Raw genomic sequence first — 56,983 nt, 5'->3', positions numbered from 1 at the left:
ATCTAACTAGATTATCTAGCAGTCTAGGGGGTGGCTCCGGTCTCCGCCACCGCGGATCCGGCCAGACTCAGGACCGGGAGCGGGCGGCCTCCTTGGCCGCGGCGCGCACCACCTGCAGCTGCCGGGTCTGCGGCCCCGGGGACCCGGAGAGCACCGCACCCTCGAACTCCCCGGCCTCGGCGTCGTCGAACTGGTGGGCCTCCCGGGCCGCGGCGGCCTCATCACGACGCCGCAGCCGGCGCACGTGCAGGCACCCCCACAGGTAGACCAGCAGGGCCGCGGCCAGCCAGATCAGCTCCGTGAGCACCGCCGAACCCACGGGCGCCTCCGGCAGGTACACCCGGGAGCGGATGGCCCCGAGAGCCACGGCTGAGGGCACCAGGTGGTGCAGGATCTGGTACCGATCCGGGGCCATGTCCAGCGGCAGTAGCAGACCCGAGGCCGGCACCCCGCACATGATGAACACGCCGATCAGCCAGATCATCACGTCGTTGCGGATCAGCAGCGCCCCGCCGACGGCGAAGATCTGGATGCTCACGGACATCAGGAACAGGATCGGCCACACCGTCCAGTCCACGTCCGCGGGCAGGAAGCGCACCACGTGCACGGCGATCAGGTACTGCAGGCCCGTGTTCGCCGCGGCCACCCCCAGCACCCACGCCAGTCGGCGGTACCAGCTCCATCCCCGTCCCACCAGGCCGATCATCATGCCGGCGATGTTGGACCCGACGATCCCGCCCAGACCCAGGTACATCATCGACATCCCGAAGCGGTCGTTGGCGTGGGTCGGGGCCAGATCCACGGTCTGCGGGGAGACCTCCCCGGACACGGCCGCGAACACCGTGGTCACCGCCGACTCCGCCTGGATCCCCGTCCCCGAGGCCACCAGCACCACCGGGCCCTTTCCGGCCTCGGCCCCCGGCACCTCCGCGGCATCGGCAGCGGGCACGAAGGCCCCGCGGGCCCGCCCGTGCAGCATGTCCTGCCGGGCCTGCTCGGCGGAATCCACCCGGTGCACCTCGTAGGCGGGCAGCTGCTCGAGGGTCTTCGCGATGCTGGTGCCCTGAGCGCCGTCGGCCACCACATCCAGGACCATCCCGTTGGGTGCGGGGTGGTGGACCAGCCCCAGATACATCAGCGGCATCGCGATCGCGAAGAACATCGGCAGGCGGATCGCGGCGTGCAGACCCCGCCGATTCTGCATCTGCTCGTCCGAGACCACCCGGCGGCTGCCGAAGAATCCGCGGAAGCCGCGGGTGGAGGCCACGGCCGCGCGCAGCTGCTCCCTGGCCCGTCCCTCGGCGCGGGTGCCCGGAGTGTCTGCGACCGCTTCCTGCTCGTCCTTCTCCGCCGGCACGGCGTCGGCATCCGTGGGACGGGGACGGCGCAGGAAGGAGGCCCCGAGCAGCGCCAGGGCCAGGAAGAACCACAGCAGCAGGGTGATCACGTTGCCGGCCAGGGAGGCCGTGGGGAAGTACAGCAGCTTGCGCAGGGCATCCAGCAGCGCCGGGGTCGGCAGCCACGGGTGCAGAGCGGCGACCACCGGCGGGACCAGCTCCGTGGCCATGCCCGCCCCGGAGGAGGGCACCCCCAGCAGCACCAGCAGGAAGATCGTGGGCAGGGCCATGTACAGCCCGATCACCCGCATGCCGCCGGTGTGGAACAGCATCACGGTGAAGGAGGCGAAGGCCATCAGCAGGAAGATCGGCAGGGCATGCACCTGGAATGCCGCGTAGACGCTGTACCCCACGAAGGTCGCCAGCGTCGCGTAGGCCAGCGCCAGCACGGCCATGATCGAGATCGCCACCCGTGCGGAGAGCTGCGCCAGGTTGGAGCGCAGACCCGTGGCGGTCATGAACCCGGCCATCATCACCGGCAGCCCCATGAACAGCAGGGACAGCCCCAGCCCGTCGCCGCCCGGCGGGGGCACGAGGTCCTGCACGGTGGGCGCCGGCGCCTGCTCCGCGGATTCCGCCTTCCCCAGCTCCACCAGGACCTTCGGGGCGATCTTCGCGATGTAGGACTCGGCGAACTGCGTCGCGGAGGTGGAGCCCATGCTCGCGACGTACTCCGTGTTGGTCTGCGGGTCCCAGGCGGCCCGGACCTGCAGGGCCTCGATCTGGCGCTTGGCCTCCTCGGCGGAGTCCACCGCGGAGACGTCGTAGGAGTCCCCGGCCGCGGCGTCCAACCGGTCCACCAGGTGCTCGGCGCTCGCGTCCTGGGCGACGACGGCGACCTTCAGATGGTGCGGGGTCGGGGCGTGCATGCTGAACCCGTAGATCAGCGGGAACATCACCGTCATGAACAGCGGCAGGACGATGGAGAACTTCAGGATCCTCCCGGCTTGGCGCTTGAGAGTTCCGGTGCTCAGTCGCGCGGCCATCGGGGCTCCTCCGGGGTTCGGGTCGGGACGCCGGGCGCGGCATCGGGGGCGGTCTCGGGGCGATGGGCCCCGCCGCGGCTCCGCTCCGCCCCCGCTGGGGTCCTCGTGTGGGCACCCGCGCGGCGCTCCTCGCGGGTGCGGGTCAGCAGCACCAGCGCGATGGCCACGGCCCCGCCGATCGCGGTCTCCGCCAGGCGCGCGGTGAGCACCGTGCCCACCGAGGAAGGGTGCCCGAGCTGCAGCATGAGCAGGGCCAGCGGCGTGATGAACAGGGTCGCGAAGGCGTAGTTGCGCAGCACGTACGTCTCGGTGAGGAACTGGAAGATGATGACCCACACGACCAGGTGCCAGGGCTGGGGGTGCTGGGAGAGCACGAAGGCGGTGATCAGCACTCCGCCGAGGGTCCCGATGACGCGCTGCACGCCCCGGTGCAGCCGGGCCCGGGAGTTGGGCCCGGCGATGGCCGCGGCCGCGGCGACCATCGCCCAGTAGGAGTGGGACAGCCCCGAGGCCTGCCCCAGCAGCCCGGCGATGAGCGGAGCGAGGAAGAACATCAGGCCGTAGCGCACGGCGCGGCGCCGGTCCATCCCGTGCGGGCCCGGCGGCGGGGCCACGTGGCCGCGTCGCCCCTCCCCCAGCAGGGCGCCGGCCAGACCCGCGAGCACGGACCACGCGGCCGTCGCCGCGGCGGTGCCCAGGCCCTGCGACCAGGAGGCGGGGTGCGGGATGGAGCCGATGGCTCCGGCGGCGAAGATCAGGAAGGTCGAGCCGGCCGGGCGCAGACGCAGCACGGCGGTGAGCACGGCCCCGCCGCCGGCGACCAGCCCGCACACCGCGACCACCAGCCAGGGGTCCGCGTGCGCCCGGGACAGCCCCAGCCCCAGCGCGATGCACACCAGCAGCATCAGCGCCGCCTGGCACTGGTGGCGCAGGCGCAGCCGCGGGGCCTCCTGGCGCCCGTAGATCGCGGTGAAGGCCCCGAAGGCCGCGTAGATGCTCAGGTCCAGCCGCCCCAGGGCGAGCAGCAGCAGCTGCGGCAGACCCACGGTCAGCGCGATGCGCACGGCGGGAACGTGGTCCTGCGTGGGCGGGGCGAAGCGGACGAGCTGATGCAGGGGACCGGTGGGCACGGGCGGCGGGAGCTCCTGGGTGAGGCGCGGCGGCGGAGACCCTCCCATCCTAGGGCCCGACGCCGTTGTGCACCGGCCGCGCACCCGGCGCACCCGCGACGCGGCCCGGTCACCCGGCCCGGGGCGCCCAGGTGAGCCTTGTAGGTTGGGATCATGCCCCTCGGTTCCCTGCTGCCCGACGATCCCCTGCGGCTGTGGCGCATCGTGACCGACCTCAGCCCGCGCGCCCTGCCGGTGCCGGGCCCGGCCGGGCCGGCGGAGACGGTCAAGGACTACCTCCCGGAGCACCACCTGCCCTGGGAGCCAGTGACCGGGCACCTGAGCCTGCATCGGGAGCGCACCTGGCGCCATCGGGTCTACGCCGGCCTGGTGGATCACGCCCGGCTGGTCGCCGGCGCCGTCGCGGCGGGGACGATGCCGGAGACCCCCGACGACGCCTCCGCCGGGAAGGCTTCGGAGTCGAGGCGACCGCAGGAGCTCACCGCCGTGTTCGCCCTGGAGGTCGACGAGGAGGGCCGGGTGCTGCCGGAGACCCTCGAGCTGTCCCGGGCCGCCTGGCGAGCAGCCGGTGCCCCCGGTCCGGACTACGCGAGCCAGCTGCCGCGGTGGCGCGAGCAGCTGCTGGAGCACTGGGCGCACCGGGAGGTGCTGATCCGCGGCCGGGGGCAGCCGGGTGACGGCGGGCGGCGGCTCACCCAGGAGGATCTGGCGCAGGCGCTGAGCCTGACCGACCGGATCCTGGGCGAGGGAATCCTCTCGGGGCCGGTCTCAGCGACGGTGCGGGTGGCCAGCCGCCGGGTGCGCCGCACCCGCCGCCCCGAAGACTCCCCGCGCGTGCCGGTGCTGAACCACCCCAGCGCGGCCGCGCTGGACCGGGCCGACCACCGCACCCGCTTCCGCCAGGCCGCGGCCGGGCTGCTCGGGGTGGACGCCCCGGAGCATCCCGCCGACGTCATGGACTCCCGCACCCGCCTGTACTACGCCGTCGCCCCTCAGCAGGTGCCCCTCGGCGCGCCGGAGCCCTCCCCGGCCACGGCGGCCACCCAGTTCGCGGTGGACGCGGCCCTGAGCCGGCTCGGCGCGCGCGAGGGCCTGTGGACCTGCCCACCGCGCACGGCCGCCGGGACACCCGGACCGGAGACCTCCCGGGAGATCGCCGCCGCGATCCTCGTGCACCGGGCCCGCGCCCTGGCCGAGATCCCGGATCCCGCGGAGGTCTTCGACCCCGAGCCCCTGCCCTGGACCCCGGGGCGCACCGTGCCCGTGCCGCACCCGGACCTGGCCGGGCACGAGTTCCTGCACGCCGTCGTGGACCCGGCCTCCAGCGCCTCCGGCCCGGTGCCGGGCACCGGACCCTACGGGGTGCGGGTGGTCCTGGCCCCCGGGATGCCCGAGCATCCTCCCTTCCAGGCGCTGCCCGCCGGACGCGAGATCGGGGTGATCGATGCGATCGACGCCGTCCTCAACGTCCTGCCGCGCGCCGGCGCCGATCCCGCGGCGGATCAGGGCGAGTGGGAGCGCACCGCCGACGCCGCCCTGGCCGCCCAGGAGCGCACCCGCGAGCTGCTGGCCTCCCGGCAGCGCTTCCACGAGGCGGTGCCCCTGCTGCTGCGGGCGGAGGAGATGACCCGGGACATCGGGCAGAACATCCGCGATGCCCAAGCCTCCGTGGACGCCCTCACGGCGGACCTGGTGCGGGCCGAGCGGGCGCACCGCACCGCCCAGATGCGCCGGCACGGGCTCAGCGACGCGATCGCCGCGCATCTGCACGAGGAGCCGGGCGTCTGGCGCCGGGCCGCGAGCCTGGGCCGGGCCCGGGTGCCGTGGCGGGAGCGGCTGGAGGACCTGCGCACCGCGCAGGAGACGGCCGCCCGGGAGGAGGACGCCTGCCAGACCCGGGTGGGCGCGGCCCGCCGTCGGCTGCATGCGGCCCAGCAGAACCGGGACGGGCTGCGCGATGAGCTGGAGCAGTCCCAGGAGACGGCCCGGGCCCTGCAGGCGGAGCTGGCGGCTTACCCGCACCCGGAGCACGCGATCGACCAGGAGTGGCTGGGCGGCGGCTGGTCCGGGACCGGTCCGGCCTGCCCGTGGCTGGATCCCGAGGTGCAGCGGGCCCGGACCGGGACCTACCGACTGGCGGTGCGCCTGCACGCCCTGACCCTACTGCACCTGCCCCGGGAGTTCCGGGACGGGCTGAAGGCCGCCCGCGATGTGCTCTCCGGGCGCCCGGTGCCCTCCGCAGAGGCCATGCTCGCGGCGGTGCAGGTGCTCAGCGCGATCTTCCCCGAGATCCGCGTGGACCCGAACCTGCTGCCGAGTCTGCTGCGCGGCCTCGGCGAGCGCCGGATCGGCTGGCTGCTCTACGACGACGCCGCCCGCGTCTCCCCGGCCGTGGCCTACGCGGGTCTGCTGGGGGCCCGGCGCGGCGTGCTGCTGCCCGGTCCCCCGGGACGGCAGGCGGCCGGCGAGCCGGCGGCCGGGCCGACGTTCCTGGCACCCGACGCCGCGGCGCAGCGGGCCCTGGCCCGGGCGGCGTCGTGCGGGGCCTCCTGGGCCCCGGCGGTCTCCAGCGCCTACGATCTGGGGCTGGGCCGGGAGGCCGCGGCGTCGGGGACCGCGGGCGCAGGAACGCCCTGAGGGCGGAGGGGGCGGCCTCCCGTACACTGACACGGTGAGTTACTCCCTGCTGAACATCCCCGGTCTGCCGCAGTGGATGGACATCACCCTGGTGGTCGTGGATGCGGTCATCCGGATCATCGCGCTGTGCTGGATCCCGTACAACCGGAAGCCGGCCGTGGCGCTGGGGTGGCTCATGGCGATCTTCCTCATCCCGTACATCGGCATCATCGCGTTCCTGGTGATCGGCTCCCGCTATCTGCCCAAGTCCCGACGGCAGCGTCAGTCGCGGATGAACGAGCTGATCCGCGAGCAGATCGGGGATCAGGCGATCCTGGGTCGGCACGACCATCTGCGGGAGCCGGCGGTGGCCGCCGCTCAGCTGAACTACCGGCTGGGCTCCCTGCCGCTGACCGGCGGCAACTCCTTCGAGCTGCTGCCGGACAACCACGAGTCCATCCGGGTGATGGCCGACGCCGTGGACCGGGCGCGGGAGTACGTGCACTTCGAGTTCTACATCGTCGCCTACGACCAGACCTCCGCTCCCCTGATCGACGCCCTGTTCCGGGCGCATGAGCGCGGGGTCAAGGTGCACATCCTCATCGACCACCTGGGCTCGGCCGGGTATCCCGGCTACGGCGAGCTGGTGAAGATGCTGGATCGCTCCGGGATCTCCTGGCACCGGATGCTGCCGATCCGGCCGTGGCGCCTGGAGTGGCAGCGCCCGGACCTGCGCAACCACCGGAAGATCCTCGTCATCGACGGCAACCTCGCCTTCTCCGGCTCGCAGAACATCATCGACCGCTCGTACAACAAGCCGAAGAACCTGCGCAAAGGCCTGCAGTGGAAGGACCTGATGCTGCGCATCGAGGGACCGCTGGTGGATGAGCTGAACGCCCTGTTCATCTCCGACTGGTACTCGGAGACCGAGGATCTGCTGCTGGATGAGGTGGACCAGGAGCTGCCCTCGATCGACGGTGGGGTGATGGCCCAGGCGGTGCCCTCCGGGCCGGGCTTCGACACGGAGAACAACCTGCGGCTGATCAACCAGCTGATCTACAACGCCGAGGACCGGGTGCTGATCTGCTCCCCGTACCTCATCCCGGACGATTCCCTGAAGATGGCGCTGACCACGGCCGCGCAGTCCGGGATCGACGTGACGCTGATCGTGTGCGCGAAGGGCGACCAGTTCTTCGCCCACTACGGCCAGCAGTCCTACTACGACAGCCTGCTGGAGGCCGGGGTGCGGATCATGCTCTACCCCGCCCCGACGGTGCTGCACACGAAGTTCGTCCTGGTGGACCACGATATGACCTGCCTGGGCTCGTCCAACATGGATGTGCGCTCCTTCTCCCTGAACCTGGAGGTGACGATGATGCTGCTCAGCGAGGAGATCACCGCCCAGGTGCAGGACGTCGCCGAGCGGTACATGGCCGTCTCCGACGAGGTGGACCTGGAGCAGTGGCGCAGCCGCCCGCTGCGCACCAAGGCCCTGGAGAACGTCTGCCGCCTGACCTCCGCGCTGCTGTAGCTTCTCGGAAGGGGCGGAAGCAGAGTCGGGTGTGGCCCCGGCGTCGGATCGTTGACATGGCCACGCCCAGATGGCATTGTGCTCTGCATTACACCGTCGATCCGAAGGACGGTGTCCGCCATGGACATGAGGGCGCACGTGCTGCACTCCGGAGACATGGAGGCCGACTACACCTGGCTCCTCCTCAAACCAGAGCGCATCATCAAACCCGTCAGTCAGCGGGACGCCCCGCGCGAATTCGGTCTCGTTCCAACGCACGCCGTGCTCGTCGAGACACCCGAGGGGCGGATGCTCTGGGATACCGGTGTCCCTCGAGACTGGGCCAGTCGCTGGCAGTCGACCGGCTTCGACCAGTTCTTCCCGGTGGTCGATGACGCCGAAGACCCGGAAGCCTCCTATCTGGACCGCAGCCTTGCCCGGATGGGACTGAGCACCGAGGACATCGACCTGCTGGTGCTCAGCCACCTGCACTTCGACCATGCGGCCAATGCCCGAGCCTTCGACAACGGGAAGACCAGGATCCTCACCAGCACCGCCGAGCTGGAGGGAGTCAAGGGGATCACCGGCTACCACGAAGGCGCGCATATCCCCTCTGACTACGAGGGTCTGGACATCGGCGGCATCAGCGGCGATGAGGAGATCCTGCCGGGTGTCACCCTCCTGCAGACGCCGGGTCACACCTGGGGAACGATGTCCCTGGTGCTGGATCTGCCCGACGAGGGGACGAAGATCTTCACCTCCGACGCCGTGTACATGCGGGATTCCTGGGGCCCTCCGGCCGTGGGGGCCGCGATCGTCTGGAACAATCTGGCCTGGCTGGACTCGGTGGAGAAGCTGCGCCGCATCGCCGAGGAGAAAGAGGCACAGGTCTTCTTCGGACACGACGCCGATCAGGCAGCTCACGAGATCCGCTGGGCCCCAGAGGGGCACTACTCATGATCCTCCACGACTTCCTCTGCGAGGCTCAGCATCGCTTCGAAGCTGGGTTGCCCACCATGGATGCGCCGAATCCGCCGTGTCCTATCTGCGGCGCTGCTGCACGGAAGAGGCTGTCGTCGGTCAACATCGGCAACCGGGCCGATGCCGGGCCGTCCCGTGAGCAGATGCCGCACAGCTGGGAGGGCGCCGGCCGGGGAGATCCCGACGTCCTGCACCACTGGCGGAAGACCATCGAACGCCGAGAGAAGCTCGAGGAGAAGTACCCCGAGCTCGCCGGCGACCGTCGTCCGGTGCTGGCTCATGAGGGGATCTTCGCCGGCCGTCCGCTGCGTGCGGGCGATGATGTGGGTCAGGCGATCGGCGATGCCCTCGCCTCAAGGGCGACACCGCCGCGGAAGGACTCTCCCTGAGGCGGCATCGCTCTCCGGCTCGGCCGAGAGCCGATATCGCACCCGGTGTCACTGGGCCTGATCGGACTCCTCGAAGAGGATGATCTGCCGGATCGCCCGAGCCTCAGCCAGCGTGTCCATGGCCTCGTTGATGTCCTCCAGCCGGATGCGGGAGGAGACGAGCTCCTCCACGGGCAGGTCCCCATCGCGCCACAGCTGCTCATACCGCGGAATGTCCCGGGAGGGGACCGCCGATCCCAAGTAGCTGCCGATGACGCTGCGCGCCTCCGAGGTCAGGACCACAGGGTGGATCACCGACTCGGCCGAAGGGCTGGGCAGTCCGACGGTCACGGTCCGTCCCCCCACCGCAGTCGCCGCAAACGCCGTCTCGAAAGCCCGCGGATGCCCCGCAGCCTCGATGACCAGATCCGCCGTGATCCCCTGCTCAGCGACCTGCTCCGGGGTCCACACCTCGTCGGCTCCCAGCTCGGAAGCGCGCTTCAGCTTGGCTTCCTGCGCATCGACGCCGATGACCTTGCCCTTGCCGAGCCCGATGGCCGTCAGCAGCGCGGCGATGCCCACCCCACCGAGACCCACGACCATGATCGTGTCTCCCTCCTGGGGATCGCCGGCATTGACCACCGCTCCTCCGCCGGTCAGCACCGCACACCCCAGCGGTGCCGCAGCTTCGGGAGGCACGTCCTCCCCGATCTTGACGACGCTGGACTCGTGGACCACTGCATGAGTGGCGAATGCCGAGACTCCGAGATGGTGCAGGACCTCCTCTCCGTCCGGTCGATGCAGGCGGATCTTCTTCCCTCCACCCGGCAGATATCCGGCAGTGTTGGACTCCGTGCCGCGGGAACAGGGCAGCTTGCCGTCCGTGCGGCAGTTCGCGCATTCACCGCAGCGCGGCAGGAACACCGTGACCACGTGATCTCCGACGGACAGACCTGCCACTCCCGGGCCGACCTCCTCGACGACCCCTGTGCCCTCATGCCCCAGAGCCATCGGCAGAGGTCGCGGTCGGTTGCCGTCCACCACGGAAAGATCGGAATGGCAGACGCCGGCGGCCGTCATCCGCAGCAGCACCTCTCCTTCCTGCGGCGGATCCAGTTCGAGCTCCTCGATGGCCAGCGGCTTGGAGTCGGCATAGGGACGCTCGGCCTCCATCGTGGTCAGGACAGCGGCGCGGATCTTCATGGTGTGCTCCTCAGCGACATGACACAGCGGTCGATCCCGCGATGGGTGCGGGAATCACATCCCACGCTACTCCGAGACCCAGACCACATCCATCCGCCGTCTGTGGCCCCGGCATCGGCCTGCTGTGATGCGCGGAGCCTTCGGCTGACAGCTCAAACCCCTTGTGGGAGGGCGGTTGCGGTGGTGATGTGGAAGGGAAGCGAACGAGTTCGAGAAGGAGTGAGGACATGACCGAGACCGTCACCGTTCCGCAGCCCGCCGGAGACACCAAGACCCGCGTGGAGAACGCCGAGCACGGGTTCGTCGCGCCGAAAGAGCTGCGCGACAGCCTGCAGAAGGTGCTCGTGGACCTGATCGCCCTGCATATGGTGGGCAAGCAGGCGCACTGGAACATCGTCGGCCCCAACTTCCGGGACCTGCACCTGAACCTGGACGAGATCGTGGAGATCGCCCGCGAGGCCTCCGACACCGTGGCCGAGCGCATGCGCGCCCTGCACGCCACCCCGGACGGGCGCCCCACCGTCGTCGCGGCCGCCTCGACCCTGCCGGAGATGCCGCAGGGCGAGGTGCTCACCACGGACGCGATCGACGAGATCGTCACCGCGGTGGAGGCCACCACCAACACCATCCGCGAGGTCCACGACACCGTGGACGAGGCCGACCCGACCTCCGCGGACATCCTGCACAGCATCCTCGAGAAGCTCGAGCAGCAGTCCTGGTTCATCAGCGCCGAGACCCGCCGCCCCGCCGCGGCCCGCTGAGACCCGGGGCGCGCTGAGACCCCGGTTTCGTTCTGAGATCCCGCGTTCGTGCTGAGATACCGCCCGACGTGCAGCATCTCGACACGAACCCCGCATCTCAGCAGGAGCCCCGCGCACGACGAAGACCCCGCTCCGGCACCAGCCGGGGCGGGGTCTTCTGCGATGCGCCCGGACAGGGAGGACCGCGGCACATGTGGACGAGGCCACCTCACATCCGCCGGTGCTGACGCGTCTACAGCATGAGCAGACGGAGGAGATGATCATGATGACCAGGCGACACACGGTGATCCAGACGGCGCTGGGCGATCGCAGGCTCGCTCAGCAGCTCGGCCCGGCCGGCGCGACTACCGTGGGATGACGATGCGACTTCCCTTCGACCAGGCCGTGACCCGGCACGGCGAGACCGTGCTGCGGGTCTGCCGAGCCGTGCTCGGTCCCGGGCCCGACGCCGATGACGCCTGGTCCGAGACGTTCCTGGCCGCGCTGAAGACCTGGCCGGACCTGCCGGAGGAGACGAACACGGAGGCCTGGCTGGTGCGGGTCGCCCGCCGCAAGGCGATCGACGTCGTCCGCGCCCGGGCCCGGCACGCGACCCCCAGCGACGACCTCCCCGAGCGGGTCTCCTCCCTGGGCACCCCGGGCGATGACGAGCACGGGGTGTGGGCCGCGGTGGCGGGGCTGCCGGAGCGGCAGCGGCTGGCGATCGCCTACCACTACCTCGGCGGTCTGCCGCACACCGAGACCGCCGCGATCATCGGCTCAAGCCCCGACGCGGTGCGCAGAGCCGCCTCGGACGGCATCAGGAGACTGCGGCAGACCTACCACGACGGCGAGCACACGGAAGGAGCACCCCGATGACCGACAGCATGCCCGCAGGCGCGAGCCTTCCGACCGGTGACGGCGAGGGAGCCGAGTGTGCCGCCCTCTTCCCGATCGAACCCGGGGCGATGGCCGATCTCCACGCGCGCCTGGCCGCACGGGCCGGTGAGCACGGACTGCTCGACGTCGCCTACCGCACGATCGACACCCCCGTCGGTCCGCTGCTGCTGGCCGCGACCGAGACGGGGCTGGTGCGCGTGGCCTACGAACGCGAGGACTTCGACGCGGTGCTGACATCGCTGGCGGAGAGGATCAGCCCGCGGGTGCTGGAGGCCCCCCGTCGCCTGGATGCGGTGGCCGCCGAGATCGACGAGTACTTCGCCGGCCGTCGACGCGCCTTCGACGTGCCGCTGGATTACGCGCTGTCCTCGGGGTTCCGCCGGACCGTGCAGCGTTGCCTGCCGCACATCGACTACGGCCGCACCCGCTCCTACAAGGAGGTCGCCGAACTCGTCGGGAATCCGCGGGCCGTCCGCGCCGTCGGCACGGCCTGCGCGACCAACCCGCTGCCGGTCGTGGTGCCCTGTCACCGGGTGCTGCGCGCCGACGGCGGCCTCGGCGGCTACATCGGCGGTCTGGACGCGAAGACGACCCTGCTGAGACTGGAGCAGGCGGCATGACCCCGACGGCGGCCCGCTGAGGTCCCGGATGTGTGCTGAGATCCCACTTTCGTGCTGAGATACCGCACGCCGTGCGGCATCTCAGCACGAACGGCGCATCTCAACACGAAGGCCTCATCTGAAGCGCGGACGCCACATACGATGAGGACCCCGTCCCGGCTGCTGCCGGTGCGGGGTCCTCTGCGGTGCGCCCTGTGGGGCTCGAACCCACGACCCAGGGATTAAAAGTCCCTTGCTCTACCAACTGAGCTAAAGGCGCGCAACACCTCACACTACCGGCCCGACGACGGGCCCCTCAACTCCCCCGGCCCCGCACCGACACCGCCGAAGCCCCCTGTCGGCCCGGCCTCCTGCGGGATCGGATATTGTCCTCGTCCGCCGGTGGCGCAGAGAACTGCGGGTGGCCCGGGGCCGGTCCTACACTGTTCGGATGCCCGAGAAGCCTGCCGCGCGCCACCACCGTCCCGTGAAGTTCTCCCCCGCGATGTTCGACCAGCGCGAGGGCGGCACCGACCCGGAGACCCTCAGCCAGGCCGCGCACACCTCCGCCTGGGCCCTGCTCACCCGCGGGCGGGCCAACCGGGACCCGGAGGTCACGGCCCGGCTCGTGGAGTTCACGGACCGCTTCGGGGTGGAGGCCCTCGCGCAGATGTGGGCGCAGGCCCCGGCGGTCTCCCTGCCCGGCGCGCTGTGGCGCATCCACGCCCTGCGGGACACGGTGCGCCGGGACCCCGCGCGCATCGGCGAGTACTACCGCCTGGGCCAGGACACCGCGGAGGTCTCCCGCGTGGTGGCCGGCGTCGCGGATCCGCCGGACGCGGAGGAGGTGTGCCGCACCGTGGATGAGATCCTCACCGGCGCGTACACCGGGCAGTTCGACGTCGCCCTGGAGCGCTTCGCAGCCTTCTGCCGCGTCATCGCCCTGGGTCAGAGCCTCGCCGCGGACCGCACCGACGCCGCCGTCATCCCCCACCGGCCGGGAGCCGCCAGCGAGTTTTTCGCCGACCCGGGCTCCCACCCGGCCGGCACCCGGATGACCCGCGCCTCCCGGCGGCTGATCGGCACCGCCGAGCAGCTGGAGGCCGCCGCCGCGGCGTGGCGGGCCGGCACCCTCGACTGACCGCGCCCCGACCGGGTCGGCTCAGGCGGCCCGCTCCCACGCCTGCTCCAGGGCATCCCGGTTCTGCCGGATCAGGGCGCGCAGGTCCCCGTCGTACAGGGAATCCGGCACCCCCTGGGAGAAGATCTCCACCACGCAGGCCCCGGTGTAGCCGGACTCGGCCAGCGCGTGCAGCAGCCGCCCGGTGGGGATCGGCCCGGTGCCCACGCTGCGCCGGTCCATCCCGGAGCGCGGGGTGCGCCAGTCGCTGACCTGCAGGATCGAGATCAGCTCGCCGTGGCTGCGGATCCCCTCCTCCAGCAGGGGGTCCTGCCACAGGTTCCAGGTGTCCAGGCACAGCCCCAGGCCCTCGACGCCGGTCCGCTCGATCAGCTCGACCGCCTGGGCGAAGGTCCAGATCATCGTCTCCGCGTTCAGGGAGATCGGGTTCAGCGGCTCCACCGCCAGGCGCACCCCCAGATCCGCGGCCACCGGCGCCACCTCCCGGTGGAAGCGCACGGCCTCCTCCAGGCCCCGGTGCATGTCCCCGTCCGGGGCGGGCCCGGTGTTGGTCACGAACACCGCCCCGGGGGCCACCGCGGCCAGCCGCTCCAGGCTGGCCCGGTAGGCGGCGATCCGCTCGTCGGCGCCCTTCGGGCTCGGCTGCATCGCGCTGGGCACGGCCGTGCGCACCGCGGGCTGCACCGAGCACACCGGCAGCCCGGACTCCCGCAGGGCCTCCAGCTGCTCCCGGCCCGCAGCACCCTCGGCCAGCTTGGCCTAGCACAGCTCGAAGGTCTGCACCCCGAGGTCCGCGCACTCGCGCAGGTCCCGCTCGAAGCTCCACGGCTGGGTGGTGAACTCGTTCATCCCGAAGGCGAAGGGCATCCCGCTCATCGGTCCGCCTCCGCCAGGAACTCCCGGACCGTCTCGACGAAGGCCTGCGGCTCGTCCAGGAACAGCGCGTGGCGGCTGTCCTCGAAGATCCGCTCCCGGGCGTCGGGCAGGTGCTCGGCCACCCAGTGCGGGCCGCGCCAGTCGAAGACGACGTTGCGCCGGGCCACGCACACCAGGGCCGGCACGGACAGGTGCGGGATGACGTCGCGCCAGTCCAGGCGCGTGTGGTTCTGCATCACCGCGTTGCGCACCTCCGGGCGGCACCGGCCCATCTCCGCCAGGAACAGCTCCCGCTCCCGCTCGGTGGGCTCGCGCTGCAGGATGGTCGGCACCTGCTCGCGGTCCTGGCCGGCCGGGTCGGCGGCGATGGCGGCCTGCAGGCCGGCCAGGGCGGCGTCGTCCCAGCACTGGGCGTGGGCCCACGGCCAGTCCGCGGTGCGGTACTGCGCCGGGGTCTGGTCGATGTACACGGCCTGGGCGACCCTCGCGGAGCCGAAGGACTCCAGCAGACCCCAGATGATCGGGCAGCCCAGGGACCACCCGATGAGGGTGGCCTCGCGCAGATCCAGGGCCTCCAGCAGCTCGTGCAGGTCCGCGCTGAGCCGGGACATCCGGTACCCGTGGTCCGGGGACTCGGAGCGTCCGTGCCCGCGCAGATCCAGGCGGATCACCCGGTGCCCGCGGGCCAGCTCGGAGGCGACGCCGTCGAAGAACCTCCCGGAGAAGGTCCACCCGTGGATCATGACCACGGGCCGACCGGCGCCCTCGTCGGTGTAGGACAGGCGCACCCCGTCCGAGGTGGTGATGGTGTGGCGTTCGACGGCGCCCGTCGTCTCGGCGGCGGTCTCGGAGTCGACGGCGCTCATAGGATCGGCTGACCTCCCGTGACGGCCACGCGGGCCCCGGAGACGTAGCTGGACTCGTCCGCGGCGAGCATGACGTAGGCGGGCGCGAGCTCGGCCGGCTGCCCGGCCCGGCCCACGGGGTAGTCCCCGCCGAAGTCCTCGACCATCTCCTCCGGCATGGTCGCCGGGATCAGCGGGGTCCAGATGGGGCCCGGGGCCACGGAGTTGGCGCGGATGCCGCGCGGGGCCAGGGACTGGGAGAGGGAGCCGATCATGTTGGCGATCCCCGCCTTCGTCGCGTTGTAGGCCAGCAGCTGCTGCGGGGGCATATCCGAGTTCACGGAGGTGGAGCCGATGATGCTGGAACCCGGCTGCATGTGCGGCACGGCGGCCTTGACCAGGTGGAACATCGCGGAGAGGTTGGTGGCCAGGGTGAAGTCCCATTCCTCATCCGGGATGTCGGTGATCTGCTCGCGGACCATCTGGAACGCGGCGTTGGAGACCAGCACGTCGATGCCGCCCAGCTCCTCCACGGTGCGGCGCACCAGCTCCCGGCAGTGCTCGGGGTCGGTGAGATCCCCGGGGACCAGCACGGCCTTCCGGCCGACCTCGCGCACCCACCGGGCGGGTCTGCTCGGCGTCGTCGTGCTCGTCGTAGTAGGAGATCACCAGGTCCGCGCCCTCCCGGGCGTAGGCGATGGCGACGGCGCGGCCGATGCCGCTGTCCCCGGCGGTCAGCAGCACGCGCTTGCCCTCCAGGCGCCCGCTGCCGCGGTAGGACTGCTCGCCGTGATCCGGCTGGGGGTCCATGGCCGCGGTGGAGCCGGGCCAGGGCTGGGTCTGCGCGGGGATCTGCATCGGGTCCTGCCTTTCCTCGGGAACGGCGCCCGAGGAGCGGGCGCGCATCCCCAGGCTACCGCCGTCGGACGGGCCCGCACCCCTCCCCGACCGGCATTCGCGCTGATCACAGCCGGGAAGGTGGTCAGGATCGGCCGTCTGCCCCCACCGCCCGTGAATACCCCCTGGGGGTACTTGACAGGGGGTGTACTACTGAAAGGAGAAGGACCCACCGCACCGAGAGGAACCATCATCGCCATGCCGCATCTGCGCACCGCCCCCGCCGCGGCCTCCCTCGCGGCCGCCGTCGTCCTGCTCGCCGGCTGCTCCGCCGGCGGCGACGCCGATTCCCACCCCGCGGAGCACGCGACGGGCGCCGCGTCCTCCGCCAGCGCCTCCCCCGCGGCCAGCATGTCCGGGATGGACCACGCCCACTCCCATGGGGACCCGCTGCCCACGGACATCCCCACGGCCCAGAACCCCCGCTACCCGGTGGGCTCCCAGGTGCGCCTGACCACCGATCACATGCAGGGCATGGAGGGCGCCGAAGCCACCGTCGTCGGGGCCTACGACACCTGGACCTACGCCGTGGACTACACCCCGACCACCGGCGGGCCCGAGGTGAAGGACCACCGCTGGGTCGTGCAGCAGGAGATCCGCGACGCCGGCTCCCAGCGCCTGGCCGACGGCACCCGCGTCACCCTGGACGCCGACCACATGGAGGGCATGGACGGGGCTCAGGCCACGATCGTCTCCTCCACCGACGAACCGGTCTACATCGTCGACTACACGACCCCTGACGGACAGACCGTGACCAACCACCGCTGGGTCGTGCAGAGCGAGATGGAGAGCCGATGAGCACCGAGGAGAGCACCCACCACCGCGACGCCGGGAGCGATCCCCACGCCGGGCACGACGAGCACGCCGGCGGCGAGTCCCACGGCCAGCACCGCGACCAGCACAACGGCGGGCACGGGCACTCCGGGCACGGCGGACACGATCAGCACGCCGGGCACGACCACCACGGCGGGCACGCCGGGCACGGCGGCGGGCACATGCAGCACCACGTGATGATGTTCCGCCGGCTGTTCTGGATCATGCTGGTGCTGGCCGTGCCCGTGTCGGTGTTCAGCCACGGCTTCGCCCACCTGCTGGGCTACTCCCTGCCCGATGCCGAGTGGGTCCGCTGGATCGCCCCGGTGCTGGGCACCGTGATGTACGTCTGGGGCGGGAAGCCCTTCCTGAGCGGCGCCGTCTCCGAGATCCGCAGCAAGTCCCCCGGGATGATGCTGCTGATCTCCCTGGGCATCACCGTCGCCTTCCTCTCCTCCTGGGGTGCCACCCTGCACCTGCTGGATTCCGGTCTGGAATTCTGGTGGGAGCTGGCCCTGCTGGTGGTGATCATGCTGCTGGGCCACTGGATCGAGATGCGCTCCCTGGCCCAGACCTCCTCCGCCCTGGACTCCCTGGCAGCCCTCCTGCCGGATGAGGCGGAGAAGGTCGAGGGCGAGAACGTCGTCACCGTCTCCCCGGACGAGCTGGCGGTGGACGACGTCGTGCTGGTGCGTCCCGGCTCCTCCGTCCCGGCCGATGGGACGATCCTCGAGGGCGCCGCCGCGATGGACGAGTCCATGGTCACCGGGGAGTCCCGGACCGTGCGCCGCGGGAAGGGCGAGCACGTGGTGGCCGGGACCATCGCGACCGACTCGGGGCTGCGCGTGCAGATCACCGCGACCGGCGAGGACACGGCCCTGGCCGGGATCCGCCGGCTGGTGGATGACGCCCAGTCCTCCTCGACCCGCGCCCAGCTGCTGGCCGACCGGGCCGCGGCCTGGCTGTTCTGGTTCGCGCTGGGCGCGGCGGTGATCACCGCGATCGTGTGGTTCGCGCTGGGTCGCCCGGACGACGCCGTCGTGCGCACCGTGTCCGTGCTGGTCATCGCCTGCCCGCACGCCCTGGGCCTGGCGATCCCGCTGGTGGTCTCCCTGGCCACCGAGCGCGCCGCGAAGGCGGGGGTGCTCATCTCCAACCGCTCCGCCCTGGAGGCCATGCGCCGGGTGGACACCGTGTTCTTCGACAAGACCGGGACCCTGACCCGCGGGGAGCCGGCCGTCACCGCGGTGGACCCGGCCGAGGGCCGGGAGGAGGAGAGCGTGCTGGGGCTGGCGGCGGCCGCCGAGCAGGACAGCGAGCACCCGCTGGCCCGGGCGATCCTCGCCGCCGCCCGGAAGCGCTCCGTGCGGCTGCCGCAGGCGCAGGACTTCACCTCCTCCCCCGCGGTCGGGGTCAGCGCGAGCGTGGACGGCGCGACGGTGGAGGTCGGCGGCCCGCGGCTGCTGGAGCAGCACGACCTCGAGGAGCTGCCCCAGGCCTCCTCCTGGCGCGATGAGGGCGCGATCATCCTGCACGTGGTCGTGGACGGGACGGTGGCCGGGGCTCTGCGCCTGGCCGACGAGGTCCGCCCGGAGTCCCGCGAGGCCGTGGAGGCGCTGCACGCCGCCGGGGTGCAGGTCGCGATGATCACGGGCGATGCCGAGGCGGTGGCCCAGGATGTCGCCGGGAAGCTGGGCATCGACCGGGTCTTCGCCGGGGTGCGCCCGGAGGACAAGTCCGCGAAGGTCGAGCAGGTGCAGGGCGAGGGCCGCCGGGTCGCGATGGTCGGCGACGGCGTGAACGACGCCCCCGCCCTGGCCCGGGCCGACGTCGGCCTGGCCATCGGGGCGGGCACGGACGTGGCGATCGGCTCGGCCGGGGTGGTGCTGGCCTCCTCGGACCCGCGCTCGGTGCTGTCCGTGATCGAGCTGTCCCGGGCGTCGTACCGGAAGATGCGGCAGAACCTGTGGTGGGCCGCCGGGTACAACCTGGTCTCCGTGCCCCTGGCGGCCGGGGTCCTGGCCCCGGTGGGCTTCCTGATGCCGATGAGCGTCGGCGCGCTGCTGATGTCCGCCTCCACCGTGGTGGTCGCGGCCAACGCCCAGCTGCTGCGCCGGCTGGATCTCTCCCCGGAGGCCAGCGCGCAGCGGATCCTGCAGCGCCGCGGCGCCGACAGGACCGAGGCGCAGGAGGTCCAGCACCGCCACGGGACGGCATAGCCCCGGGGACGGAGATCACGTCATCCCAGCCCCGCCCCCGCCTTGGACCCCGGCCGGGGGCGGGGCTACGGTGGGACGATCCCGCCGACGGGGCCGCCGCGCCGTCGTCCCCCGCCGTGTGCACCCACGGCGGGCCCTTCCGACCCGAAACGAGGCCCGACGTGGCGAGCATGACCCACGGGAAGCACCTGTCCGCGGCCGAGATCGCGCTGCGCTCCGCCTACGCCCTGGTCGGGGTGGCCGTCATCGGCCTGGGCGCGGCCATCATGCTGGACGGCGGGGTGGGCGTGGACCCGTTCACCGCGCTGAACACCGGCATCAGCGATCTCATCGGGTGGTCCCTGGGCACCTGGCAGCTGCTGGCCAACGCCATCCTCATCGTCGCCGTGGTGATCTGGGGCCGCGGGTACATCGGCGTCGGCACCGTGATCAACATGGTGCTCACCGGGTACTTCATCACCTGGTTCTCCGCGCTGCTGGATCCCGTCATCCCGGATGACCTGGGACTGGGCGGCAAGGCGCTGTTCTTCCTCCTGGGCATCGCCGTGTTCGACTTCGGCGCCAGCGCCTACATGTCCGCGGGGGTGGGCACCGCCCCGTACGATGCGATCGCCCCGATGATCGTGGACAAGACCCGCTTCTCCTACCGCTGGGTGCGCACGGTGCAGGACATCCTCACCGTGACCTCCGCCTGGCTGTGCAGCGGGCCCGTGGGGGTGGGCACCTTCGCCACCGCCTTCTTCAACGGCCCCCTGATCGAGGCGTTCTCCCAGAAGGTGAACTCGGTGCTGGTGGGCCGCCTGGTGGGCCTCCTGCCGGAGCACCTGCGCAGCGACGAGCACCGCGAGGACCCCACGGAGGGCTGAGCCGCCCGACGTCGCCCCCGCGACCGACCCCTCCGGGCCGGGTCTTGTCCAGGCGGCTCCGGCGGAGTAGACTGAGGGCAGACGGGGCACGGTCCGGCGGGCCCGGGCCGCTCCAGCGCCGCCGCGCGTTTCCGATGTCGGCCCCGCGAGACCGCAGGAGGTTCCCCATGACCCAGTACGCCGCCGTCGTCACCTTCCCCGAGGACGCCACCGCCTATCAGGCCCTGTCCGAGCTGCGCGGCTCCTCTCTGTCCTCCCTGGTCCGCTCCACCGCCCTCGTGGAGCGGGATGAGCAGGGCCGGCTGCGCGTGCCCGAGGGGGATGATCCCGGCATCGGATCCGGGACCGCGGGCGGCAGCCTCATCGGCATGATGATCGGGGTGCTCGGCGGGCCGCTGGGCATGATCTTCGGTCTGGGCACCGGGGCCATGCTGGGCGGACTGTTCGATCTGGACCGCGCGCAGAGCGCGGATTCCGCCCTGGAGGAGCTGGGCCGCACCGTGCAGCCCGGGCGCAACGCCCTGGTGCTGGAGACCGATGAGCCGGACACCGCCGCCCTGGACGCCTTCGTCGCCGAGCGCGGCGGGAGCATCGTGCGCCGCCCCACCGACGAGGTGGTCGCGGAGATGGAGTCCCAGCAGGCCGCGGCCGAGGCCGCCGCGGAGGCCGCCCGCCGTCAGCTGCGCGAGTCCCGCCGGGCCGAGCGCAGGGAGAAGTTCGAGGATCGGGTGGAGAGCCTGCGCAGCCGCTTCCGCAGCGCCTGATCCCCGCCGGGCCCGGGCATCGCCGCCCGGGGCCGGGCCGGGGCCCGGGGGCGCCGCCGGCGCGCTCAGGCGTCCTCGCGCTCCCAGGCGTCGTATCCGCCGGAGAGGCTGAGCCACGGGGTGTCCGGGTCCGCCGCGGCCAGGGCCTCCTGCGCCCGCCGCGAGCGCACCCCCGCCTGGCAGTACAGCACCACCGGGCCGCCTCCCGCTCCGGTCTGCTCCCGCAGGCGCCGCACCCGGTGCGCGGCCGCGGCGGGATCCCGCTGGATCTCCCCCAGGGGCAGCAGCGGGCTGCCCGGGATGGCCCCGAGGCGGTGCTCCCAGGCCTCCCGCACGTCCAGCACCAGAGGGGCCTCCTCCTCCGCGCGCCAGCGCCGCAGCCGCTCCGGTGGGATCTGTCCGGACTCCCGCGCCGGGCACGCGGAGGCGGCGGGCCGCGCGGCCTCGTCAGCCGACGGGACGGCGCACGCGGCGGCGTCGTAGTCCCGGGCCGCGCCCATGCGGGTGACCGGCCGACGCCGGGGATCCGGGGCGAAGGGCACCTCGCGGAAGCCTGCGGTGAGGGCGTCGTAGAACAGCAGCCGCCCGATCAGCGGCTCGCCCACCCCGGCCAGCACCTTGACGGCCTCGGTGGCCATGAGGGTGCCGATCACCCCGGGCAGCACCCCGATCACCCCGGCCTCCGCGCAGCTGGGCACCTCCCCCGGGCCGGGCATGGTGGGGAACAGGTCCCGGTAGAGGGGTCCGCGTCCGGGCCAGAACACGCTCACCTGGCCGTCGAAGCGCAGGATCGCCCCGTAGACCACGGGCACGCGCAGGATCTCCGCGGCATCGGCCACGGCGTAGCGGGTGGGGAAGTTGTCCGAGCCGTCCAGCACGACGTCCGCCCCGGCGAGCAGGCGCAGGGCGTTGCCGGCATCCAGCACCTCGCGGATCTCGGTGACCTCGGCTTCCGGGTGCAGCTCCCGCACGGTCCGGGCGGCGGAGGCGGTCTTGGGCCGGCCCAGGACGGATTCCCCGTGGATCACCTGCCGGTGCAGGTTGGAGCGCTCCACCACGTCGGCGTCGATCACGGTGATCCGCCCGACCCCGGCCGCGGCGAGGTAGCTGAGCACCGGCGCTCCCAGGCCGCCGGCCCCGATCACCACGGCGTGGGCGTTGAGCAGGCGCAGCTGGGGCTCGGGGCCGAAGCCGGTGAGGCTCAGGTGGCGTCGGAAGCGCTCGAGCTGGGCCTGCGTGAGGTCATCGGGGCTGCGGTAGCGCGGGGACGGGGCCCGACCCGCGCCCCCTGCCCGTGTGGGCGGCAGGACCACGCCGGCATCTTCCGGGGCGACGGGCATGGGACCTCCTACGAATGGGACTGCGCCGCCCCCATTGTCCTCCCCCGCGGGCCCTTCGACCATTCCGGCGGGAAAAGGGTCCCGGGGCGGAGAACAGTCATGCATGCGGTCACTCAGCGAGCAGCCAACCGCGCTGCGGATCCCAGCGGGCCAGACCACGTTCGGCGAATGCCTCCAGCCACCCGCGCATGGGCCACACACCCCATCGCCTGTGGAAGAGCCTCGCGTTGTCGAGGATCTCCGTGAGGTGCTCTACCGGCGGGGAGGAGACCGGGTGGTACTGGTGGAAGGCATGGGCCCCACCCACCCAAGCCAGGTCCACCCCCGCGCTATGGGCGCTGTAGGCGAAGTCCGTGTCCTCCCCTCCGTACCCGGTGTACTCCTCGGAGAAGCCTCCGATCCGGAGGTAAACCTCGGGACGCACCGCGAACGACAGGGACCAGAACAGCTCCCAGGCCTCCCGGGGGTGCTCCACCACCCGGGTCAACCGGATTTGGCAGTCGGCCGGATTCGGGCGGGCCGGGTGTGGGTGGGGGTGAGCGACGATCCGCGTCAACTCCCATTGGGTCTCCTCCGGTTCCAGATAGGTGACCGGACCCGCCAACAGGGCCTGCGGGAAGGCGGCGGCAGCGGCCTCGTAGCGCTCGATCATGCGCGGAGCCGGAAGACAGTCCGCATCGAGGAAGACCAACAGGCCAACCCCGGCTCTCCGCCCTGCCGCCGCGGCGAGATTGCGCGCTCGGGCCAGGTTGGCCCGTCCCCCGCACAGTCCCTCCGTCACGGGGACCACCTGCCAGCCCTGGTTCTCGACGACCTCCCGGGGGGCATCCCCGAGCAGAGCCAGCACATGAATGAGACTCCCCTCCTCGAGGCGGTCGCCATGGTACTGCCGAAGGGCGGCATGCTGACGACGCACGTGCGGCATCCGCTCCACACTGGCCAGGGTCAGTACTGCGGTGCGCGCGCGGCTCATTCCACCAGCTCCTGGATTGCCCGCGCCGCCCGATCCGCAGCGCCTCTCACCTGCCAACCGCCCCAAGCCGGGCCCCCGGCGGATAAAGCACGGTCCACCAGAGCATCCCACTGACCTATCTCCGGCATGCCGGAGGCGGTCACCACGCCGATGCCCCGCAGCAACCGCACCGTGGCGTTCTGCTCTCCGAAGGGCCGGTCCTGGGCCAGCACGACGGCGGGCCGGGCCAACCGGGCGACGTCGGCCACAGATCCCAGCCCCGCATTGATCACCACAACGTCGGCCTCGGCCATCCGCTTCCGCACATCCGAGACCCACGGGAAGCCGGGGACCCCGACCACCTCCCCAGCGAAGGTGCTCGCGGCGAGCAGGGGACGCAGCGCCTCCGCGGTCATCGCAGAACCGCCGCGGGATCCGACGAACAGCACCCGGGAGCCCGCGACGGTATCAGCCCTCTCCTGTGCGGGCCCAGCCGTCTCATCCAACGCGGAGATACCGCCGGTGAACACCGTGCGTTCGGCGAACTCGAGAACGTGCGGGGCAGCCTTGGCCAACACGGCTCGTCCAACCCGATCCGGTCCGGGAAAAGACGCCAGGATGCGGGTGGCGGCCCGATAGGCCAGCTGGTGAGTCAGATCCGTCCGCTCTCCTGGTTGGGTGACCGCCACCACGGGAACCCCCAGCAACCTGGCGAGCAGCACAACCTCCGCGGAGACGTCCACGACCATCAGCTCCAGATCCGTGGCGGCCGCGGCGATAGCGGCGAGCCGGGAGGCATGTCCTCGGTGATGCAGAGGCGCCCAGTGCAGCAATCCCCCGGCCACGGGATCTGCGGTACTCGGATCCGGGCAGAAGGTCTCCGGTGTCCAATCCTCGGGCAACTGGATCCAGCCCACCGGCCCGCTGCGGGTGGTGACGGATAGCTGCGGGGCAGGCAGGGAGCTGAACACGGTCACCTCGGCCTCAAGCTGCGCGGCGATGGCCCGCAGCCGCTGCAGATGCCCGGCCCCGTGATGGTGCAGATACCAGCCGATCACGCCCGCACCTCCCGCGGTGCCGCCGAGGGGCGGGCGGTGCGGCCGCGCTCGCGGATCGCGCGCCGGTATACCCGCTCCAGCGCGTCCACGGTGCGTTCGAAGGAGAACCGGCGCACCGCCTCCTCCCGGGCCAGGCCCCGCAGCCGGGCCCGCTCCTCCGGGTCGCGGTGGGCGGCGGCCAGCACGCGCACCTCCCGCGCCAGCCTGGCGGCGAGGCGGTCCTGATCCTCGGCGGGGGCGACCAGCCGGACCCCTTCGGTGCGGTCGAAGACCTCCCCCAGCCCACCCCGGCGCACCGCCACCACCGGGGTGCCGCAGGCCAGGGACTCCGGGACCACCTGCCCGAAGGGCTCATCCCACACCGGGGTGACCAGGGTGCACAGGGAGGAGCCGACGAGGTCGGCCAGCTCCGCCTGGCGCAGCGGCCCCCGCCACCGCACATCGCGGCCCCGGCAGAGCCGGGCCAGCTGAGCGGCGTACGCGGGATCCCCGACGGGCCCGGCCAGATCCAGTCCCATCCCGAGGCGGGCGGCCGCGAGGACCGCCAGGTGCGGGGCCTTCTCCGGCACGATCCGCCCGAACCAGCACAGTCTCTCCCCGCCGGCCCCGAGGGTCCACGCGGAGGTGTCCACCCCGTTGGGCACGGCGCGGGCCGGGACCCCCTGGGCGCGCCACCCCTCGGCGGTGTGCTCGGAGACGGCGACCAGGGTCTCCGGACCCCCCGGCCCGGCGCCGCGCCCGGCCGCCCGGCGGATCGGCTCCACCAGCTCCGGCAGCGGCGGGGTGTGCAGCGTACTGACCAGCGGCACGGGCAGGTCGCCTGCCCGCTCGTGGGCACGGGCGCACAGGGCATGATGGTGCACCACATCGACGGCGCCCGGATGTGCCTGAAGCCAGTCCAGGGCCCGGTCCAGCGCCTCGTCCTGCAGCCGTCGGATCGGCTCCGGCAGGCTCGCATCCGTGCGCGCCTGGTCCACGGGCCAGGTGAAGCGGGGCCAGGTCAGCTCGGGGATGCCCGCGTCCAGGAAGTCCGAGCCCGCGGGGGCGCCCAGCAGGACCAGGTGTCCGCGGGCGCGCAGCTGGCGCACCAGGGACCAGACGTGGGATTCCAGGCCGCCCTGGTGCGGCTGGACCAGGGGGTAGCGGAACCCCGCCAGGACGAGGATGCGCAGTCGGGCGCCGGCGCTCTCCAGGGCCCGCGGGGCGAGCAGGCTCCGGTAGATCGCGGTGTGCTCGGCGCGCACCGCGGTGATCCGGTGGCGGGCCTCGGCCCGGGTCATCGGGGCGGGGCGGGGTGTGCGCAGCAGCTGCTCCACGGCCCGTCCCAGGGCGGCGCGGTCGTGGAGGTCGACGGCGCTCACGACACCGGGCCGCTGGGCGGCGAAGTGCCCCCGGTCGCTGACCAGCACGCGCACCCCCAGGTCGCAGGCCAGCTCCAGCAGACCGGAGTGGGTGCCGTGGCCGTAGGGCAGCACAAGGGCGTCCAGCCCGCGCAGCCACGCATCCAGGGCGGCGTCGTCCAGGCGCCCGGTGCGCAGCAGCCGCGCCGTCGGCCGGTCGGCCAGCCGGGCGAACAGGGCGGCGACGGCCTCCTCCCGGCCGGCCCGGAAGCGGCCGTGGTGCAGGATCTCCAGGCGGGCACCCGATCCGTCGGCGGCCGGCGGCTGATCCAGGACCTCGGCCAGGCCCGCCACGGCTTCCAGGTCCAGGGAGGGCCGGGCGTCCTTCAGGAGTACGCCCAACCGGGCCGGGCCCGCCGGGGCCTGCGCAGGGTCCTCCCGGCGTGGTGGCGCGATCCTCGGGGCCGCGGCGGCGTCCGGACCCAGCAGGAGCGGCGGGTGCTCCACGACGACGGCGCGGCGCCCCCACCGCCGCTCGATCTCACCGGCGGCCGTGGGGGTGAGGGTGAGCACCTGGTCCGCGTGGCGCACCAGCGCATCCAGACAGGCGAGGAAGCCCTCCTGATGCTCGGCGGGCAGCTGCGGGTTGGACAGGTCGTGCACGGTGAGCACGAGCAGCCGGGAGCAGGCGCGCACCTCCCGGCAGAAGGCCTCGATGGTCCGGGGATCACAGGCCTCGAAGCCGAAGTGCACATGGACGATGTCGAAGCGCTCCGCGTGCCGGCGGATCCACCGCGGGTCCAGCACCGGCGAGGGGCGCCAGGCGGCGGTCTCATCGCGCGCCGCGCCCGGATCCGGGAGGACCTGCTCACGGCGCACGGGTCCAGGACCGCCTGGATGTAGGGGTGGTGGGAGGGCACGGAGAGCACGCGGGCGGGGATGCGCGCGCGATCGGGGGACACGAACCCACCTTCCTCGTGGTGACGGTCTGCATGGGCCGTCAGGGAAGCGGGCGGCCGCCAGCACCGGGTAGGCGCGACGATCAGGCCGCGGACCCGGAAAAGCCCGGTCTCACCTGGGGATACGGCGATGTTATCACGCAGCTCACGGCGCGGATCCCGGTAGCATGAGCCCATGTTCACCACCCCTGCGGACCGCCCCGCCGCCCCGCTTCCGCCCCCCGCCGCGGCCGATGCCGCGCGGGCCCGCCGGGAGCACTTCGGCGAGTTCTATGGGCTGCGCCCCCTGGCTCCCGCCGGGCGCCCGGTGGTGCTCGTACACGGGAACTGCCAGGCCGGTTCCGTGCGGCGGCTGCTGGAGACGGCCGGGGCCTGCGCCGTACGGGTTCCGCCGGTGCACGAGCTGGAGACCGAGGACCTCGGGCATCTGGCCCGCCTGGCCGGGCGGGCCGAGGCGCTGGTGACCCAGCCGGTGCGCGCGGATTACCGGGACCTGCCGGTGGGCACCGAGCAGGTGGCGGCCCTGCTGCCCGCCGGGGCGCCCGTCGTGGTCTTCCCCGTGCTGCGCTTCGCGGGGATCTTCCCGTTCCAGGTGACGGTCCGGCCCTCCTGCGCCGGGTCGGTGGACCCGCCGGTGGTCCCGTATCACGACCTGCGCCTGCTGCTGGCGGCCCGGGAGTCCCGGCGCTATGCCCGGAGGCTGCCCTTCCCGCGGGCCCTGCGGCTGGTCGAGGAGCTGACCGGGGCCGTGGACCCGGCGGCCGTGGGGCGGCTGACCGCGGACTCCCTGATGCGGATGCGCCGGCGGGAGCGGGCCCACGACGCCGTGGCGGCCTCCGCGGTGCTGGCCGCGATGCTGCCCGCGCAGCGCACCCACCACACGCTGAACCACCCGACCAACGCCTTCCTGACCGGCGTGGCCCCCCTGGTGATCCGGCGCCTGGCCGAGGCCGGGTTCGCCCTGGACCCCGCCCCGGAGGCCCCGGACGCGCAGATGCTCGGCGGGATCCGCGCCCCCGTGACCGCCGCCGCCCGGGCGGCCTTTCCGGGGGTGCCCGCGCAGCAGTGGTCCGGTCCCGGCTGGCAGGTGGACGGCGTCCGGGTCCCCGAGGAGGAGGTCGCCCGCGCGCAGCTGGCCTGGTACACCCGCCATCCGGGGTTCGTGGATGCCGGGCTCGCCCGCCACGCCGGGACCCTGAAGCTGCTGGGACTGACCGAGGCCCTGGATGGCGCCCGACGCCGCCGACCGGAGGCGCGCGGATGACCCGGCCCGAAGAGGCGTCGCCCGAGGCGATCGGCAGCGAGGCGACCCACACCCCGACGCCCGGGGATCCCGCTCTGCCGCTGCACGTGGTGCCGGGGCCGCCCGAGCACGGGGTCAGCGCCTGCGCCCTGGACCTGGCCGCGGCCCTGGGCGCCCCCGTGCTGCGGGTGCCCGACCCCGCGGCCCTGGATGCGGCCCTGCCGCGTCTGGCCGGGCGCCGGGTCCACCTGCACGTCACGGAGGCGCTGTTCGGTCCCAGCCCCGAGGAGGCCGCCGAGCGGGTGGCTCGAGTGGCCGCCGCGTGCGCGGGGCTGTCCGCGACCCTGCACGACATCCCCCAACCCAGCGATGGCCCGCGGAACCTGCCGCGGCGGCGGAGGGCCTACGCCCGGATCGCCGCGGCGGCCGGGGCCGGAGTCGTGGTCAGCTCCCGGCACGAGCTGGCCCTGCTCGCCGAACACGGGACGGTCCCGGCGGCCCCCGGCCCCGGGGCCCGCCCACCGCGGATCGCCGTGGTGCCGCTGCCCCTGCCGGATCCGCCCGCCGCGCGGACCGCCCCTGGGACCTCCACGGGTATCCAACGGAGACCCGACCAGGGGGCGGCGTCCCGCCCGACCGCGGAGTCTTCCAGCACCGGAGGGGATGCGGCGGACCCGCTGGACCGCTGGCTGCCGGCCGGGCACGGCCCGGTCCTGGGGATCTTCGGCTTCGTGTACCCGGGCAAGGGCCACGAGGAGGCGATCGATGCCGCGGCCGCGCTCGTCGGATCCCCGGCGGTGCCGGCCGGACCGCCGGTGGTGCTGGCCGTGGGGCGGACGGCCGCCGGACATGAGGAGATGGCCGAGACGCTGCGGGAGCGAGCCGAGCGGCGGGGGGGTCATCTTCCGGATCACCGGATACGTCCCGGAGCCGCAGCTGCCCGCGGTGCTGGGGGCGGTGGATGCCCCCCTGTGCCTGCACCGGCACCTGTCCGCCTCCGGTTCGGTGAACTCGTGGATCGGCCTCGGGCGCCGCCCTGTGTGCGCGGACTCCCGGTACATCCGGGAGATGGCCCAGCTGCGCCCGGGCACGGTGCTGCCCCTCGCGCCGGGCGAGCTGCTCACCCGCCTGCGCGAGGTCCTCGCGGATCCCGGTCTCACCCGCATCGAGGATCCCGGGTCCCTGCCCCACGGCCGGGTGGAGGCCGCCCGGGACTACGCCGCCTTCTTCGCCCCGGATCAGCCCGAGCTGAGCGTGGTGATCCCCTATTACGACGACGGCGCCCCCGATCCGACCCCCGGGGCCACCGGGACCCTGGCGGCCCGTCGACTCGAGCTGCTGCTGGCCGCCCTGGCCCGGCAGGAGGGCCTCGGAACCGCGGAGACGATCGTCGTGGACGACGGCTCCCCGGCGGCCCCGACGCTGCCCGAGGCCGTGGTGGGTCTGCGCCAGGAGGATCGGGGGTTCCGGGCGGGGGCGGCGCGCAACCTCGGGGCCCGGCGCGCTCGCGGCCGGGTCCTGGCGTTCCTGGACGGGGACACCGTCCCCGATCCGGGGTACCTCGCGGCGCTGTGCGCCCCGCTGCTGGCAGGCACCGCGCAGGTGAGCACGGGACGCCGGGATCACGCGCACCTGACCGGTCCCCACGCCGGTCGGCCGCTGGAATCCCCGACCTGGCTGAAGCAGATCCACCACCGCACCCGGAATCTCGCCGGCGGGGACGCCCGCACCCACCAGGCGGTGATCTCCGCGGTGCTGGGGGTGAGCCGGTGGACCTTCCTGGCCGTGGGCGGATTCGACGAGTCCCTGACCGGCTACGGCGGGGAGGATTGGGAGCTGGCCCACCGGCTGTGGGAGGCCGGGGCGGCCTTCCGCCACGTCCCGGAAGCGCGGGCGGTGCACGACGGACCGGACTGGGCCGCCCGCGGCGGCCGGGAGGACCCGGAGCAGAAAGCGGTGAAGAACCGGGAGACCCGGGCCCTGGCGGTGCGCATCCCCGCGCCCTGGACCCGCCCGGCCGGCGTCGTCTTCCCCGTCCCGCAGCTGATCGCGGACCTCACCGGCCCGGCGCTGGATGACGAGGGGGACCCCAGTGACCGGGTGAGCGCGTGGATCGCGGATCTGCTGGCCGCCGTGCCCGACGCCGCGGTGCACCTGCCGCCCGACATCGGCGTTCCGGAGGTCCTGGCCGCGGACCCCCGGGTGCGCGCCGCGCCGATCCCGCGGCCCGTGCAGGGCGAGCCCGCCCCGCGCTTCCGGCTCGCGGTGCGCGCCCTGTTCGACCCGGCCGGGCTGGCCGGGACGCTGCGGGAGCTGGATGCCGCCGCGGAGGACGGGCCCCGGGGCGGTGCCGAGCGGCGGGCTCGGCTGCTGCTGCCCGGGACCGCCCAGGAGACGGGCGACGCCGTGGTGGCCGACGCCGTGGCGGCCGAGCTGGTCAGCGCCCGGGCCGCGGCCCTGGAGCGGGCGGGCCACCCGGTGGGGACCGGGATGGCGGCGGCGGTCGGGCCCTACCCGCTCAGTCCCGATCTGGAGCGGCGCTGGGCCGGGTGGTGACCCGCCCGATCGAGGCGTAGGCGAAGCCCGCGGCCGCCACCTGCTCCGGGTCCCACAGGTTCCGCCCGTCCACGATCACCCGCCCGGCCATCCGGGAGGTCAGCAGCTGCGCGTCGAAGGCGCGGAACTGCTCCCACTCGGTGCACACCACCAGCGCGTCCGCGCCCTCCAGGGCATCCTCCCGGGTGAGCGCCGGCTGGTAGGCCTCCGGCAGCTCGCGCACCCCCAGCCGCGCGGCCAGGGCCGCGGCGAAGGTGTCCCCGGCCGCCGGATCGTAGGCGCGCACCCGACACCCGGCGGCCAGCAGCCGCTCCACGAGCGCCAGCGAGGGGGCCTCGCGCACGTCGTCGGTGCGGGGTTTGAAGCTCAGCCCCCACACCGCGACCCGCGCCCCCTCCGGGTCCGGCAGCAGCTCGGCGAGCTTCTGCCCCAGCCGCTCCTTCTGCCGCTCGTTCACGCGCATCCCGGCCTCCAGCAGCCCCGGATCCACCCCGACGGCGCGCGCGGTGTGGGCCAGGGCGGCGACGTCCTTGGGGAAGCAGGACCCGCCGTAGCCGGCCCCCGCGTACAGGAACGGGTAGCCGATCCGGGGATCGGAGCCCACGCCCAGGCGCACCCGCTCGATATCGGCGCCGGTGGCCTCGGCGATCCCGGCCATCTCGTTCATGAAGCTGATCTTGGTGGCCAGCAGCGCGTTGGCGGCGTACTTGGTCAGCTCCGCCGACGCCGGGTCCATGACGATGATCTTGTCCCGCTGCCGGTTGAACGGCGCGTACAGGGTCCGCATCGTCTCCTCGTCACGGGCATCCTCCACCCCGATCACGATCCGCTCCCCGTGGGTGAAGTCCGCGACGGCAGCACCCTCCTTGAGGAACTCCGGGTTCGAGCACACCCCGATCCTCGGGGCCGCCCCCTCGGCGAAGCGCGCCTCCAGCTCCTCGCGGATCAGCTCCCGCACCGCCGCGGCGGTGCCCACCGGCACCGTGGACTTGTCAGCGACCAGCAGGTCCCCGTCCGCGCACCGGCCGATGGTGCGGGCCACCGCGTGCACCGCGGTGAGATCCGCCGCCCCGTCCGCACCCTGCGGGGTGCCCACCGCGATCAGCGCGACCTGCGCCTGATCCAGGGCCTCGGCCGCCTCGGTCGTGAAGGCCAGCCGCCCGGAGGTCAGCCCCGAGGACAGCAGCGGGGCCAGGCCCAGCTCCCAGATCGGGCAGTCCCCGCCGCGCAGGCGCTCCACCCGCTCGACGTCGACGTCCACGCACACCACGCGGTGCCCGCCCTCGGCCAGGCAGGCCCCCGTCACCAGTCCCACTTACCCGGACCCGAACACCGCGATGCGCATCCGCGCTCCTCTCCTCAAGGCCCGCCGCGCGCGGACTCCTGGGACCGATCATCGCAGGTCAGCGGCCGCTTCCGGGGGCTCGGCCCGGGGCGGTCCCCGGTGTTCCCCCGCCCGATGCCGCGGCGTCGGCTGCGCGTCACCGGCCGGCCACCGGCCTCCTCCCGGATCCCCCGGGGCGTCCGGACCGTCCGGACCGTTCCGTGGCCGGACTACGGTGAGATCATGAGCATCACCTCGCGGCGGGGCTGGCGCCTGCTCGGCCCGGCCTTCGTGGCCGCCATCGCCTACGTGGACCCGGGCAACGTCGCGGCCAACCTCACCGCGGGGGCCCGGTTCGGCTACCTGCTCGTGTGGGTGCTGGTGCTGGCCAACCTCATGGCCGTGCTCGTGCAGCACCTGTCCGCCCGGCTCGGGGTGGTCACCGGCGCCTCCCTGACGGAGCTGCTCGGGCGTCGGCTGCGCCCGGTCCCCCGGCGCCTGTTCTGGGCCCAGGCCGAGCTGATCGCGGCCGCCACGGACCTCGCGGAGGTCATCGGCGGGGCCATCGCGCTGCACCTGCTGTTCGGGCTGCCGCTGGTCTGGGGCGGGCTGATCGTCGGGATCGTGTCCATGCTGCTGCTGGGCATCCAGTCCCGCCACGGGCAGCGGCCCTTCCAACACGTGATCATGGGGCTGCTGCTGATCATCACCATCGGATTCACCGCGGGCCTGTTCGCCGCCCCGCCGGACTGGTCGGCCACCGCCGCGGGGCTGATCCCCCGCTTCGAGGGCGCGGACTCCGTGCTGCTCGGCGCCAGCATGCTGGGTGCGACGGTCATGCCCCATGCGATCTACCTGCACTCGCGGCTGTCCGTGGACCACGCCGGGGCCGACGCCGACGCGGCGGAGCCGGGATCTGAGCAGGCCGAGGCGCGGCGTCGAGCCCTGCTGCGGGCCTCCCGCTGGGATGTGGTCTTCGCCCTGGTGATCGCCGGGTCCGTGAACATCGCGATGCTGCTGCTGGCCGCCGGGAATCTGCAGGGGGTCCCCGGCACGGACAGCATCGAGGGCGCGCACGCGGCGGTCACCGCGGCCCTGGGTCCCGGGATCGGCGTCGTCTTCGCGGTGGGGCTGCTGGTCTCCGGACTGGCCTCCACCGCGGTCGGCTGCTACGCCGGGGCGGACATCATGGCCGGGCTGCTGCAGCTGCGCATCCCCCTGCTGGCGCGCCGGGTGATCACCCTGGTCCCGGCGCTGGCGATCCTCGCCGCCGGCTGGGACCCCACCCGTGCCCTGGTGCTCAGCCAGGTGGCGCTGTCCCTGGGAATCCCCTTCGCCCTGATCCCGCTGGTGCGCTGCACCGCGGACCGGACCCTGATGGGCGAGCACGCGAATCCGCGGTGGATGACGATTCTGGCGTGGGCCGCGACGACGGCGATCATCGCGCTGAACGCGGCACTCGTGTGGCTGACCGCCGTCGGGCTGGCCTGAGCCCGACGCCGCGGCACGGCGGGTCGGCGCCCGGCGGGTCGGGTTCGCGCGGATGTGCGAGCATGTGCCCATGGCAGATTCGACCGCACCCCCCGAGGATCGCACCGCCGCCGCCCCCGCCGCCGGAGAGCAGGGCCAGCGCCCCATCCAGCTGCGCATCGGACCCGACGAGCTGGTGATCCGGGGACTGTACGAGACCCTCTCGATCGTCAACGACGTGCTGATCGGGCTGATCTTCCTGATCGGCTCCTTCCTGTTCTTCAGCGACGCGACGATGGTCGCGGGCACGTGGCTGTTCGTGGCCGGCTCCGTGCTCATGCTCGTGCGCCCGTGCATCCGCCTGACCCGCCGCATCCACCTGCAGCGGATCAACCCGGCCCTGTCTCCGGAGACCGCCCGGGACTTCTGAGTCCCCGGGCACCCGTCCGCCGTCGTCAGGCCTCCGTCCCGAGCCGTCCATCCGGGCCGTCCGCCCAGGCCGAAATCCCTGGTCACGCCCTGGACGAGGTGCGCGTCACGCGGTTGACTGGGGACCATGAGCACTTTCGCAGTCACCAATCCCAACACCGGCGAGGTCGAGGAGACCTTCGATTCGCTCACCGAGGAGCAGCTGAAGGACGTGGTCGACCGCGCCGACGCCGCCTACCAGGACTGGTCCCAGCGGTCCTACGCCGAGCGCGGGGAGATCCTGAACCGCTTCGCGGACCTGTTCGAGGCCCGCCAGGAGGAGCTGGCGGAGATCGTCGGGCACGAGATGGGCAAGCCGAAGCCGCAGACCATCGCGGAGGTGAAGAAGGTCGCCGCGACCGCCCGCTGGTACGCCGAGCACGCGGAGGAGTTCCTGGCCCCCACCGAGCTGCACCCCTCCGACGGGGTGAGCACCGTCGTCAAGCACGACCCGCTGGGCGTGCTGCTGAGCATCATGCCGTGGAACTTCCCGTACAACCAGCTGGCCCGCTTCGCCCTGCCCAACCTGATGGTCGGCAACGCGATCATCATGAAGCAGGCGGCGATCTGCCCGAAGTCCTCCCAGGCCCTGGCGGATCTGCTGGTGGAGGCCGGGCTGCCGGAGGGGGTGTACACCAACGTGTACATGGACTCCTCCGACGCCGAGGTGGTCCTGGGCGATCCGCGCGTGAAGGGCTTCTCCCTGACCGGCTCGGAGAAGGCCGGGGCCGCGGTCGCCGGGATCGCGGCCAAGCACCTGAAGCGCTCCGTGCTGGAGCTGGGCGGCAACGACCCGCTGATCGTGCTGGACACCGACGACGTCGCGGCCCTGGCGAAGAAGGCCGTGTCCCTGCGCCTGGCCAACGCCGGGCAGGTGTGTACCTCCCCCAAGCGCTTCATCGTGCTGAAGGACATCTACGACGAGTTCGTCGCCGCGGCCAAGAAGGCCGTGGAGGCCACCGTCGTCGGTGACTACGACGCCGAGGACACGGACATGGGCCCGCTGTCCTCCGAATCCGCCCGGGATGAGCTCGTGGAGTCCGTGCAGCAGGCCGTGAAGGACGGCGCGACCCTGCACTGCGGGGGCGAGAAGCTGGACCGGCCGGGCTGGTTCATGTCCCCCGCCCTGATCACCGACGCCCCGCTGGATTCGGACATGGGCTGCCGGGAGATGTTCGGGCCGATCGTCAACATCTTCAAGGCCGAGGACGAGGAGGACGCGATCCGCATCGCCAACGACACCCCGTACGGCCTGATGGGCTCGGTGTGGTCCACGGATGTGGAGCGGGCCCGCCGCGTGGGCGAGCGGGTGCAGGTGGGCATGCTGCAGATCAACGCGCACATGGAGTCCGGTCCGGAGTTCCCCTTCGGCGGGATCAACCTCTCCGGCTACGGCCGCGAGGGCGCCCAGTGGGCCCTGCGCGAGTTCACCAACGAGAAGACCTTCCGGGTGCACGAGCAGGAGCTGTAGCCCCGCCCCGGACCAGCCACGAACGAGCCGGCGCCCCCGTCCCTCGGATCTGCGGATCCGGAAGGGCGGGGGCGCCGGCTCGCGGCACGGGGGCGCTCAGCGGCGCCGGGGTGGAGTCAGCCGGCGGCCCGATGGCGCGGCGCGGCAGTCGCGGCACCGGCCTGAGACGCGACGCTGCTCGCGGATTCGGCACCGCGGGCCCCGCCCTCGTGGGCTTCCTCCCACTGCTCCTCGGACACATCGCTGGTCCTGCCGTGGTGGTGCACCAGGTAGCCCACCACGGTCAGGGCGACACCCAGCAGGGCCCAGAAGATCAGGGTCCACCACTGCTCGGCGGTGTCGGCGTCGGGGAAGAAGGACTCGCTGCGCAGCAGGTGCTGAGCCGCACCCGGCACCAGGTGCTGGCCGATCCAGCCCCAGGGGTGCGGGTAGAACTGCCAGGGCACCTGAGCACCGGACAGCGGGTTGCCCAGGAACATCGTGATCACCGCGCCCAGACCGATCCCTGCGTTGCCGATCAGCGCGGTGCAGCCCAGGATGAAGCTGGAGGTGCCCAGCACGGACAGGATGAAGACCATCCAGTCCACCAGGAAGCCTCCCTGCACGAAGCCGAACCAGGTGTGCAGGATCAGGGTCAGGCTCAGCCCCGCGACGACGGCGTAGGCCCCCGCGGCGAACAGGCGCCGCCAGAGTCCGTGCACCATGGTGTTCACCAGCACGCCACCGATGATCCCGCCGAGCACGAGGGGGAAGGAGGCGGCGGTGAAGCCGGCGCCGTTGGGATCCTCGTCGGAGAGGCCGACGACGTCGGTCACGGTCACCTTGGTGCTCGCGGCGGCCTTCTGCAGGCCCACCGCCTGCTGGATCTGCTGCGGGGAGGCCTGGGCGCCGGAGGCCTGCAGCTGCTGCTGGGCCGCGTCGGCCCGCTGCTGGAGACCGGCCCGGATCTGGGACTGCAGCTGCTCCCCCAGGGCGGTCATCAGCTGCGCGGGAACGGTTCCGGCGGCGGTGGCCTTGAGGATCTCGGGCGGCTGCTGGGCGTCATCGGAGAAGACGATGGCCCCGACGGTCTCCTGCCGGCGGATCTGCTGCTCGGCGTCGTCCCGGCTCGAGACCTCGTGGAAATCGAAGACCCCGGGGCGGGCCTGCTCCAGGGTGTCCTCCAGCTGCTGGACCCGCTCCTGCGGCCCGGCCACGGAGATGGGCAGGTCCTTGGCCTCCTGGGTCTTGGTGGGCCAGGTGAAGGCCAGGACGATGATCGTCACGACGACAGCGCAGATCAGCGCGACCATCCCGGCCCGCGGCCAGGAGCTGGGGGCGTGGATCCGGCGGGAGGCGGCGGGTGCCGCGGCGGCCTGCTCGGGTGCGGACATGGATGCTCCTCGTAAAGAATGCCTGTTCTGTTTGGGAACACCATAACAGAACGGGTATTCTCTGTGTATGCCGCGCCTGACCGATGAGACCAGAGACGCCCGCCGCCGACAGATCCTCGACGACGCCGCCGCCTGCTTCCGCCGCCGCGGTTTCACCGGAACCTCGATGGCCGAGATCATCCGCGAATCCGGACTCTCGGCCGGATCCATCTACTCCCACTTCTCCTCCAAGGACGAGATCCTGCAGGCCACCGCCGAGCGCACCCTTCAGCGGGCCGAGCGGATCCTGGCCGAGGCCGCGAGCGCGGAGCAGGCCGTGACCCCCCGGGGCATCGCCCGCACCGTGCCGCGCGACGTCGTGGACCGAGACCTGATGCGCATGTTCCTGCAGCTGTGGTCCGAGGCCGTCCTGGACCCCCGGATCGCGCAGCTGGCCCGGGGCAACCTGCGGCGGGTCCGGGACCTGATGGCCGGGGCCCTGCTGCCCTGGGCCCGCCGTCAGGGCGACGCCGGGCCCGCGGAGGAGCTGGCCCGGCGCCGCGCGGACGGGCTGCTGGCTCTCATGCACGGCTACTTCGTGCGGATCTCGGTGGATCCGGGACTGGACACCCCGGAGTTCCTGGAGGGGATCGTCGAGCTGCTGCCCGAGGACTGAGCGGGGCTCAGGCCACCGGCACCGCCTCCTCCGGACGCGCCGCGGCCTCCCGACGCACCGCCGCGGCCGCGGCCACCAGGTGGCGCAGCGCGGCCTCGGTCTCCGGGTATCCCCGGGTCTTCAGCCCGCAGTCCGGGTTGGCCCACAGCCGATCCGCCGGCACCACCCGCGCCGCGGCCTGGAGCAGGTCCCGGATCTCCTCCTCGGCGGGCACCCGCGGGGAGTGGATGTCCCACACCCCCGGCCCGATGCCGCGGTCGAAACCGGACTCGGCCAGCGGGGCCAGCAGCTCCATCCGGGAGCGGGCCGCCTCCACGCTGGTGACGTCGGCGTCCAGCGCGTCGATCGCCGCGAGCACCTCCCCGAACTCCGAGTAGCACAGGTGCGTGTGGATCTGGGTCTCGGCGCGCACCCCGGAGGTGGCCAGGCGGAAGGCCTGCACCGCCCACTCCAGGTACGCGGCGTGGTCCTCCCGACGCAGCGGCAGCAGCTCGCGCAGGGCCGGCTCGTCCACCTGCACGATGCCGATGCCGGCGTCCTCCAGATCCCTCACCTCATCGCGCAGGGCCAGGGCCACCTGGTCCGCGGTGACGGCCAGCGGCTGGTCCTCCCGGACGAAGGACCACGCGAGGATCGTGACCGGGCCGGTGAGCATCCCCTTGACCGGGCGCTCGGTCAGCGACTGCGCCCAGGTGATCCACGGGACGGTGAAGGCCTCCCCGCGCACCCCCTCCCCCTTCCGGGAGACGTCGCCCCACAGGATCGAGGGGCGGGTGCAGCGAGAGCCGTAGGACTGCACCCAGCCGTGCTCGGTCGCGGAGAAGCCCTCGAAGTGCTCGGCGAAGTACTGGACCATGTCGTTGCGCTCGGCCTCACCGTGCACCAGCACATCCAGCCCCAGCTCCTCCTGCAGCCGGATCACCCGGGCGATCTCCTCCCGCAGCCGATCCCGGTAGCCCTCCTCGGACAGCCGCCCGGCCCGGTGCTCGGCGCGGGCCCGCCGGATCTCGGGGGTCTGCGGGAAGGAGCCGATGGTCGTGGTCGGCACCGGGCCCAGCCCCGCGGCCGCGCCGCGTTCGCGCTGGATGTCGCGACGCACCTGTCCCGGCTCCCGCCGGCGGTCCTGCGGGCCCACGGCCGCGGCGCGCGAGCGCACGGCCGCATCGAGCCCGGGGTCCCCGGCGTCGGGCGTGCTGCGGCCCGGCTCGGTCGGGCTCGCCTCGGCCGCCGCGAGCTCCTCGGCGATCGCCTCCCGTCCCTCGGCCAGGCCGCGGGCGAGGATCAGCACCTCCTGGACCTTCTGGTCCGCGAAGGCCAGGCGGTTCCGGGCGTGGCCGGGCAGGGCGGTCTCGGCCTCGAGGTCGTGGGGCACGTGCAGCAGGGAGGTGGAGGTGCCCACCCGCACCCGGGCGCCGGCCTCGGTCAGCTCCTCGAGCAGGTCCAGGGCACCCGGCAGGTCCGTGCGCCACACGTTGCGCCCGTCCACGACGCCGGCCACCAGCGCCGGGGCCTGCGGGGCGAGGAAGGGCTCGAGCTGCTCGGCGGTGAGCCGGCGCAGTCCGCGCCGCCCGGAGGCCAGGTCCGCGTGCACGGCCTCCACCCCGGTGCGGGCCAGCACCGGCAGCAGCTCACGGGCGTCCCCGTAGGCGGTGGTGACCAGCAGGGCGGGGTCCTCCGCCGCCCGGGCCTCGGAGAGCACGCGGTAGGCCCGCTCCACCAGCTCCGGCAGATCCTCCCGGTCCTGGTCGGCCGCCAGGGCGGGCTCCTCCAGCTGCACCCAGCGCACCCCGGTGCACCCCAGGGCCGCGATCAGCTCGGAGTACACCGGCAGCAGATCCTCCAGCCGGTCCAGGGGGTCGTAGCCGGCCGGGGCGGAGTCCTCGGGCTTGGCCAGCAGCAGGAAGGTCACGGGTCCGACGACGGCCGGGCGCAGGGCCGCGGCGTCGGCCGGGGAGTAGGTGCCGGCGTAGACCTGGCCCTTGAGCTCCTCGGGGTTCGCCGCGAAGGGGGTCTCCGGCCCGATCTCGGGGACCAGGTAGTGGTAGTTGGTGTCGAACCACTTGGTCATCTCCAGGGGCCCGCGGGCGGCGTCGCCGCGGGCCAGGACGAAGGAGGCCTCCCGGTCCAGGCGCCCGTGCTCGTCGGCGAGGTCGTGGAAGCGGGCGGGCACGGCCCCGGTGGCGACGATCGCGTCGAGCACCTGGTCGTAGAGGGCGAAGGACGCGGGGATCGCGGAGCAGCCGGTCAGTCCCAGCTCGCGCAGCCGGGCGACGGTGCGCACCCGCAGGGCGGTGACCTCGCTGGCCAGGTCCGCGGCGTCGGCGTTCCCGGACCAGCGCCGCTCCAGGGCGCGCTTGAGCTCCCGGCGGGGCCCGATGCGCGGGTATCCCAGGACGGTCGCGGCGGGGAAGGGGCAGGCGGCGGCCCCGTGGGTGGACAGGGCGGCGCGCTCTTCAGTGTGCTCGGCGGTGCGGTCGGTGGTGCTCACGGTGGTCTCCTCGGCATCGGATCGGGTGTCTCGGGTGTGGGGGTGATCGGGGTGGCGGGAACGGTCCGGCGGTCCCGGATGGCGCTGCTTCTCGGTCGCAGGCGCCGGGAGGATCTCCTCGTCCAGGGGCTGGGAGCCGGAGGGCAGGTGCCCCCGGGCGGTCTCCACCGGACTGCGTCGGCCCAGGGGCGGGCGGGGTGTCGGGGAGGGGCGAGGCAGGTCCAGGACCTCCAGCAGCTCCAGGGCCGCGGGATGCTCGTTGAAGGTGTACAGGTGCAGTCCCGGCGCCCCGGCGTCCAGGGCGGCCAGGGCCTGCTCCCGGGCCCGGGCCACCCCCACCCGACGCCGCTGCGTCTCGCTCTCGGCGGTCTCCAGCCGGTGGGCGAAGCGCTCGTCCACCGCCAGCCCGGCCAGGGCGCAGACCCTCTCGTAGCGGCGCAGGCTGGTCACCGGGAGGATCCCAGCCACCAGCGGCAGCCCCACCCCGGCCTGCTCGGCCCGGGCCCGCAGCCGGACGTGGTCCTGCGGGTCCTGGCAGACCTGGGTGATCGCGAAGTCCGCCCCGGCCCGCTCCTTGGCCAGCAGCACCTCGATGTCGTGCAGGGCGCTCGGGGATTCGGGGTGGCGCACGGGATAGGCCGCGACCCCCACCGCCAGGCGCCCAGCGCCCAGGTGGGCGCGGTGCTCCCGCTCCACCTCCCGGACCAGCTCCACGAGGTGGCGGGCGAACGGCAGCTCCTCCGGCCCGGGGACGTATCCGGGCGGGCGGTCCCCGCGCAGCGCGAGGATCCCGCGCACCCCGAGGTCCAGGATCCGGGCCGTCAGCTCCCGCAGCTGCCCGCGGGTGCTGCCCGTGGCGATCACGTGGGCCAGCGGCCGGTACAGGGTGTGGTGCACCAGGTGCTCCAGCAGGTCCAGGCAGCCGGCGCGTCGATCGGCCTGCACCCCGGTGGTCACGGAGACCCAGTCGGGGGCGGTCGGGGCGAGGGCGTCGAGGGTGCGCAGCAGGGCGTCCTGGGCGGCGGGTCCGCGCGGTGGGAACAGCTCGTAGGACAGCGAGGGCGGCGGGGTCGGGGGTGCGGCGGGCACGTCGGGCCTCCTTCTGCAGGATCGGCCGACGGATCGCGGCAGCCGCGGCGGCTGTCGCACGGTATCCATCGGTCCTGGCGGGAGCACCGTTCCCGAACCGTCGCACGAGGGCGGTGGGGGTGGTTGCTGCGGCGTCGTCGAGCCAGGTCTCTCGGCCGCTCTGGATAGGTACCCCTCCAGTGAACCGGCGCAGCCGCGGCCAGCCAAGAACGGACGCGGATGTGACCGTGCGACGCGCCGATGACGCCCGGCGTCCCCGGATGACGCCCCCGTCGTCATGCTCACGGCGAAAACCCCTGGAACCGTCCCCCACCCGGGGCGTTGACTAGGGGTTATGACCGAATTCGCAGTGACCAACGCATCCACCGGCGAGGTCGAGCAGACCTTCGACTCCCTGCCCGCCCAGCAGATCCCCGAGATCATCGAGCGGGCGCACCGCGCCGTCGGCCCCTGGCGGGACACCCCGATCGCCCAGCGCGCCCAGGCCCTGGCGAAGGTCGGAGACCTCTTCGAGCAGCGCGCCGAGGAGCTGGCCGGGATCATCGGCCGGGAGATGGGCAAGCTCAAGAGCGAGGGCCTGCAGGAGGTCCAGCTGGTCGCCTCCATCTTCCGCTGGTACGCCGAGCACGGCCCCGACGTCCTGGAGCCCACCGAGCTGCAGCCGCAGGGCGCGCAGAAGACCATCGTGGAGCACGAGCCGCTGGGCGTGCTGCTGGGGATCATGCCGTGGAACTTCCCCTACTACCAGCTGGCCCGCTTCGCCGCCCCGAATCTGCTGATCGGCAACACGATCCTGATGAAGCAGGCGGCCATCTGCCCGCTGTCCGCGGGCACCTTCGCCGAGATCCTGCACGAGGCCGGGATCCCGGAGGACGCCTACATCAACCTCTACCTGGACACCGAGGACGTCCCCGCCGTGCTGGAGGACTTCCGGGTGCGCGGGGTCTCCTTGACCGGCTCCGAGCGGGCCGGGGCCTCCGTCGCGCAAAACGCGGGGAAGAACCTCAAGAAGTCCGTGCTGGAGCTGGGCGGCAACGACCCGTTCGTCGTCCTGGACACCTCGGACCTGGACGCGCTGGTGCGCACCGCCGTCGGGCTGCGCACCTCCGTGCAGGGGCAGGTGTGCACCTCCCCCAAGCGGATCATCGTGGTCGATGAGCTCTACGAGGAGTTCGTCGCCAAGGCCCAGGAGGCCGTGGAGGCGATCCGCGTGGGCGCCTGGGACGATCCCGACGCCGACATGGGGCCTCTGTCCTCCGAAACCGCCCGGGACGAGGTGGTCCAGCGCATCCACGACGCCGTGCGGAACGGGGCGACCCTGCGCACCGGCGGCGAGAAGCTGGAGCGTCCCGGCTGGTTCATGTCCCCCGCCCTGCTCACCGACGTGGACCCGGATTCCGACCTGGGCTGCAACGAGCTGTTCGGCCCCGCCGTGATCGTCTACCGCGCCGAGGACGAGGAGGACGCGCTGCGCCTGGCCAACCACACCGACTACGGGTTGCAGGCCTCGGTGTGGACCGAGGACCTGGAGCGCGGCGAGCGCTTCGCCCGGCGGATGCAGGCCGGGATGGTGCACGTCAACGAGCACCTGGTGACCCAGGCGGGCCTGCCCTTCGGCGGCATCGGCCGCTCCGGCTACGGCCGGGAGCTGGCCGAGTGGGGCCTGAAGGAGTTCACCAACGAGAAGCTGGTGCGGGTCAGCGCCCAGTCCTTCTGAGGCCGCACCCCGCACCCGGTCGCGCCCGCCGCGGCCCCTCGCGCGCCGACGCCGCCCACGGCGTCGGCGCGCACCCCGGCCCGGTGACCCCGGGCCCTCAACATAAGGAGCAGAGCGTGACCGATGAGCAGCGCACCCCCGTGGCCTCCCAGCTGGAGTTCGCGAACCCGGTGACCGCCTACCCGCAGCTGAACCCGGATCCCCAGCACCAGCCCAATCCCGGGCTGGATGCCCGCCTGGAGCCGAAGCCGGATCGCGGCGAGCGCACCTACCGGGGTCTGGGGCGCCTGCCCGGGCGTCGGGCCCTGATCACCGGGGGCGATTCCGGGATCGGCGCGGCCGTGGCGATCGCCTTCGCCCGCGAGGGCGCCGACGTCGCGATCGCCTACCTGCCGGATGAGGAGGAGGACGCCCAGGCGGTCGCCGAGCTGATCCGGGCGGAGGGCCGCACCGCGGCGCTGCTGCCGGGGGATCTGCTGGAGGCCTCGTACCGGGACGGGCTGGTGGAGGCCGCCGTTCAGGAGCTGGGCGGGCTGGACATCCTGGTCAACAACGCGGGCATGCAGTTCTGGTCCGAGAGCATCCAGGAGCTCACCGATGACCAGGTGGATCGCAGCTTCGCCCTCAACGTGCAGGCGATGTTCACCCTGTCCCGGGCGGCGCTGCGGGTGATGCCGGCCGGTTCGACCATCATCAACACCACCTCGGTGCAGGCCTACAAGCCCTCGGATGTGCTCCCGGACTACGCCGCGACGAAGGCCGCGATCAAGGCCTTCACCAAGTCCCTGGCCCAGCAGGCGGCCCCGCAGGGGATCCGCGTGAACGCGGTGGCTCCGGGGCCCTTCTGGACGCCGCTGCAGGTCACCGACGGGCAGCCCGATGCGAAGCTGGACGGCTTCGGCCAGCAGTCCTGGCTGGGGCGGGCCGGTCACCCCGTGGAGATCGCCCCGGCGTACGTGTACCTGGCTTCTGCGGAGTCCAGCTACGTGGTCGGCTCAGTGCTGGACGTCAACGGCGGCGCTCCGACCCCGTGACCTCCTCTCGACGGCGCGTCCCCGGCGGGGGCGCGCCGTCGCGGTTTTTCTGGTGAACTGGTGGTATGCACCACCACCGGTCCCAGACCGCCCCGACCGAATGAGGATGAGATGACCCAGCCCCCTTCTTCCCCCGAGGACCCGAGCCGCGACCGTCCCCAACCGCGCTACGGCCAGTACGCCCCGCAGGACGGCGCCGACGCCGCGGGCGGGCCCGCCGCGGGGGCACCCGCCCCGGGCCACGCCGGGTACCAGCAGGCCCCCGGCTACGGCCAGGGCGCGCCGACGCATGGTCAGGGTGCACCGGTCTATGGGCAGGGTGCCCAGCCGGGCGGGGCCCCCGGCGGCGTCCCCCGCTACGGCGATGCGACCGGTTCCGGAGGGTATGTGCCCCAGCCCGGTGATGTCCGGCAGGCGGGCCCCGCCCCGCAGCGGCTGCGCACCGGGGTGCTCATCGGCTGGATCGGCTGCGGACTGGCCCTGCTGGGCAGCCTGGTCAGCATGATCGACGAGAACCTCATCTCCGGCGGCGCCCTCGAGGTGGCCGGCGGCGTCATCGGCGCGGTCCTGGGCCTGGGGGTCTACGTGATGGGGGCGGCCTTCCTGTGGCTGTGCCTGCGCGGGGCCAACTGGGCGCGGGTGAGTTCGCTGGTCTTCGCGATCATCGCCGGGCTGCAGGCCCTGGCCTCGCTCTTCGCGCTCATCGCCCTGCCCGTCATCGGAACGGTCCTGGCCGCCGAGAACCCGGAGATCGACACCCTGATGCAGGAGGCCACCGGCCCGGCCTTCTGGATCAGCTCGGTGATGACGCTGATCGCCGAGGTCGCCTACCTGGTGGGGGTGCTCATGCTGTGGACCAAGCCGGTCTCCCGGTGGTTCCAGACCGTGCAGGTCCTGCGCCGCGGCTACTGACTCACCGCGGGACTTTCCCGCGGTGATCTGGTGGAATGGGTGATGCACACCAACTTCACTCGAGACGCACGACGCACACCCCGAGACCCCTTCGAAGGAGCACATCGATCATGTCGCAGCAGCCCGAGCAGAACCCCGCCGACGGCGGCACCCCGCAGTACGGCCAGGGCCAGCCCCAGCAGGGCTACCCGCAGCACCAGACCGGCCAGGGCGCCCCGCAGTACGGAGCCCCCGCCTACGCCGGTCAGCCTCAGGCCGCCGGCTCCGTGGACCAGCTGCTCCAGCAGAAGCCCCAGCAGGTGCGCACCGGCCTCCTGATCCTGTGGATCTCGCTGGCGCTCACCGTGGTCCTCGGCATCATCGCCGCCCTGACCCTGGACTTCGAAGCCACCTACACCCAGCAGGCCCAGGTCAACGGCCAGACCGTCGATGCCACCACCGTCTCCACGATGGCAAGCGCGGCCCGGATCACGGCGCTCGTGGCCTACATCCTCATGGGTGCGGTGGGAGCCCTGTTCGTGTGGTTCGCCGGCAAGGGACGCAACTGGGCGCGCATCGTCCTGCTCGTCTTCGCGGCCCTCTCCGCCCTGGGCGTCCTCGCGAGCCTGGCGACGGGCGGCCTCCTCGGCAGCATCGGGACGATCGTCTTCATCATCGGGGTGATCCTCCTGTTCCTGAAGCCCTCCTCCGCCTGGTACCGCGCGGTCACCGCCGCCCGCCAGGCCCCGACGGCCTACTGAGCGGCCTTCCCGGCACCGCGCGGGCTCGTTGACAGCCCCCGCGGTGCGGGACCAGACTGGGAGGGCGGCACTGGGCCGCTGGTAGCCCCGGGCTCCATCATCAAGCCGCTTCGAGCGGCCTTCCGCCGAGAGGCGCTCCCGGTCCAGTGCCCACCTCCTCATCCGACGGCCCGCCCCGAATCCCCGGGGCGGGCCGTCGTCGTTAACCTTGCCCGGTTATGGTGTAGCGGCACCCCGACCACCCCTCGACCGGAAAGCCGGAAGCACCGCGTGGCACTACGACTGTTCCCCCAGGAGAACCGGGCCCTGACCCTGCTCTCCCAGATGGCCGATCTCGTCATCGACGCCGCCTCCGCGGTCTCGCGCACCATGGGCTCCCCCGTGGAGGACCGGCCCGAGCTGCTCGAGCAGGCCTTCGACATCGAAGGCCGGTGCACGGACCTGTTCTTCGCGGTGATGACGGACGTGCGCTCCTCCTTCGTCACCGCCCTGCCCCGCGGGGACCTGTATCTGCTGGCCCACCACCTGAACACCGCGGGGGAGGATCTCGCGGCCGCGACCCACACGATCGTCATCAACGGCCTGGACCAGTTCTCCTCCCGCGCCTCGGACCTGCTGGACCTCATCCAGCGTCAGGCCTCCCTCACCGCGGAGGCCATGCACCACCTGTCCGACCTGGAGGGTCTGGACGAGTACTGGGTGGAGGTGCTGCGCATGGCCAAGCAGTCCACCCGCACCGGGGACCTGTACCGAGCGGACCTCATCGAATCCCTCAAGCCCCGCCGCTACGAGCAGACCGCGCAGTTCGCGGACAAGCTGGACTCCGCGGCCCGCCACCTGCGCGCGGTGGCCACGGAGGTCGGCCGGATCCTCGTGCAGGAGTCCTGACCGGTGGCCCTCCTGCTCGCCCTGAGCCTGCTGCTGCTCGCGGGCTTCGCCGTGATCGGCAGCTTCCACGACGCCCCCAACGCGATCGCCGTCGCCGTGCGCACCCGCGCCCTGACCGCGACGACCGCGCTGGCCCTGGCCGCCGTGTGCACCGCCATCGGCTTCGGGGTGGGGCTGGCGACGCTGCCGGAGACCGCCCACGACTGGCTGCGGGTCCCCTCCAGCACCGACGGGCTGGGGATGCTCACGGCGGTCCTGGCCACCGCGATCCTGTGGGAGCTGGCCACCTGGTGGCGGGCCATGCCCTCCTCCTCGACCCACGCCCTGATCGGGGCCCTGCTGGGGGCGGGGTGGGCCGCCCGCGCCGTGGACCTGGACGCCCCGGCCGACGCCGCGAGCCAGCTGCTGGCCTCCGTGTGGCTGCCGTTGGTGACCGGCCCGCTGCTGGCCTACGCGGTCTCCTGGCTGGCGGCGGTGCTGCTGGTGCGGCTGCTGCGCCACGCCAGCCCCCGCACCGTCAACGATCGCTCCCGCTATCTGCTGTGCCTGAGCGCCGCCGTCGTCTCCCTGAGCCACGGCATGTACTTCGGCCACCGGCTGCTGCTGCTGGGCGGGCTGCTGCTGGGCTGCGCCGGGATCACCCCGCCCAGCGCCGTGGCGCTGGCTGCCGGGGCGGTGCTGTGCGCGCTCATGGTGCTGGGCACCCTCGGCGGCGGCTGGCGGATCGCCCGCACCCTGGCCACCCGGATGGTGCAGGTGGACCCGTTCCGCGGGGCGGTCGCGATGACCACGACGAGCCTGCTCAGCCTCGGCACCGGGGCGGTGCTGCGGGAGCCGTACTCCTCCTCGCACCTGTCGGCCTCCGCCGTGCTGGGGGCCGGGTCCACGCAGCGGTTCACCGCGGTGCGCTCCCAGGTCGCGGGGAAGATCCTGCTGACCTGGGTGCTCACGGTCCCGGCCTGCGCGGTCCTGGCCGCGGTGCTGCTGCTGGCGCTGTCCCCGCTGCTGTGAGAGGGAGGCCCCACCGAGGGGGCTGAGCGCTCAGCCGAAGCGCCCGGAGACGTAGTCCTCCGTGGCCTGCTCCTTGGGGTTGTTGAAGATCTCCTGGGTGGGGGCGTACTCGATGAGCCGGCCGGGCTTGCCGGTGCCGGCGATGTTGAAGAACGCGGTGCGGTCCGAGACGCGGGCGGCCTGCTGCATGTTGTGGGTGACGATCACCACCGTGTACTCCTCCTTCAGCTCGTGGATCAGATCCTCCACGGCCAGGGTGGAGATCGGGTCCAGGGCCGAGCAGGGCTCGTCCATGAGGATCACGTCCGGCTTCACCGCGATGGTCCGGGCGATGCACAGCCGCTGCTGCTGACCGCCCGAGAGCCCGGCCCCGGGCTTGTCCAGCCGGTCCCGGACCTCCTCCCACAGGTTCGCCGAGCGCAGGGAGGACTCCACCAGCTCATCGGCCTGGGCCTTGGGCAGGCGCCGGGAGTTCAGCTTCACCCCCGCCAGCACGTTGTCCCGGATGGACATCGTGGGGAAGGGGTTGGGCCGCTGGAAGACCATGCCGACCTGGGAGCGCACCCGCACCGGGTCCACCCCCTTGCCGTACAGGTCCTCCCCGTCCAGGCGCACCGAACCCTCCACCCGGGCCCCCGCGATGACCTCGTGCATCCGGTTCAGGGTGCGCAGGAACGTGGACTTGCCGCAGCCGGAGGGCCCGATGAACGCGGTCACGGACCGGGCGCGGATCTGCATGCTCACGTCCTGCACGGCCAGGAAGTCGCCGTAGTAGACGTTCAGGTGCTCGACGTCGATGCTCTTGGACACGGGGCAGGCTCTCCTTGGGGTGGCGGGTGCGGGGGCGTCAGCGGCCGGACTTCGGGGCGAAGATCCGGGCGATCAGCCGGGCGGCGAGGTTCAGCAGCATGACGACGACGATGAGGATCAGCGCCGCGGACCAGGCCCGGCCCTCCGAGATCTGGGGGCTGGTGGGCGAGGTCGGGGTCATGATCTGGTAGTAGATGTACGTGGGCAGGGTGGTCATCCAGCCGGAGAACGCGTTCCAGTTGATGGTGGTGACGAACCCGGCGGTGACCAGGATGGGCGCGGTCTCCCCGATGACGCGGGCGATCGCCAGGGTCACGCCCGAGGAGATCCCGGAGATCGCCGTCGGGATGACCACCTTGACGATGGTGCGCCACTTGCGCACCCCCAGGGCGTAGGAGGCCTCCCGCAGCTCGTTGGGCACGATCCGCAGCATCTCCTCCGCGCTGCGCACGACCGTCGGGATCATCAGCACGGACAGGGCGACGGAGGCGATGAAGCCGAAGCGCGCGGAGGGGTCATCCAGGATCTGCACGAAGAACGCGGCCGCGAACAGACCGGCGACGATCGAGGGGATGCCGGTCATCACGTCCACGAGGAACGTGATGGTCTTGGCGATCGCCCGGGAGATGCGGGTGGCCCCGCCGTACTCGGTCAGGTAGATCGCGGTCAGCAGACCGATCGGCACGGACATCACGGTGGCCCAGAAGGTGATCACCAGGGTGCCGACGATCGCGTGGTAGGCCCCGCCGTACACGGGGCCCTCGCCGGCGGCCGCGGCGTTGTCCGTGACGCCGGTGACCCCGCCCATCGAGGTGGTCAGCAGGTGCGCGTTCAGCCCGGGCAGGCCCCGGGCGAGCACGACCCACAGCACCGAGACCAGCGGGACGAGGGCCAGCAGGAAGGCCCCCCAGACGAGGTAGCGAGCGAAGGCGTCGGCCCCGCGGCGTCGTCCCTCGATCCCGGCGACGGCCAGCGGGCCCGCGATCACCAGGATCAGGGCGGAGAAGATCGCCCAGGAGGCGATGCCGAAGCCGATCAGCGCGGAGGCCGCGGCCCCGAGGATGACGGCGAGGACCCCGATCACCCACGGCAGCCAGGCCGGGGCGGTGCGGGTCCTCAGCCGGTGACCCAGCTGGGTGCGCTGCGACGATGCGGTGGAGGGCTGGTTCATGCGTCGGCTCCCGAGAAGTGCCGGTAGCGGGCCACGACCAGGCGGGCCAGCATGTTGACGACGAGGGTGATGAGGAACAGGACCAGGCCGGCGGCGATCAGCTCGTTCATCCGCATCCCGTAGGCCTCCGGGAAGTTCAGGGCGATCTCACTGGCCACGGTCTGGTTCCCGGACTGGATCAGCGAGGGGTTGAAGGCCCCGCCGGACAGGACCAGGGCCACGGCCATGGTCTCCCCGAGAGCCCGACCCAGCCCGAGCATCACGGAGGAGACGATCCCCGCCCGGGCGAAGGGCAGCACCGTCATCCGGATCATCTCCCACCGGGTGGCACCCAGACCCAGGGCCGCCTCCTGCTGCAGCACCGGCGTCTGGGCGAAGATCTCCCGACACATCGAGGTGATGATCGGCAGGATCATGATCCCCAGGACGATGCTCGCGGTGAGGATGGTCTTGCCGGTGGCCGAGGCCGGGCCGGCGAAGATCGGCAGGAAGCCCAGCTCATCGGCCAGCCAGTCGTAGAACGGCACGATCTTGGGAGCCAGGACGGAGGCACCCCAGGCGCCGAACACGACGGACGGGATCGCGGCCAGCAGGTCGATGACGTAGCCGACCGGGGCGGCCAGGCGCCGCGGGGCGTAGTGGGAGACGAACAGGGCGACGCCGATGCCCACGGGGGTGGCGATCAGCAGGGCGATCAGCGCGCTGATCAGGGTGCCCGCCACCAGCGGGCGGATGTAGCCGATGAAGCCGTCTCCGCCCGTGAAGTCCCCGGCCGGCGTGCCCACCAGATCCTTCGCGCGCAGCACGAGGAACAGGGCGACGCCGGCCAGGACGACCAGGATCACCAGGCCCGCCGCGAGGGCGAGCCCGGCGAAGATCCGGTCCTGGGCCGGAGAGGAGGACTTGGCGCTCACTTGGTCTTCACGGTGTCGATGGCGGCCTTCGCCTCATCCCGCAGCTTCTGGGGCAGCGGGGTGGAGTGGGCGGCGTCCGCGGCGGCCTTCTGCCCGTCCTCGGAGGTCACGTAGGTCTCGAAGGCCTTGACCTGGTCCACGGTCTCCTGCTTGTCGTAGGCCGAGCAGATGATGTGGTAGGAGACCAGCACGATCGGGTAGGCCCCGTCGGTGCCCTCGTGGTCGATCTCCAGGGCGATGTCGTGCTCCGAGCGGCCATCCAGGCGCTTGGCGTTCTCCACGGCGCGGGCGACGTTCTCCTCCTCGTGGGAGACGTAGCCGTCCCCGGCCTTGATCTTGGCGGCGCCCAGGTCCCCCACGGCGGAGGAGTCGGCGTAGGTGATCGCGCCTTCGGTGGTCTTGGTGGTGGACACGACCCCGGAGGTGCCCTTGTTGGCCTCACCGGACAGCCCGGAGGGCCAGTTGCCGGAGGCCTTCTCGGTCCAGGCGCCCTGCGAGGCGTCAGCGAGGTAGTCGGTGAAGTTCTTGGTGGTCCCGGAGTCATCCGAGCGGTGCACGGTGGTGATCTTGGTGTCCGGCAGGTCGGTGCCCTCGTTCTGATCCGCGATCGCCGGGTCGTTCCACTGGGTGATCTTGCCGGAGAAGATCTCCGCGATCGTCTTGGCGTCCAGGTTCAGGGAGTCGATGCCCTTGAGGTTGAAGGCCACGGAGATCGGGGAGACGTAGACGGGGATGTCCATGGCGCCGCCGTCGCCGCACTGGGACTTGGCCTTCTCGACCTCATCGTCGGTCAGGGGGACGTCGGAGCCGGCGAAGCTGGCCCCGCCGGCCAGGAAGGCCTCGCGCCCGGCGCCGGAGCCGTCCGGGGAGTACTGGACGGTGGCCCCGGAGTGGGCGGACTGGTAGCCGGACTGCCAGGCGGTCATGGCCGCCTGCTGGGAGGAGGCGCCGACCCCGGAGAGGGTCCCGGACACGGAGGAGTCCGAGCCCGCCGAGCCGGAGTCCCCGGAGCCGGTGGCGTCGTCCGAGCCGCAGGCAGTCAGGGCGAGGGAGCCGACGGCGGCCAGGGCGGCCCAGCGGCCGATGCGCGAGATCTTCATGTGGGTTCTTCTCCCTATGGGTCTGGTGTGCGCCCCGTTGCGCGGGGACCGATGGTGGTGCGGGGCCCGGTCCGGGCCCGCGGTCTCGAGCGTACGCAGGGCAGGTGACCCGAGGCCCGATCCCGGGTGAACGCCGGGTGAACACTCGGGCGCCCCGTCCGCACCCGACCGAACCCCGCCCGGGACGCTTTCCGTACCATGGGGGCATGAGCGGAAGCGGGATCGCCGGGCGTGCAGGCGCCGTGCTGGACCACGCCCGTCGTCGGACCCGCACGGGACTGGGCCGGGTGCGCGCGGGCTTCGGGCAGTCGCTGCAGATCACGATCGCAGCGGTCGGAGCCTACGCCTTCGCCGAGCATGTGCTGGGCCACCACGGTCCGCTGTTCTCCGCCACGGCCGCGATCGTCTCCCTCGGCTACGGAAACGGCTCGGTGCATCTGCGCCGCATCCTGGAGGTCTCCCTCGGGTGCACCCTGGGCATCGCGGTCGGCGATGTGCTGATGCACGTGCTGGGTCAGGGCCTGGTGCAGGCCTCCGTCGTCCTGCTGGTCTCGATCCTGCTGGCCCGCTTCCTGGACAACGGCACGATCTTCACCACCCAGATGGGCCTGCAGTCCGTGCTGGTGGTGATCCTCCCGCCGTCGGTGGACGGGCCCTTCGCCCGCAGCCTGGACGCCATCGTGGGGGCCTGCTTCGCGCTGGCGATCATGGCGATCTCCCCGCGGGATCCCAGCCGGGAGGCCCGGCGGGGCTTCCGCACGCTGAGCGGGGAGTTCTCCGCGGTGCTGCGCGAGATCGCGGCGGCCCTGGGCGGGTACGACGCCGAGCGCGCCCAGCGCGCCCTGCGCCGCAGCCGGCGCACCCAGCCCAGCATCACGGCCCTGGAGTCCGCGCTGAAGATGGGCCGGGAGCAGGCGCGGTTCACCCTGCTGCGGCGCGGCCGCCTGGAGGAGATCGAAGCCTACGAGCGCTGCCTGGACGCCCTGGATCACGCGGTGCGCAACACCCGGGTGCTGGCCCGGCGCCTGACCGCCGTGATCCGCACGGTGCGGCTGCGGCCCCAGGCGGTGGCGGCCCTGGAGGAGATCCTCACGGAGCTGGCCGAGGCCGTAGACCTGATCGGGGCGTCCTTCGCCGGCGGCTCGACGACGGCCCGGGAGGCCTTCTCCGCTCGCGCCCGGGCGGACCTGACCCGGGTGGCCCAGCGCCTGGATCCGGCGGCCCTGGGGGTGCGCACCTACCAGGGCGAGTCCCTGGTGATGCTGATCCGACCGCTGAGCGTGGACCTGCTGGCGGCCACGGGCCTGCCCTACGCGAAGGCCAGCACCATCCCGGTGCAGATCCGCCAGGAGCTCACCGAGGCGCTGCCGGTGGTGGACCCGGAGGAGGACGACCGGCCCGGGTCCCGCACCCGGCGGGACTCGGACTGAGGCGCTCCGGATTCGTGCTGAGATGCGGGGATCGTGCTGAGATGCCGCACGGCGGGACGCATCTCAACACGAACGGCGCAACTCAACACGAAACCCGCATCTCAGGGCGGGGAGGCGCCTGCTCGATCTGTCAGTCGGGGCCTCTACCCTGGGCACATGAGCCCCGCACGCAAGAGCCCCCGCGCCGCCAACGCCTATCGCTGCCGCGAATGCGGCTGGACCACGGCCAAATGGGTGGGCCGCTGCGGGGAATGCCAGCAGTGGGGCACCATCGAGGAGGTCGGCGCCGTCGCCTCCGGGCCGCGCACCAGCGCCGCGGCCAGCGTGCAGACCCCCGCCCAGCCCATCACCCAGGTGGACGCGACCCTCGCCCGCGCCGCCTCCACCGGCATCGCCGAGTTCGACCGCGTGCTCGGCGGCGGGCTGGTGCCCGGGGCCGTGGTGCTGATGGCCGGGGAGCCCGGCGTCGGCAAGTCCACGCTGCTGCTGGACGTCGCGGCGACCTTCGCCCGCGGGGCCGGGAGCACCCGGGACGTGCTGTACGTGACCGGGGAGGAATCCGCCGCCCAGGTGAAGCTGCGCGCGGACCGGATCGGCGCGGATGCGGACACCCTGTACCTGGCCGCGGAGACGGACCTCGGCGCCGCACTGGCCCACATCGAACGGATCAACCCGACCCTGCTGATCCTGGACTCCGTGCAGACCCTGGCCAGCGCGGAGGTGGACGGCTCCGCCGGCGGGGTCACCCAGGTCCGGGAGGTTGCCGCGGCCGTCATCGCCGAGGCCAAGCGGCGGAACATGACCACCCTGCTGGTGGGGCATGTGACCAAGGAGGGCGCGATCGCCGGACCCCGGCTGCTGGAGCACCTGGTGGATGTGGTCTGCCAGTTCGAGGGGGATAAGAACTCCCGCATCCGGATGCTACGCGCGGTCAAGAACCGCTTCGGCCCCACGGATGAGGTCGGGTGCTTCGACCTGCTGGAGGACGGCATCACCGGGGTCTCGGACCCGTCCGGTCTGTTCGTCTCCCGCACCCCCGTGCCCGTGGCCGGGACCTGCCTGAGCGTGACCCTGGAGGGCCGCCGCCCCCTGCTGGCCGAGGTCCAGGCGCTGCTGGACGAGTCCTCCACCTCCCAGCCGCGCCGGGCCACCGCCGGGCTGGACGCCCAGCGCACCGCGATGCTGCTGGCCGTGCTGCAGCGGCGAGCCGGCTTCGGCGTCGGAAAGATGGACTGCTATCTCTCCACGGTCGGCGGGGTGCGCCTGAGCGAGCCGGCCGCGGATCTGGCGACCGTCATGGCCCTGGCCTCCGCCGCGGAGGACAAGCCGCTGCCGCGGCGCCTGGTGGTCTTCGGGGAGGTGGGCTTAGCCGGTGAGGTCCGCGCGGTGCCGGGCATCCGCCAGCGCATCGCCGAGGCCGCACGGCTGGGCTTCACCCACGCCCTCGTGCCCGCCTCCCCCGCCGGGGTCGGGCAGGTCCCGGAGGGCTTCACCGTCAAGGAGGTCGCCTCCGTGGTGGAGGCCGTGGCCACCCTCTTCCCGGGGCGCACCAAGGGCTGAAGCCCCAGTCCGGCCGGCACGGGAACCCGTCGCTGCTCCCCCGGGGGACGGCCGGCGGGTCGATCCGCGCGGCCCCAGGCGTCGTCGGGCGTCGTCGGGGCCCGCGCACCTAAGATGGACGGGTGGCTACCGCGCGGACCCATCTGCTGACCAAGACCCTCGCCCTGCTCGCCCCCGGCACCGAGCTGCGGGAGGGTCTCGAGCGCATCCTGCAGGGCGGCACCGGGGCGCTGGTGGTGCTCGGCACGGACCGGATGGTCGAGGCCATCGGCACCGGCGGCTTCGACATCGGCATCGAGTTCACCGGCACCCGCCTGCGCGAGCTGGCCAAGATGGACGGGGCCATCGTGTGCGACCGGGACGTGACCCGCATCCTGCGGGCCGGGGTGCACCTGATGCCGGATCCGGCCATCCGCACGGAGGAGTCCGGGACCCGGCACCGCACCGCCGAGCGGGTCGCGAAGCAGACCGGCTTCCCCGTGGTCTCCGTCTCGGCCTCCATGGGCATCATCACCATCTACGCGGACGGGGTCCGCTACCCCCTGGAGGACTCCCAGGCCATCATGTTCCGCGCCAACCAGGCCCTGCAGACCCTGGAGCGCTACACCCACCGGCTGGATCAGGAGTTCGCGAACCTCGCCTCCCTGGAGATCGAGTCCGATGTGACCGTGCGCAGCGTCGCCGCGGCCCTGCAGCGGCTGGAGCTGGTCCGGCGCATCACCGCGGAGGTGGACCAGGCCGTCGTCGAGCTGGGCACCGAGGGGCGGATGGTGCAGATGCAGCTGGAGGAGCTGGTCCTGGGCCAGCCCGATGCGGATGCCCTCCTGCTGGACTACCTCCCGGTTCCGCCCGACGCGGCCGCACTGGCCCAGGCCCGGGAGGCGGTGGCCGGGTTGGACCCGGCGGAGCTGGCGGATCTGGCGGTGGTGGCCCGCACCGTGGGACTGCCCGGGGCCGGGGACCTGGACGTGCCGGTGGCTCCGCGCGGGCACCGGCTGCTGGCCGGGATCAAGTCGCTGCCGCGGGCCGTGGCCGACCGGCTGGTGGAGCGCTTCGACGGTCTGCAGGCGCTGATGGCCGCGAATCTGGAGGATCTGCGCGCCGTGGACGGGGTCGGCGAGCAACGCGCCCGCAGCATCCGCGAATCCCTGGCCCGCACCGCCGAATCCAGCCTGCTGGAGCGGTTCATGTGAGACCCCGCGGCGGGCGCCCTGCACCGGAAGAGACGCAGCCCTGCCGCCCACGCGAACGCACCGCGCCCGGCCCCGGATGTCCCTGAGCGGGTCCGGCGCCGGGCGTGAAGCGCGGTCGATGAGACGCGGCTACTGGATCACGATGAGCGTGGGCTGGGAGCTCACGCCGTTGACGGTCGCGGTGACCCAGTAGTACCCGGTCTTGGCCTGCTGGGCGGCCTGACCGCAGCCGTAGGCGTTCATGCCGCGATCCCAGGTGAGGCTCGTGGTCTGCTTCGCCCCGGCCTGCAGGGTGGCCTCATCGTGGGTGGGCTGGGCCTGGCAGGTCTGGCTGCTGTAGACGTTGGCCGGGCCGGAGGTGATCTGGTACGTGGTGTTCGCGGAGCCGAGATCCACGGTGCAGGGGTTCTGCGAGCCGTTGGCGACGGTCGTGGTGATGACCGGCTGCTGCCCCGCGGCGTAGACCTGCTTGTCCACCGTGGTGCTCACGGTGAAGGCGTCGGAGCAGGCCTGCACGGGCTGCTGCGTCGTGGGCTCCGGGGTGGGTGCGGCGGCCTGGTCCGTGGGGGTGGCGCTGGCCTCGGTGCCTTCGGCGTCGGCCGACGCCGTGGACTCGCCGGTGGGGGTCGCCTCCGCGGAGGCCGAGGCCGAGGGCTGGGCGGAGGCGGAGCCCGAGGCGGACCCGGAGGCGCCGCCGGTGGGACGGGCGCTGAAGCTGTCGAAGTTGTCTCCGGCGGCGGCGCTGGAGGCTGCGGCGGTGTCATCCCCGGAGTCGGTGAGCCGCTGGAAGGCGAAGACCAGCGCCCACACCACCAGGATGATCGCGAGGATCGCGATGATCGCGGCGATGATGCGCCGCCTGCGATAGACCTCGGGCGCCTCGCGCTCGTACTCTTCCCCGTCACCGTCGAATTCTTCGTAGTCAGCCATGGCCCTCAGATTACCCAATTCTCCCCGCCGCCGCGTCCTGGCTCACTCCCATCCCGGACCCGCCGGAAGCCGCCTTTCCGCGGCATCCCGGGCCCTCCGCCTGCCCTACAGTGGTGGGGATATGCCTGCTCCCACCGCCCTGCCGGATCCCGCGACCCTGTCCCAGCTGCACGAGCGCATCGGCGCGTGGTTCCGCGCCCACGCCCGGGACCTGCCCTGGCGGGCCCCCGAGCGCACCCCCTGGGAGGTCATGGTCAGCGAATTCATGCTGCAGCAGACCCCGGTGAACCGGGTTTTGCCGGTCTGGCGGGAGTGGCTGCGGCGCTGGCCCACCCCCGCCGCGCTGGCCGCGGAGTCCCCCGGGGAGGCGGTGCGGGCGTGGGGCCGACTGGGTTACCCGCGCCGGGCTCTGCGCCTGCACGCTGCGGCCGCGGCCATCGTCGCCGAGCACGACGGCGAGGTTCCGGCGGACCGGGAGACCCTGCTGGGTTTGCCCGGGATCGGGGCCTACACCGCCGCGGCGATCAGCGTCTTCGCCTTCGGGCACAGGGAGACCGTGGTGGATACGAACATCCGGCGCGTGCAGGCCCGGCTGATCTCCGGGCGGGCCCTGCCGGGCAGGGGCATGACCGCCGCCGAGATGCGCCTGGCCGAGGCCCTGCTGCCGCGAGATCGGGAGGATTCCGTGCGGTGGAACATCGCGGTGATGGAGCTGGGCGCCCTGGTGTGCACGGCCCGCGCCCCGCGCTGCGAGGAGTGCCCGGTGCTCGCCGACTGCGCCTGGGTGGCCGCGGGGCGCCCGGAGCCGGAGGTCGCCCCGAAGGGCCAGGCCTGGCACGGCACGGACCGGCAGGCCCGCGGGGCCCTGATGGCGGTGCTGCGCGCGGCGAGCGCCCCGGTGCCCCGGGCCCTGCTGCTGGACCCGCGGCTGCTGGA

General features: G+C 72.8%; 46 protein-coding genes, 1 tRNA gene, 1 pseudogene and 1 riboswitch (1 of these 49 only partly in view). Of the genes and pseudogenes, 29 read left to right on the top strand and 19 right to left on the bottom strand.

Features of this window, described 5'->3' with window-relative positions; all coding sequences use genetic code 11:
• Positions 1-67: 67 nt before the first annotated feature.
• Both KKR01S_RS04795 and KKR01S_RS04790 read right to left on the bottom strand, forming a co-directional pair.
• The gene (locus tag KKR01S_RS04795; protein ID WP_058730540.1) at positions 68-2,383 is read right to left on the bottom strand and encodes an ABC transporter permease; all 2,316 of its coding nucleotides are present in this window, start codon (positions 2,381-2,383) and stop codon (positions 68-70) included.
• A complete protein-coding gene (locus KKR01S_RS04790) occupies positions 2,368-3,513 on the bottom strand; it encodes an FUSC family protein (RefSeq protein WP_058730541.1) in 1,146 nt (381 codons plus the stop codon). Before KKR01S_RS04790 ends, KKR01S_RS04795 begins: the two co-directional genes overlap by 16 nt.
• Positions 3,514-3,666: 153 nt before the next feature.
• Here KKR01S_RS04790 and KKR01S_RS04785 point away from each other — a divergent pair, with 153 nt between their 5' ends.
• The 4 genes from KKR01S_RS04785 (at position 3,667) to KKR01S_RS04770 (ending at position 9,009) form a co-directional block, all read left to right on the top strand.
• Positions 3,667-6,150, top strand: a complete 2,484-nt coding sequence (locus KKR01S_RS04785) for a hypothetical protein (protein ID WP_061225409.1) — start codon at positions 3,667-3,669, stop codon at positions 6,148-6,150.
• A gap of 76 nt (positions 6,151-6,226) precedes the next feature.
• Positions 6,227-7,660: a cardiolipin synthase gene (gene cls / locus KKR01S_RS04780; RefSeq protein WP_058730551.1), complete on the top strand. Its 1,434-nt coding sequence runs from the start codon at positions 6,227-6,229 to the stop codon at positions 7,658-7,660.
• Positions 7,661-7,816: 156 nt separating this feature from the next.
• Positions 7,817-8,599: an N-acyl homoserine lactonase family protein gene (locus KKR01S_RS04775; protein ID WP_244884102.1), complete on the top strand. Its 783-nt coding sequence runs from the start codon at positions 7,817-7,819 to the stop codon at positions 8,597-8,599.
• On the top strand, positions 8,596-9,009 hold the full coding sequence (locus KKR01S_RS04770) for an FmdB family zinc ribbon protein (RefSeq protein ID WP_174520369.1): 414 nt from the start codon (positions 8,596-8,598) through the stop codon (positions 9,007-9,009). The genes KKR01S_RS04775 and KKR01S_RS04770 overlap by 4 nt, the downstream gene beginning before the upstream one ends.
• A gap of 48 nt (positions 9,010-9,057) precedes the next feature.
• Here KKR01S_RS04770 and KKR01S_RS04765 read toward each other — a convergent pair whose 3' ends face one another.
• Entirely contained in the window at positions 9,058-10,191 is a 1,134-nt protein-coding gene (locus tag KKR01S_RS04765; RefSeq protein WP_058730543.1) for an alcohol dehydrogenase catalytic domain-containing protein, read from the bottom strand.
• A gap of 227 nt (positions 10,192-10,418) precedes the next feature.
• Between KKR01S_RS04765 and KKR01S_RS04760 the strand changes: the two genes are divergently transcribed.
• The 4 genes from KKR01S_RS04760 to KKR01S_RS04750 all read left to right on the top strand — a co-directional run bounded on the left by KKR01S_RS04760 (position 10,419) and on the right by KKR01S_RS04750 (position 12,451).
• Positions 10,419-10,952 carry a Dps family protein gene (locus KKR01S_RS04760; protein ID WP_058730544.1) on the top strand — a complete coding sequence of 178 codons (534 nt, stop codon included), beginning with the start codon at positions 10,419-10,421 and terminating at the stop codon, positions 10,950-10,952.
• A 193-nt stretch (positions 10,953-11,145) separates the two neighbouring features.
• Positions 11,146-11,310, top strand: coding sequence for a hypothetical protein (locus tag KKR01S_RS10970; RefSeq protein WP_165596158.1), 165 nt, complete (start codon positions 11,146-11,148; stop codon positions 11,308-11,310).
• 2 nt (positions 11,311-11,312) lie between these two features.
• Positions 11,313-11,810, top strand: a complete 498-nt coding sequence (locus KKR01S_RS04755) for an RNA polymerase sigma factor (RefSeq protein WP_061225408.1) — start codon at positions 11,313-11,315, stop codon at positions 11,808-11,810.
• On the top strand, positions 11,807-12,451 hold the full coding sequence (locus tag KKR01S_RS04750; RefSeq protein WP_081101561.1) for a methylated-DNA--[protein]-cysteine S-methyltransferase: 645 nt from the start codon (positions 11,807-11,809) through the stop codon (positions 12,449-12,451). Before KKR01S_RS04755 ends, KKR01S_RS04750 begins: the two co-directional genes overlap by 4 nt.
• Positions 12,452-12,637: 186 nt before the next feature.
• On the opposite strand, the gene KKR01S_RS04745 is transcribed toward KKR01S_RS04750, so the two are convergent.
• Positions 12,638-12,710: transfer RNA gene (locus tag KKR01S_RS04745), tRNA-Lys, on the bottom strand.
• A 171-nt stretch (positions 12,711-12,881) separates the two neighbouring features.
• Between KKR01S_RS04745 and KKR01S_RS04740 the strand changes: the two genes are divergently transcribed.
• On the top strand, positions 12,882-13,571 hold the full coding sequence (locus tag KKR01S_RS04740) for a hypothetical protein (protein WP_058730546.1): 690 nt from the start codon (positions 12,882-12,884) through the stop codon (positions 13,569-13,571).
• A 21-nt stretch (positions 13,572-13,592) separates the two neighbouring features.
• Here KKR01S_RS04740 and KKR01S_RS04735 read toward each other — a convergent pair whose 3' ends face one another.
• The 3 genes and pseudogenes from KKR01S_RS04735 to KKR01S_RS04725 form a co-directional block, all read right to left on the bottom strand.
• Positions 13,593-14,285, bottom strand: coding sequence for a sugar phosphate isomerase/epimerase family protein (locus tag KKR01S_RS04735; RefSeq protein WP_439709794.1), 693 nt, complete (start codon positions 14,283-14,285; stop codon positions 13,593-13,595).
• Between the two features lie 158 nt (positions 14,286-14,443).
• Positions 14,444-15,313, bottom strand: a complete 870-nt coding sequence (locus tag KKR01S_RS04730; RefSeq protein ID WP_064725428.1) for an alpha/beta fold hydrolase — start codon at positions 15,311-15,313, stop codon at positions 14,444-14,446.
• Positions 15,310-16,150: pseudogene (locus tag KKR01S_RS04725) on the bottom strand (SDR family oxidoreductase). The gene KKR01S_RS04730 and the pseudogene KKR01S_RS04725 overlap by 4 nt, the downstream one beginning before the upstream one ends.
• A 237-nt stretch (positions 16,151-16,387) precedes the next feature.
• Here KKR01S_RS04725 and KKR01S_RS04720 point away from each other — a divergent pair.
• From KKR01S_RS04720 to KKR01S_RS04705, 4 genes are all read left to right on the top strand, one after another.
• Positions 16,388-16,987, top strand: a complete 600-nt coding sequence (locus tag KKR01S_RS04720; protein WP_058730548.1) for a YdhK family protein — start codon at positions 16,388-16,390, stop codon at positions 16,985-16,987.
• On the top strand, positions 16,984-19,221 hold the full coding sequence (locus KKR01S_RS04715; protein WP_058730549.1) for a heavy metal translocating P-type ATPase: 2,238 nt from the start codon (positions 16,984-16,986) through the stop codon (positions 19,219-19,221). The genes KKR01S_RS04720 and KKR01S_RS04715 overlap by 4 nt, the downstream gene beginning before the upstream one ends.
• Positions 19,222-19,391: 170 nt before the next feature.
• Positions 19,392-20,087: a YczE/YyaS/YitT family protein gene (locus KKR01S_RS04710; RefSeq protein ID WP_058730554.1), complete on the top strand. Its 696-nt coding sequence runs from the start codon at positions 19,392-19,394 to the stop codon at positions 20,085-20,087.
• A gap of 167 nt (positions 20,088-20,254) precedes the next feature.
• The gene (locus KKR01S_RS04705; RefSeq protein WP_058730550.1) at positions 20,255-20,851 is read left to right on the top strand and encodes a DUF1269 domain-containing protein; all 597 of its coding nucleotides are present in this window, start codon (positions 20,255-20,257) and stop codon (positions 20,849-20,851) included.
• Positions 20,852-20,916: 65 nt separating this feature from the next.
• Here the strand turns inward: KKR01S_RS04705 and KKR01S_RS04700 are convergent, their stop codons facing one another.
• From KKR01S_RS04700 to KKR01S_RS04685, 4 genes are all read right to left on the bottom strand, one after another.
• Complete coding sequence (locus tag KKR01S_RS04700) at positions 20,917-22,191, bottom strand: HesA/MoeB/ThiF family protein (RefSeq protein WP_081101560.1); 1,275 nt, start codon at positions 22,189-22,191, stop codon at positions 20,917-20,919.
• A 109-nt stretch (positions 22,192-22,300) separates the two neighbouring features.
• Positions 22,301-23,164 carry a galactosyltransferase-related protein gene (locus KKR01S_RS04695; RefSeq protein WP_058743517.1) on the bottom strand — a complete coding sequence of 288 codons (864 nt, stop codon included), beginning with the start codon at positions 23,162-23,164 and terminating at the stop codon, positions 22,301-22,303.
• Positions 23,161-24,201, bottom strand: coding sequence for a glycosyltransferase family 28 protein (locus KKR01S_RS04690; protein ID WP_061225407.1), 1,041 nt, complete (start codon positions 24,199-24,201; stop codon positions 23,161-23,163). Before KKR01S_RS04690 ends, KKR01S_RS04695 begins: the two co-directional genes overlap by 4 nt.
• Positions 24,198-26,420 carry a glycosyltransferase gene (locus KKR01S_RS04685; RefSeq protein WP_061225406.1) on the bottom strand — a complete coding sequence of 741 codons (2,223 nt, stop codon included), beginning with the start codon at positions 26,418-26,420 and terminating at the stop codon, positions 24,198-24,200. The genes KKR01S_RS04690 and KKR01S_RS04685 overlap by 4 nt, the downstream gene beginning before the upstream one ends.
• Before the next feature lie 255 nt (positions 26,421-26,675).
• Here KKR01S_RS04685 and KKR01S_RS04680 point away from each other — a divergent pair, with 255 nt between their 5' ends.
• Both KKR01S_RS04680 and KKR01S_RS04675 read left to right on the top strand, forming a co-directional pair.
• Entirely contained in the window at positions 26,676-27,764 is a 1,089-nt protein-coding gene (locus KKR01S_RS04680) for a WcbI family polysaccharide biosynthesis putative acetyltransferase (RefSeq protein WP_058750841.1), read from the top strand.
• 828 nt (positions 27,765-28,592) lie between these two features.
• Positions 28,593-30,299, top strand: coding sequence for a glycosyltransferase (locus tag KKR01S_RS04675; RefSeq protein ID WP_131800582.1), 1,707 nt, complete (start codon positions 28,593-28,595; stop codon positions 30,297-30,299).
• On the opposite strand, the gene KKR01S_RS04670 is transcribed toward KKR01S_RS04675, so the two are convergent.
• Entirely contained in the window at positions 30,262-31,614 is a 1,353-nt protein-coding gene (locus tag KKR01S_RS04670) for a UDP-glucose dehydrogenase family protein (protein WP_269148350.1), read from the bottom strand. The two genes, KKR01S_RS04675 and KKR01S_RS04670, sit on opposite strands and share 38 nt — an antisense overlap.
• Positions 31,615-31,866: 252 nt before the next feature.
• Between KKR01S_RS04670 and KKR01S_RS04665 the strand changes: the two genes are divergently transcribed.
• From KKR01S_RS04665 to KKR01S_RS04655, 3 genes are all read left to right on the top strand, one after another.
• Positions 31,867-33,114 (top strand): Nramp family divalent metal transporter, encoded by a 1,248-nt coding sequence (locus KKR01S_RS04665; RefSeq protein ID WP_058730372.1) that lies wholly within the window; start codon positions 31,867-31,869, stop codon positions 33,112-33,114.
• Between the two features lie 70 nt (positions 33,115-33,184).
• Positions 33,185-33,523 (top strand): YrhK family protein, encoded by a 339-nt coding sequence (locus tag KKR01S_RS04660; protein ID WP_081046281.1) that lies wholly within the window; start codon positions 33,185-33,187, stop codon positions 33,521-33,523.
• 126 nt (positions 33,524-33,649) lie between these two features.
• Positions 33,650-35,032 (top strand): aldehyde dehydrogenase family protein, encoded by a 1,383-nt coding sequence (locus KKR01S_RS04655; protein WP_058730369.1) that lies wholly within the window; start codon positions 33,650-33,652, stop codon positions 35,030-35,032.
• Between the two features lie 116 nt (positions 35,033-35,148).
• Here KKR01S_RS04655 and KKR01S_RS04650 read toward each other — a convergent pair whose 3' ends face one another.
• Positions 35,149-36,405, bottom strand: coding sequence for an ABC transporter permease (locus KKR01S_RS04650; protein WP_058730370.1), 1,257 nt, complete (start codon positions 36,403-36,405; stop codon positions 35,149-35,151).
• A gap of 67 nt (positions 36,406-36,472) precedes the next feature.
• On the opposite strand from KKR01S_RS04650, the gene KKR01S_RS04645 reads away from it, so the two are divergent.
• Entirely contained in the window at positions 36,473-37,060 is a 588-nt protein-coding gene (locus KKR01S_RS04645; protein WP_061225404.1) for a TetR/AcrR family transcriptional regulator, read from the top strand.
• 7 nt (positions 37,061-37,067) lie between these two features.
• Here KKR01S_RS04645 and metE read toward each other — a convergent pair whose 3' ends face one another.
• Complete coding sequence (gene metE, locus KKR01S_RS04640; protein WP_311197645.1) at positions 37,068-40,637, bottom strand: 5-methyltetrahydropteroyltriglutamate--homocysteine S-methyltransferase; 3,570 nt, start codon at positions 40,635-40,637, stop codon at positions 37,068-37,070.
• Between the two features lie 62 nt (positions 40,638-40,699).
• A riboswitch (SAM riboswitch) is annotated at positions 40,700-40,808 on the bottom strand.
• Positions 40,809-40,971: 163 nt separating this feature from the next.
• Between metE and KKR01S_RS04635 the strand changes: the two genes are divergently transcribed.
• The 6 genes from KKR01S_RS04635 (at position 40,972) to KKR01S_RS04610 (ending at position 46,939) form a co-directional block, all read left to right on the top strand.
• Complete coding sequence (locus tag KKR01S_RS04635; RefSeq protein ID WP_058743442.1) at positions 40,972-42,354, top strand: NAD-dependent succinate-semialdehyde dehydrogenase; 1,383 nt, start codon at positions 40,972-40,974, stop codon at positions 42,352-42,354.
• A gap of 140 nt (positions 42,355-42,494) precedes the next feature.
• Positions 42,495-43,388, top strand: a complete 894-nt coding sequence (locus KKR01S_RS04630) for an SDR family oxidoreductase (RefSeq protein ID WP_058731665.1) — start codon at positions 42,495-42,497, stop codon at positions 43,386-43,388.
• Positions 43,389-43,499: 111 nt separating this feature from the next.
• Entirely contained in the window at positions 43,500-44,300 is an 801-nt protein-coding gene (locus tag KKR01S_RS04625) for a hypothetical protein (RefSeq protein WP_061225403.1), read from the top strand.
• A gap of 110 nt (positions 44,301-44,410) precedes the next feature.
• A complete protein-coding gene (locus tag KKR01S_RS04620; RefSeq protein WP_061225402.1) occupies positions 44,411-45,040 on the top strand; it encodes a hypothetical protein in 630 nt (209 codons plus the stop codon).
• A gap of 270 nt (positions 45,041-45,310) precedes the next feature.
• Entirely contained in the window at positions 45,311-45,928 is a 618-nt protein-coding gene (locus KKR01S_RS04615) for a DUF47 domain-containing protein (protein ID WP_058731660.1), read from the top strand.
• 3 nt (positions 45,929-45,931) lie between these two features.
• The gene (locus KKR01S_RS04610) at positions 45,932-46,939 is read left to right on the top strand and encodes an inorganic phosphate transporter (protein ID WP_058731659.1); all 1,008 of its coding nucleotides are present in this window, start codon (positions 45,932-45,934) and stop codon (positions 46,937-46,939) included.
• Positions 46,940-46,969: 30 nt separating this feature from the next.
• On the opposite strand, the gene pstB is transcribed toward KKR01S_RS04610, so the two are convergent.
• From pstB to pstS, 4 genes are read right to left on the bottom strand one after another with little or no spacing between them, the layout of a single operon-like run.
• Positions 46,970-47,749, bottom strand: a complete 780-nt coding sequence (gene pstB, locus KKR01S_RS04605; protein ID WP_058731658.1) for a phosphate ABC transporter ATP-binding protein PstB — start codon at positions 47,747-47,749, stop codon at positions 46,970-46,972.
• A 37-nt stretch (positions 47,750-47,786) separates the two neighbouring features.
• Positions 47,787-48,920, bottom strand: a complete 1,134-nt coding sequence (gene pstA / locus KKR01S_RS04600; protein WP_081101557.1) for a phosphate ABC transporter permease PstA — start codon at positions 48,918-48,920, stop codon at positions 47,787-47,789.
• Positions 48,917-49,834 carry a phosphate ABC transporter permease subunit PstC gene (gene pstC, locus KKR01S_RS04595; protein WP_058731657.1) on the bottom strand — a complete coding sequence of 306 codons (918 nt, stop codon included), beginning with the start codon at positions 49,832-49,834 and terminating at the stop codon, positions 48,917-48,919. The genes pstA and pstC overlap by 4 nt, the downstream gene beginning before the upstream one ends.
• Complete coding sequence (pstS, locus tag KKR01S_RS04590) at positions 49,831-50,934, bottom strand: phosphate ABC transporter substrate-binding protein PstS (RefSeq protein ID WP_058731656.1); 1,104 nt, start codon at positions 50,932-50,934, stop codon at positions 49,831-49,833. Before pstS ends, pstC begins: the two co-directional genes overlap by 4 nt.
• Before the next feature lie 206 nt (positions 50,935-51,140).
• Here pstS and KKR01S_RS11465 point away from each other — a divergent pair, with 206 nt between their 5' ends.
• From KKR01S_RS11465 to disA, 3 genes are all read left to right on the top strand, one after another.
• A complete protein-coding gene (locus KKR01S_RS11465) occupies positions 51,141-52,364 on the top strand; it encodes an FUSC family protein (protein ID WP_109562243.1) in 1,224 nt (407 codons plus the stop codon).
• Between the two features lie 156 nt (positions 52,365-52,520).
• The gene (radA, locus tag KKR01S_RS04580; RefSeq protein ID WP_061225401.1) at positions 52,521-53,924 is read left to right on the top strand and encodes a DNA repair protein RadA; all 1,404 of its coding nucleotides are present in this window, start codon (positions 52,521-52,523) and stop codon (positions 53,922-53,924) included.
• 122 nt (positions 53,925-54,046) lie between these two features.
• Complete coding sequence (gene disA, locus KKR01S_RS04575) at positions 54,047-55,117, top strand: DNA integrity scanning diadenylate cyclase DisA (protein ID WP_061225400.1); 1,071 nt, start codon at positions 54,047-54,049, stop codon at positions 55,115-55,117.
• Between the two features lie 129 nt (positions 55,118-55,246).
• Here the strand turns inward: disA and KKR01S_RS10960 are convergent, their stop codons facing one another.
• Positions 55,247-56,047: a hypothetical protein gene (locus KKR01S_RS10960; RefSeq protein ID WP_061225399.1), complete on the bottom strand. Its 801-nt coding sequence runs from the start codon at positions 56,045-56,047 to the stop codon at positions 55,247-55,249.
• 121 nt (positions 56,048-56,168) lie between these two features.
• Here KKR01S_RS10960 and KKR01S_RS04565 point away from each other — a divergent pair, with 121 nt between their 5' ends.
• Positions 56,169-56,983: the 5' portion of an iron-sulfur binding domain-containing protein gene (locus KKR01S_RS04565; RefSeq protein ID WP_061225398.1), read on the top strand. Its footprint extends 163 nt past the window's final position; only the first 815 of its 978 coding nucleotides appear in the window; its start codon is at positions 56,169-56,171; its stop codon lies off the right edge, out of view.

This window comes from Rothia kristinae NBRC 15354 (assembly GCF_001570865.1).
GTDB classification, from domain to species: domain Bacteria; phylum Actinomycetota; class Actinomycetes; order Actinomycetales; family Micrococcaceae; genus Rothia; species Rothia kristinae.
Note: the sequence above shows the minus strand (reverse complement) of the source record. Positions and strands in the feature narration are given on the sequence as shown.

Bases quoted from the DNA above. Each gene is read 5' to 3' on its own strand.
- KKR01S_RS04795 (WP_058730540.1), bottom strand. From the start codon at position 2,383: ATGGCCGCGCGACTGAGCACCGGAACTCTCAAGCGCCAAGCCGGGAGG.
- KKR01S_RS04785 (WP_061225409.1), top strand. From the start codon at position 3,667: ATGCCCCTCGGTTCCCTGCTGCCCGACGATCCCCTGCGGCTGTGGCGC.
- cls (WP_058730551.1), top strand. From the start codon at position 6,227: ATGGACATCACCCTGGTGGTCGTGGATGCGGTCATCCGGATCATCGCG.
- KKR01S_RS04775 (WP_244884102.1), top strand. From the start codon at position 7,817: ATGGAGGCCGACTACACCTGGCTCCTCCTCAAACCAGAGCGCATCATC.
- KKR01S_RS04770 (WP_174520369.1), top strand. From the start codon at position 8,596: ATGATCCTCCACGACTTCCTCTGCGAGGCTCAGCATCGCTTCGAAGCT.
- KKR01S_RS04765 (WP_058730543.1), bottom strand. From the start codon at position 10,191: ATGAAGATCCGCGCCGCTGTCCTGACCACGATGGAGGCCGAGCGTCCC.
- KKR01S_RS04760 (WP_058730544.1), top strand. From the start codon at position 10,419: ATGACCGAGACCGTCACCGTTCCGCAGCCCGCCGGAGACACCAAGACC.
- KKR01S_RS04755 (WP_061225408.1), top strand. From the start codon at position 11,313: ATGCGACTTCCCTTCGACCAGGCCGTGACCCGGCACGGCGAGACCGTG.
- KKR01S_RS04750 (WP_081101561.1), top strand. From the start codon at position 11,807: ATGACCGACAGCATGCCCGCAGGCGCGAGCCTTCCGACCGGTGACGGC.
- KKR01S_RS04740 (WP_058730546.1), top strand. From the start codon at position 12,882: ATGCCCGAGAAGCCTGCCGCGCGCCACCACCGTCCCGTGAAGTTCTCC.
- KKR01S_RS04730 (WP_064725428.1), bottom strand. From the start codon at position 15,313: ATGAGCGCCGTCGACTCCGAGACCGCCGCCGAGACGACGGGCGCCGTC.
- KKR01S_RS04720 (WP_058730548.1), top strand. From the start codon at position 16,388: ATGCCGCATCTGCGCACCGCCCCCGCCGCGGCCTCCCTCGCGGCCGCC.
- KKR01S_RS04715 (WP_058730549.1), top strand. From the start codon at position 16,984: ATGAGCACCGAGGAGAGCACCCACCACCGCGACGCCGGGAGCGATCCC.
- KKR01S_RS04710 (WP_058730554.1), top strand. From the start codon at position 19,392: ATGACCCACGGGAAGCACCTGTCCGCGGCCGAGATCGCGCTGCGCTCC.
- KKR01S_RS04705 (WP_058730550.1), top strand. From the start codon at position 20,255: ATGACCCAGTACGCCGCCGTCGTCACCTTCCCCGAGGACGCCACCGCC.
- KKR01S_RS04700 (WP_081101560.1), bottom strand. From the start codon at position 22,191: ATGCCCGTCGCCCCGGAAGATGCCGGCGTGGTCCTGCCGCCCACACGG.
- KKR01S_RS04695 (WP_058743517.1), bottom strand. From the start codon at position 23,164: ATGAGCCGCGCGCGCACCGCAGTACTGACCCTGGCCAGTGTGGAGCGG.
- KKR01S_RS04680 (WP_058750841.1), top strand. From the start codon at position 26,676: ATGTTCACCACCCCTGCGGACCGCCCCGCCGCCCCGCTTCCGCCCCCC.
- KKR01S_RS04675 (WP_131800582.1), top strand. From the start codon at position 28,593: ATGAGGAGATGGCCGAGACGCTGCGGGAGCGAGCCGAGCGGCGGGGGG.
- KKR01S_RS04665 (WP_058730372.1), top strand. From the start codon at position 31,867: ATGAGCATCACCTCGCGGCGGGGCTGGCGCCTGCTCGGCCCGGCCTTC.
- KKR01S_RS04660 (WP_081046281.1), top strand. From the start codon at position 33,185: ATGGCAGATTCGACCGCACCCCCCGAGGATCGCACCGCCGCCGCCCCC.
- KKR01S_RS04655 (WP_058730369.1), top strand. From the start codon at position 33,650: ATGAGCACTTTCGCAGTCACCAATCCCAACACCGGCGAGGTCGAGGAG.
- KKR01S_RS04650 (WP_058730370.1), bottom strand. From the start codon at position 36,405: ATGTCCGCACCCGAGCAGGCCGCCGCGGCACCCGCCGCCTCCCGCCGG.
- KKR01S_RS04645 (WP_061225404.1), top strand. From the start codon at position 36,473: ATGCCGCGCCTGACCGATGAGACCAGAGACGCCCGCCGCCGACAGATC.
- KKR01S_RS04635 (WP_058743442.1), top strand. From the start codon at position 40,972: ATGACCGAATTCGCAGTGACCAACGCATCCACCGGCGAGGTCGAGCAG.
- KKR01S_RS04625 (WP_061225403.1), top strand. From the start codon at position 43,500: ATGACCCAGCCCCCTTCTTCCCCCGAGGACCCGAGCCGCGACCGTCCC.
- KKR01S_RS04620 (WP_061225402.1), top strand. From the start codon at position 44,411: ATGTCGCAGCAGCCCGAGCAGAACCCCGCCGACGGCGGCACCCCGCAG.
- pstA (WP_081101557.1), bottom strand. From the start codon at position 48,920: ATGAACCAGCCCTCCACCGCATCGTCGCAGCGCACCCAGCTGGGTCAC.
- pstS (WP_058731656.1), bottom strand. From the start codon at position 50,934: ATGAAGATCTCGCGCATCGGCCGCTGGGCCGCCCTGGCCGCCGTCGGC.
- KKR01S_RS11465 (WP_109562243.1), top strand. From the start codon at position 51,141: ATGAGCGGAAGCGGGATCGCCGGGCGTGCAGGCGCCGTGCTGGACCAC.
- radA (WP_061225401.1), top strand. From the start codon at position 52,521: ATGAGCCCCGCACGCAAGAGCCCCCGCGCCGCCAACGCCTATCGCTGC.
- KKR01S_RS10960 (WP_061225399.1), bottom strand. From the start codon at position 56,047: ATGGCTGACTACGAAGAATTCGACGGTGACGGGGAAGAGTACGAGCGC.